We start from the raw sequence: 56601 nt of genomic DNA, 5'->3' as shown, positions 1-56601 counted from the left end.
ACTTCGAGTGGTCCGAGGGCGCCCCGGTGACGCACCTGCTGCGCTACCTGATCCTCGGCCGCGGCGACACCCCGCCGGTGGTACGCGAGATCCTGCGCCAGGCCGAACCCGACCCGATCCGCCGCCCCGGCATCCACGTCGGCGGCTGACGCACCGGTAGCCGAAAGGGACCGCACCCGGCCACGGGGCGGTCCCTTTCGCGGGTACGCCTAACGCAGGGCGACCACGTGCCCGGTCCGAGCCGGGGCTCGGCCGCCCAGCACGTCCAGCCACGCCGCGCGCAGCGCGTCCGGGCCGGTGCCCACCGTCACGTCGACCCAGTCGCGCGCCACGGCGCTGAATCGGTGCCACGCGTCGGCGAAGCGGGCGTCGAGCCCGTCCCGGCCCCAGTCCTGGGTCCGCTTGCGCATCTGGACCGGGGCGAAGAACACCGCCGACGCGCTCTGCGCGTTGGGTGTCCGCGAGGTGAGCCCGACGGCCAGGTCCTGCACCAGGCGCGGGCCCAGGTGCGCGCGCAGCGCGTCGCGCACCTGCGGGCGGCCGGACAGGTCGAGGTACGTCGTCGCCCGGGTCGGGTCCAGCTCGTCCACGCGGTCATAGGTGAGCACGTCGTCGTAGCAGCCCAGGGCCTCGGTGAAGGCGACGTTGCCGGGCGAGGTCAGGCCGACCAGGCGCGGGCCCTTGCCGTGCAGCTCGTACGCGGCGGCGTAGGCCGTCTTGCTCGACGCCGAGGACACCACGAGCACGTCGGCGCCGTAGTGGCCGTTGTCCTCCAGGTGGTCGGCGAGCATGAACGAGGTGAAGAACAGCGGCCGGAACAGGATCAGCAGGTCCTCCTGCGCGGCGTCGTACGCCTGGTCGCCGGTGGTCAGCCGGTAGACGTTGTACGGCGACGGCAGCTCCGCCCGGTGCGCGCTGGCGTCGCGGAAGCCCTGCGCGTCCACCCGGTCCGGCCGCACGAGCAGGTGCGTGGCCGAAGGCAGGTAGCCGTAGAGCCGCCGGCCGGGCTCCACGCCGGGCACCGTCGAAGCCTGCACCTCGGCGAACCCCCACACCGGCGGCAGCCCCCACCGCGCGTCCAGCCCGCGCTCGGCGGGCGGGAAGAACTCCCAGTAGCGGAACGACTCGCCGAGCACGGCATAGGTGATGTTGTTGGCGGTGACGCCGACCCGGTCCACCCGCAGCAGGGCCTCGCCGTCGGCCAGGTCCGGCAGCGGATGCGCCGACACCGTGACGCGCGAGAGATCCTCGCGGTCGACGGCCATCGTCCAGGGTGCGGTCGGGTCGAGGGTCTGGGTCATCGCAGCTCCGTTCGCAGGTGAGGCGGTCAGGGGTACGTGGGGCAGACGGAGGCGCTCCCCGCGCGGGCACGCGGGGAGCGCCAGAGTCGCGGTCAGGCCGCGATGAAGGAGCGGATCTGCGTCAGCACGCTGGTGTCGGTGAGGAACCCGATGTGCGTCTGGCAGGCCACGTTGTGGTTCGAGGCGCCGGACAGCGGCGTGCTGGTGTAGGGGATGATGATGCCGTCGCAGGCGGAGTACCAGGTGGCGTACTGCGCGCTGCCGGGCGTCTCGTCGCCGTCGGCGAGGTTGAGGATGAACAGCGAGCCCGGGTACATCTCGACGCAGGAGACGTTGATCAGACACGCCCCGGCGTAGGTGGTGCCGTGGTTGGCCCCGGCGATCGAGGCGACGTGGCTGACGTACGCCGAGCCGCCCAGCTCCTCCAGGTACCAGCGGGTGACCAGGCCGCCCATCGAGTGGTTGACGATGGCGACCTTGGACGCGCCGGTCTGGGCCCGCACCGTGTTCACGTAGTCACGCAGCCCGGCCGCGCTGACCTGGTTGGACCCGGCCCAGTTGTAGTTGTACGTGTAGAGCTTGGTGAACCCGCCCGCCCGGAACACCGAGAGTGCGGTGGTCCAGTTGGAGGCGTTGCCGGTGTAGCCGTGCACGAAGATCACGGGCGTGCTCGTCGCGGCGTTGGCCGCGGTCGCCGGTGCCAGGAACGTGGCGGTGGCGGCGACCAGGGTGACGGCGAGTGCGGCGAGACGGTGACGCATACGCATTTGACCCCTCCGGGGACTGTCGGGTTGGGACGTGTTGGGAAGCCTCGCAACCGGATGGATCCCCAGGCATCGGTAGGATCGCCGGTCGCGTACCAGTGCGCGGATTCTCAGAGGTCGGCGACGGTGACGGCGATGCGGTCGGTGTCCGACGGCCAGTTCGGCACGGTGAACCGCTGGGTCCCGCCGCCCGCCCGGGACCGGACCGCCAGCGTGATCGCGCCGGAGGCGTCGGCGTCGGCCGGGATGTAGACGTCGATGCCGGTGAGGAACGTCTCGTCGAAGTCGGCCAGATCGGCGCTGGTGTCGGTGCGCTGGTCGAGGTTCTGGTCATGGGCGAAGACACCGATGACGCGCCGCTCGCGCGGGGCGGTGACGGCGTTGAGCAGCTCCACGCCGTCGACGGTGAGGCTGTCGCCGCTGGTGCCCTGGTCGCCCCACCATTCCTTGTACCGGGTGATGGTCAGCGCGCTGTGCCGGGGGCTGACCGGCACCCGGCCGCCGATGCCCTCGCCGGGGCGGTTGGTGAGCAGCCGGATGAGCCGGTCGGTCCGCTGGAACGGCTGGAAGTACTGGTGCTGGACCTGGCCGGTGCTGTGGTTGACCGCGAACTCGTACCGCGCCCCGGGAGCAGCCGAGAACGGCCCGAACGCCCCGTCGGCGCCGATGGCGTACTGGGCCAGCGGCTGGGCGGTCCGGCGGCGTCCCGTGCCGGGGTCGACCTCGTACACGTCGACGCGGGTGCCGGTGGCCGGGTCGTTGGCGGGGAACAGCACCGCCCTGCCGGACAGCGAGATCGGCCCCGGCTCGGCCACGACGTCGGTGGTGGCCGGGGCGCCGCCGGTGAAGAACCGGTACATCTGCTGGAAAGATTGGACCGAGGTGACGGTCTGCGTGTGCGACTGGTCGCTCTGGTAGACGTTGGTCGCGCCCCAGATCCGGCGCAGCGTGGCGCCCTCGCCCCAGATGGCCAGGGTCGACACGCCACCGGGCGGGCTGAGCGCGGTGGCGCCGTCGAGGTTGACGTAGTGGGCGACCTTCGCCGCCCGGGTCCAGGAGCGCAGGAAGTCCTGGCTCAGGAAGGTGCCCAGCGAGTGCGCGACCAGGTCGACCTGGGTGGCGCCGGTCTGGCGGCGCAGCTGGTCGATCCGCTGCTCCAGCCGGTTCAGCACGGCGCTGCTGGTCTCGGCGGTGAAGGTGTAGTCGTAGTCGATCGCGTCGACGAGGTCGACGGGATAGCCGTTGCCGGCGAAGCGTTTGGCCTGGGTCTCGAACTGGGCCGCGGACCCGGCGGCGCCGTGCACGAACACGACGGGCCGCCGGGCGGGTGCGGCGGTTGCGGGCGCGGCCGCCAGGCCCACGGTCGTGCTCGCACCGAGCATGACCAGGGCGGCTGCGGCCAGGATTGTCCTGCGCATCGAATCCTCGCATTCTCCGATGTGGATGCGTTGAGGTGCGATGCTAGGACTGTCCGGTCTCGCGCCGAGTCGGCAGAATCGCCGGTTTCATTGCGGTTGGCCGGGTGCGGTTGACTCCGGCGGTCGCGCCGATGCGCGACGACGCCGCTCCGGGCTACGGCAGCGCCGGTTCGGTCGCGCCGATCCGGGTCGCACCGCCGCGTCCGGGCTACGGCAGCGCGGGTTCCGGTCGCACCGGTTCCGGTCGCACCGGTTCGGGTCGCGCCGCCGTGACCAGGGTCGCCACGACCGTGGCCTGTAGCGCCAGCTCGCCGAGGTTGCCGAGCCAGAAGTGGCGGAACCCGGCCCCGGCCGCGACGAGCATCGCCACCGTGCCGAGCAGCAGCCAGGCCGTCCCGGCCCGGCGCCACAGCAGCACCCCGACCACGATCAGCGCCAGCATCGTCGCGATCGCGGGGACCAGCGGTCCGGCCGTGGCGGTGTTGGTGTAGCGAAGAGTGTCGGCGTAGTCGGCCGGTGCCAGGGTCAGCCGCACGATGTCGGTCGCGGCGCCCAGGGCGATCAGCGCCAGCGCCAGGATCCAGGCGCCGATGAGCACGCCGCGCCGGGCCAGCAGCGCCACTCCGAGCCGCGCCCCGATCAGCGTCGCCGCGACCAGCAGCAGCGGCGTGAGCAGCGCGTGGATCCAGAATCGTCCGGCGTTGACGGTCTCCAGGGTGGGACCGTAGCCGAGCACGCGGCCGAGGGCGACCGCGATGTTGTCGTAGGCCAGCCCGGCGCAGAGGACCGCGACAAGCGCGGCCGCCGGCCCCGCGGCGGCGCGCAATCGCAGCGCGTACACCCCCAGCCCCAGCATGCAGAGTGCGAGGGCAGCCAACAGCGCAGAGATCATCATCCCGCCTTTCGGGGTGGCCGCGTCGCGCCCAGGGTGCAGTTTCGGGGAAAGTGCGGGAATCATGACCTGGATTCGTGCACTTTCCCCGAAACTGCGGGAATGCCACCGGGGTGCGGGCGGCGTGGGGGTCAGTGGTCGCGCAGGAGGGAGCCCGCGCCGTACACCTTGTCGGTGATGCCGTTGTCGCGCAGCGCCATCCACCAGGTGGCGGCGTTGATGGCGATGACCGGTTTGCCCAGCCACCGCTCGGCCTCGTCGGCCAGCCGCACCATGGACAGGTTGGTGCCGCACTGCACGATCGCGTCGACCTCGGGCCCGTCGACGGCGAGGATCGCCTCGCGCAGCCGGTCCTCGCTGACGTGCGCGATGGCGACCGCCGTCGGGCACTTCAGGCCCTCGATCGCGGTGACCTCGAAGCCGATCTCGGAGAAGAACTTCACCACGTTCTCGTCGCCGACCGGCTGGTACGGCGTGACCACGCCGATGCGGCGCGCGCCGTACAGCTGCAGCGCCCGCTCGCACGCCTCCGCGCCGGTGGCCACCTCCAGCCCGGTGATCGTCTTGATCTGTCGGACGAACTCCCGGTTGCCCTCGACCCCGCCCCAGAACGTCTCGGCCGACATGCCCATGACCATGTAGTCCGGTTCGCAGGTCAGCACCCGCTCGCAGGCGGCGCCGATCTCGTCGCGGATCTGGACCAGCAGGTGCTCGAAGTTCGCGTCGTCGGACAGGTCCTGGTTGCGGATGTGGATGCGGGAGAAGTGCGCGGTCACGCCGGGCACCGTCATGGCGTAGAAGTCGGGCTCGACGATGGTGTTGGTCGACGGGGCGATGACGCCGAACTTGCGGCGCCAGCCCAGCGCGTCGGTCATGCGGGCACCTCCACCAGGGTCGCGGCGCGGGTGGCCGCGCGTACGGTCAACCAAACGGCGATGAGGAAGACGGCCTGCGAGACGGTGTTGACGCCCTGCTCCAGCCACTGGAACGCCAGTGTGTGGTGCGACGGGTGCGAGCGCAGCGGCACCATCGCCGTCACCCCGACCAGTCCGATCACGAACAGCGCCACCGCGCCGAAGACGCGTCGGCGCCAGGCGAGCGCGGCGCCGAGGATGCTGATCGTGGTGACACCGACGGTCGCGGCGATGAACGGGGGCTGGAGGCTGTGGGTGGCGACCGCGCCGCCCGCGACGGCGACCGCGATCAGCGCGTACGGCCACCACGGCGCCGTCCGGCCGCACAGGCTGGTGTGCAGCGACCACAGCACCAGCAGTGCCCCGGTCGCCATCAGTGGGAACAGCGACTGCTGCAGCCAGGGGAGGTCCTGGTCGGCGGCGGACAGGATCAGCTTCCAGGTCGACTTGGCGACCCCGCCGAGTCCGATCAGGACGGCGCCGATCCGCCCGGCCGTGGCCACGCGGCTGTCGATCTCGCGGGCGGCCCCGCCGAGCAGCCAGAACCCGAGCATGGCGAGCAGTGTGGGGACGTAATCCTCCAGTGCCATCACCACCGGGTAGCCGTGTTCGTTCATGCTTCTTCTCCGAAGACGTCGCGCTTGCGGAACGCGGTCAGGAACCTGAAGAACGCCTTGCGCTGGGTCAGCCAGGCGACCCGCGCGCCGTTGGGCGCTCCGGCCAGCACCTTCTCGGCCAGCCACGGGGTGACGGTCTCGACCCGGTCGGCCAGGATGTTGAAGATCTTCTTCGCCTGGGCCAGTTCCTCGGGGGCGTAGTCGTGGGTGAGCAGGTCGGTGACGACCATGCCCGGCGACAGGTGGTGCACGGTCACGCCGGTGCCCTCGACCTCTTTGGCGAGGCTGTCGGTGGTGTAGGTGACCGCGCGCTTGGTCGCGCCGTACACGGTGAGGCCCGGTCGGCGCATGCCGTTGGAGCCGAACCCCTCCATGTTCCACACCGCGCCCGAACCCTGGGCGGTCATGGCGCCGAGCACGGCGGCGTTGGCGTGCAGCAGGCCGCGCAGGTTCAGGTCCACGGTGGCGTCGAGCTGGGCTCCGGGCAGTTCCCACAGCCGCTTGCGGGCCGGGGACATGCCCGCGTTGTTGATCCAGATGTCGACCCGGCCGTGCCGCTCGACGGCGGCGTCCCAGAGCCGCCGCACGGCCTCGCGGTCGGTGACGTCGGCGATCACGCCGTACGCCTGCGGCACCTGCTCCTGGGCCCGCTTGACCGAGTCGACCGACCGGCCGCAGAAGATCACCTGGGCGCCCCGGGCGGACAGCTCGCGGACCAGGCCGAGGCCGATGCCCCGGGTGCCGCCGGTGACGACGACGACCTTGCTCACGAGGCCTCCCAGGGCAGGACCCCGTGCAGGACGGCGTCGAGGACGTTGCCCTGGAACACCTCGTACACGACGGCCAGGCGTCCGTCGGCGGACATGCCCGGCTCGGCGTCGATGGCGAACTCGCGGAACTTCACCTTGGTGACGTCGGTGAAGTGCAGCGACCCGAACAGTGCCCGGCCGAAGCCGATGGCGTTGCCCCAGGCCTGCGGGCCCTCGAAGAAGTGCCGGTTGCCGTCGCGGCGGGCGCTGAACGTCGCCGTGCGCGACAGCGCCCCGGACCAGGCGACGGTGCGGGTGGTGTGCAGCAGGTCGACCGGGTCCAGCGCGATCCGCACGTCCACGGTGCCGCGCGGCTTCTGGTCGGCGCCGAACAGCTCGCAGCTGCCGACGTACGCCCCGGACTGCTTGGTGGGGGTGATGTAGGGGACCGGGCCGCGACGGCTCTCGGCGGACAGGAACTCCTCGACCCGCCGTGCCGACTCGGGCGAGTCGTCGAGGGTGCGGGTGTAGACGCCGTTGAAGCAGCCCACCACCGACCAGCCCTGGTACAGCACCGACGAGTAGACCTGGGTCTCGCCGTCGGGCAGCACCTGGTTCCAGGTGTTCAGGTCGACCTGCCAGCCGGGGCCGTAGTAGTGCGAGTCCACGAACCCGCCGTAGGGCTGGCCGGTGCCGTAGAAGTCCGGCCCGGTGTAGACGCGGTTGTCGTCGGCGTCGACCACCCCGAACGCGAAGGGCGCCCCGAGCCGGAACCGCCCGGCCAGCGGCCCGCCCCCGATCAGCCCGCCGTCCATGTAGTACGTGGTCACGCCGTTCTCGAACACCGACGAGCGGCGGATCTCCTCGAACCCGCACCAGGTGCCCTCGGCGTCGAACAGCGACGGCCGCCCGTGCCACTGCCCGGCGATGCGCTGCTGCCAGACGCTGGGCTGCTCAGCCATTGGCCACCAGCTCGGCCCGGATCGCGTCGGTGGTCTCGTCGCCGAGCAGCCGCGACACCTGCGCCCAGACCGGGTCGACGTCACGGCTGAAGATGTTGCCGCGCACCGCCGCGTCGCGGGCCGCCAGGTCCACTCCGGCCAGGTTCAACGCGGCCGCGGCGGGCAGGCCGTGCTCGACCAGGTCCGACCAGTGGTCGGCGTAGGCGTTCACATAGCCGCCGATGCTGGCGAACGCCTCCTCGGTGGCCCGGTTGACCAGCATCCACGGCGACATGATGGCCCGCTGGCGCGGCCCGATCGCGGCCGGGGACAGGCCCTCGGTGGCCGAGGCGGCGTCGAAGGTCTCGGTCAGCGGCCGGAACGCCGCGTCCAGGTAGGGCAGGTGCGCGGCCAGGTCGGCGCGGGGGATCAGATCGAGGTGGAAGGCGTGGTACGAGCCGCCGTACACCGAGTCGAGGGTGAAGTGCGGGACGGCCGAGTCCTCGGGCGTGAACGCGAAGATCATGTGGCTGTCCAGGTGGATCATCGGCACGACCAGGCCGACGTAGACCAGCTTGGCCACCGCCGTACCCCCGAAGATGCGCACGCTGCCCACGGGCGCGGGCGACATGGGGCTCCTCAGCTCGGCCAGCGCCGTCTCGACCGGCTTCAGGTCGGGGTGGCGGGCCAGGATGCGCTGCAGGGTGGCCTCGCATAGGTCGGCGGGCAGGCTCACGACGGCTCCTCGGGGGTTTGGGCGTCCGCCTCGGCGGCGTCCCAGGCGGCCTGGACGGTGGGGTGCTCGCCGCGGGCCTTGTGCACCCAGGCACGGGCCAGCTCGGGGTTCTCGCGGCGGGCGGGGGAGGCGATGACCGTGGCGGTACGCCGGGGCACGTCACCGGTGATGGTGTCCTCGTCGGACAGCAGCCAGCCCTTCTCGGCCAGCTCCTGGCGGCGGCGCCGGTACTGCACGGCGATCAGGTCGCTCTTGATGTGCAGCTCCGCGCCCAGGTCGAAGGGCAGCAGCTCAGGCCGCACCTTGTTCACGACCTCGGCGTCCTGGTAGAAGATCTTCAGGGTGCGCTGGACGGCGTTCTTGTCGGCCCACTTGCCGGTGAAGAAGGTGCGCAGCGCCACCCACTTGACCAGGGTGGTCGTCTCGTCGATCGGGATGTTCGTGTCGTAGATGATCAGGTCGCCGATCGGCAGCCGCACATGCAGCTTGATCATGTTAGGCAGCATCCAGCCCGCCGAGGTGCGCACCGGCGGCCGGTTGCTCAGGTCGCCCTTGTTCCGGTTGAGCATCGACCAGATGCCCTTCGGACGCGGCGGGTACAGGTCCACGGTGGCGAACGCCGACCACTCGTCGGGCACCTCCAGCTCGTACTCCTGCACCTCCGGACGCTCCGGGTTGCCGAACGAGCCCGCGTGCACGAACGGGGCGTGCGCGATGTCGCAGCCGTTCTCCAGGATCCGCTCGTAGTTGGAGTGCCACAGGAACTCGCCGGTCACCGCGCGGTACTTGCCGCCGTTCTCCTTGAGCTCGTCGAACTCCGGCCACACCGGCAGCGGCGGGCGCTCGGACTCGGGCAGGTCGCCGAGGAACACCCAGACGAAGCCGTACTTCTCCTGCACCGGGTACGAGTCGACCCGGGCCTTCTTCGGGATGCCCCGCCCCGGCAGGTTCGCCGGGATCTTGGTGCACTGCCCGTCGGCGTCGTACTCCCAGCCGTGGTACGGGCAGACGATGCAGCCGTCCTTGGTCCAGCCGCCCGACAGCGCCGCCCCGCGGTGCACGCACAGGTCGCTCAGCGCCACCGGGCGGCCCTTCGGGGTGCGGTACAGCGCCAGGTGCTGGCCCAGCACCGTCACCCGGATCGGCTTGGTGGTGACCCGGTCGCCGAACTCGACCGCGTACCAGAAGTTCTTCAGCATCTCTACCTCCGCTGGATCGATGCGACGCCGTGGTGGGCGGCGAGCTTTTCCCACTCGGTGAACGACGCCGGGTCACCGGTCAGGTGCATCCGGCAGAAGGTGCCCAGCAGGTCGGCCAGCAGCGTGCGGTGCTCGACCGGGTCGCCGTCGGCGGCCTGGTCCAGGAACGCGCGCGCGGCCGTGTGGTCGACCGGGTCCACGATCGCGAAGTGGTTCGCTCCGGCCAGGCGGATCAGCGCGTTCGCACCGTCGCGGTCGGGCAGCGCCTCGTCGAACGTGCGCGTGATCGGGTCGCGCCGGGCGGCGGCGTCCTCGCCGTACCGGTCGGCGGAGCCGTTGATGACGCCGTCGTTGGTGCCGCCGACCAGCAGTACCGGGCAGTCGGCCTGCGCGGGCAGCACTGTTCCGGCGGGCCAGCCGAGCATCGTGGCGACCATGTTGTGCGCGCCGTACGTCGCGACCGCCTTCACCTCCGGCACGAACGACGCCGACTGCAGCGCCACCGTGCCGCCCGCCGAGTGCCCGATCAGGGCCACCCGGTCCAGGTCCAGCAGCCCGGCCACGGGGCCGGTCATCGAAGCCAGCGCGTCGAGCACCGGCCGCAGCAACGGGCAGGTCGGCCGCTTGCCGTAGCCGCCGGGCCGGGCCGCGTCCAGGTCCACGCCGGGCGTGATCCCGTGCAGGCCCCCGAACAGCGTGCCGACCCAGTCGTAGGTGACCGCGACGATGCCGCGTTCGGCCAGGCTGCTCGCCAGCCAGCGGTACGCCTCCTGCCCGACGTTCACGCCGGACACGATCACCGCCACCGGGAACGGCGCCCCGGTCGGCTCGGCGGCCATCACCCCGGACAGCCGCTCGCGGTCGCTGCCGTCGGGCGCGGCCGGGTAGTAGACGCGCAGGTGAGCCGTGTCGAACGGCGGCTCGTGGCCGGGGATCGTGGCGGCCCACCACACCGAGCGGATCATCTCGGCCGCTCCAGTTCCCGGTCGCCGCCCCACAGGCCGCGCACGAGGCGGTCGGTCGTCTCCTGGCCGAAGAAGCGGACACCCATCACGTTGGCCGGGTCGCGGTCGGCGATGTTGCGGCGCATCCGCAGGTCGGTCTCGGCGAGTGCGGCCCGCTCCGACTCCGGCACCGGCGGCGCGCTGTCGACCCAGCCCAGCCAACGGTCCACGTGGTCGTGGCTGAGCTTGCGGACGATGTCGATGTTGCGCTCGCTGCGCCCGAACGAGTAGCAGTACGCGGTGGGGCTCAGGCTGGCGCGGATGAAGCCCGACCGCGAGACGAAGTACTCGAACTCGGGGTCGGCGCGGTGGGCCAGCCAGTCCGCGTCCAGCGGGGCGTAGTAGCGGTCGTAGTAGTCGCCGTCCTCGATCAGGTTCACGCGCGGGACGGAGTCGAGGTAGAACCAGCCCTCGGGCCATACCAGCAGGGCGATGCCCAGGTGGGGCACCTTGACCTGCGGACCGAGCCATACGGTCAGGTGCAGGTTGGCGAAGCTCGCGCCGGGATTGCCCAGCCACGAGTGCACCATCCAGTCGACCTCGGGCCCGCTGTAGGCGGCAAGCGAACCGCCGGGCCCGTCCGGGTAGGTCCCGTACGACTCCAGGGCCAGCGTGGACGGGTCCCGCTTCAGCTCGAACCGGGCGTCGATCTTCGCCTTGAGCTCGGCGAGCAGCTGCTGCCACTGGTGGAACGTCTCGTGGACGTCGACGACGGGGGAGCTGTCGACCATGTCCTCGACGTGGCGGAGGGTCTCGGCCACCGGCCTACCTTTCTGTTAGGGCTTGGAGCAGCCGCCACGGGCGGCCGTCGACGAGATCGGTGTTGCGCGAGACGAGCCGGTTGGCGGCCTGCGCGGGAGCCACCTCGGCCCGGCCGGACGGCTGCCCGGCGGGGACGACGGTGACCACGGGGTGGCTGATCCGGCCGGTGAACGGCCCCTGCCAGCTGGTCCACAGGGTGAAGTCGGGCGACATCGCGAAGACCGCGCTGTCCTGCTCCAGTGGTGCGGCGGCGACGAGGTTGAGCCGGTTCTCGGCCGCCCGCTCGGGCAGGCCGAGGCTGAGTTCCCAGCTCTCGGCGGCGGTGAACGGCACCGCCACCACGTCGGCGTCGGCCAGTGCGGCCAGCCGGAACACCTCGGGGTAGATGGAGTCGGCGCCCGCGACCAGCGCGAGGAGCCCCCAGGGCAGGTCCACCACGAGCGGCCCGGCACCGTCGGCGTCCTTGCCGTGCAGCGGCTGCTGGACCGCGACCGTGCCGGTGGCGCTGACCAGGACGGTCGACCCGTCGGCCGCGCGGGCCACCGCGTGTGCGGAGGTGCCGTCCAGGGCGGCGGCCAGCAGCTGCGGGTCGGCGTCGGCGACCACGACCAGCTGCGCTCCGGCGGCTGCCGCCAGCGCGGTCTCGCGGGACACGGTCGCGGCGTCGCCGCGCACCACCGCAACCGGCAGCGTGGCCGCGCCCGCCGGGCGGCGGCGGCCCCGCGGGGGCTGGGCGATGGGGGCGTACAGCTCGGGGCGGCGGGTGGCCAGGATGTCCGTCCCGTCCGGACGGCGCTTGTCGTCGGCCAGGTCCGGGTCGATGTCGGCGACCACGACCGCCTCGCCGGTACGCGGCCCGCGCGCCACCACCGTGCCGTCCGGGGCGACGATCTGACTCTCCCCGGCGCCGTGCAGCCACTGTGGGGGCACGCCCAGCGCGGCGCTCAGCCGCGGCAGGTGCTCCTCGGGCAGCAGCGGGCCGACCTTGTTCGCGGCGACCACCCACACCTTGTTCTCGGCGGCGCGCACCGGGATGTGCAGGCTCGCCTCGTCGGTGGCGAACGAGTTGAGGCTGTTGAGCAGCACCTGCGCGCCACGCAGGGCCAGCCCGCGGGCGACCTCGTTGAGCACGCCCTCCATGCAGGCGTACATGCCGAGCCGGCCCAGCGGGGTGTCGATGACCGGGCCGACCTCGGTGGCCGGGTCCAGGTGGTCGTTCTCGGCGCCCATCAGGGTCTGCTTGTCGCACTGGCCGAGCACGGCACCGTCCGGGCCGAACAGGAAGTTGGTGCCGCCGGTGCGGCCGTCGGCGTGGGCGTGCGTGACGTTGATCTTCACGTGTACGCCGTGCCGCCGGGCGCGGTCGGCGACCGCGTTCAGGAACGGGTCGCCGGGCCGGGTGGCCAGGCTGTGCGCCTGGGCGCGGTCGGAATAGTAGGACAGGTGGTTGCAGAACTCGGGCAGGACGATCAGCCGGGCACCCTGTGCGGCCGCGTCGTCGATCAGGCGCAGGCAGGCGGCCAGATTGGCCTCGACGTCCTGCCCCGCCGCGAGTTGCACCGCGGCGACCCGTACTGGAGCCATATGTGGTGTCTCCGGTTCCCCTAGCGAAACGCTGTTTCCCGAAACTACACTCGCGGAGGCGTTTGCAACAGAGGTTGACCGGAGGTCGTGATGCTGACCCACGTGGTGCTGATGACGTTCACCGACGCAGCCGATGCTGCCAAGGCCAAGGATCTTTTGGAAGGCCTGGTCGATGCCGTTCCGGAGATTTCCGCACTGACGGTGCACCTCGACGAGCTGCACACCCCGGTCTCGGCGCACCTGTGTCTCGTCACGACGCACACCGACGCCGCCGGGCTGGCCGGATACCAGGCGCACCCGGCGCACCTCGAACTGGCGCAGTGGCTGCGGCCGCGGCTGGCCGCCCGCACGGTGGTCGACTACACGTCCTGACGCACGCCGCAGCCCGGCCGGGTGGGCCGGGCTGCGGGCTCAGTCAGGCGTCCGGGTCACGGGCGCGGCGGGCGCGGGTGCCCCCAGTGCGACGGTGCCGGCCGACCATACGGTGACTTGGACGGCCTCGCCGTGGGTGTGGCCGTGGTCGTCGACGTGGGTGCGACACAGTTCAGCATCGCGGTGAACGGGGCGTAGTGGACCTCGCCGCCGTCGGCGTCGAGGCCGCCCATGACGATGCTCTCGGTGATGACCTGGCCCTCGATGTCGTTCGGGGACAGGTCGACCAGGTCGGCTCGGGGGGCGTACAGCGTGCCCTCCAGCGTTGCCGCGGCCGCGGGCAGCGTGATCGAGGAGGCCGTCGGGAAGTTCCACAGCAGGAACGGCGCCTGGGCGATGCCGATGCTGGACATGTCGGGCACGGTCCAGTCATAGGTGTTGTCCGCGGAGGTGTCGACGTTGATCAGCAGCGGTTGGGTGCTCGACGGCGGGGTCTCGAAGGTCAGCGACGTGATGTTGTTGAGCTCGGCGCCCGTCAGGTTCAGCACGTTGGTGGTGTTGGGGGTCAGCGTGACGTGCACCTCGGTGGGGACCAGGATGGGGCGAGTGAGCGGCCTGCCGTTGACGTCTGCCAACGTGACGTTGTTCGTGCAGGTCGCCAGGGCGGACGAGCTGCTGCGGAAGTCGTTGAAGGCGGTCGTGAAGTCGATCACGGACTGCACCACCGTGGTGGCCGGCTGGGTCACGGTCAGTTCCACCCGTGGCGTGTCCCCGTACATGCCACCGGTTGCCACGATGTGCGTGGGACCAGGGACGTTGATGACCTGTGCCCCCATGCCGTTGCCCAGCTTGGCGTAGGCGTTGTTCTGCACGGACAGGATCGCCCCGGCCGTGCTGGCCGGGAAGTCGATCTGGCCGCCGACGACCAGCGCACTGGGGAAGGTGCCGTCACCGGGGGCGACGAACGTGCCCGGGCTGCTGGTGGCGACCTGGAACGTGCCACCGAGGGTCAGGTCGCCGCCCACCGCCACGGGCCCCGCGGACAGGGTACTGGTGAGGTTGGCGTTGTGCTCGACGAACACGTTGAAGTTCAGCGCCGAGGCGGTTGGGCTGGTGGGGCTCGCCATGGCGAGCCCGCCGGGGCCCAGCATCACGACCGCCGCGACGGCGCTGGCCCCGACCGAGACTGATGCGGCGATCATGCCGCGGAATGCTGGTTTGCGCATTGCCTGACCGTATAGCCATTTTGGTGACCATTAGGGCGATTTCGAAATCATCCGTTTGGTCACATATCGGCAGTTCAGGGCACGTATTCTGCTCGGATACCCCGAATCACGTGGTCGGGTACGCCGTCGCGCTGGCACCCCGCCCGCCGGGCCGGAACGCCGCGGGCGCGTGCACGGAACACAGCTGGGCATACTCTGCGATGCCCGCGTCGCCGTACTCGCGACCGTGGCCGGAGCGCTTCACCCCGCCGAACGGCGCCCGCAGCGCCATGCCGGTGCGGTTGTGCGTGTTGACGAAGACGAACCCCGCCTCCAGCCGTTTCGCCACGCGGAACGCCCGCTGCTCGTCGGCCGACCACACCGAGGCGCCCAGCCCCAGCTCGTCGGCGTTCGCGCGGGCCACCAACTCGTCCTCACCGTCGTGGACCAGCAGCGGCACCGTGGGTCCGAACTGCTCGGACACCACCACCGGATCGTCGTCGCCGACCCCGACCAGCAGCGTCGGCGCCACGAAGTGACCGTCCGCCAGGTCGGTGCCCGGATGGGTCCGGCCCAGCGGCAGTGCCGTGCCACCGCGCGCCACCACGCCGTCCACCAGCGCGGTCACCCGGGCGGCGGCCTCAGCCGTGATGACCGGACCCATGCTCACCCCGTCGGCCAGCGGATCGCCCAGGCACAGCACCTCGTCGGCCGCGCTCAGATACGCCGCGACGAACTCGTCGTGGCGCGAGCGCGGCACGTACAGCCGCTTGGCGGCCATGCACACCTGCCCACTGGTGGCGAACGACGCCATCACCAGCCGCCGCATCGGTTCGGGCGACAGGTCCGCGTCGTCGAGCAGCAGCAGCGGATCGTTGCCGCCCAGTTCCAGCACGGTGGGGGTGAGGCCCGCCGCCGCCGCGACCGCCCGCGCGGTCTGCTCGCCGCCGGTGAACGCGACCTTGCGGACCAGCGGGTGCCCGACCAGGGCCGCGCCCGCCGCCGCGTCGCCGTGCACGATGCGCAGCACGTCGGCGGGCAGCGCGCCCGCGAGCAGTCGTACCACCCGGTCGATGGCCAGTGGCGCCAGCGGCGACGGTTTCACCACGACGGTGTTGCCCGCCGCCAGCGCGGGCGCGATCTTCAGCAGCGACAGGATGATCGGGGCGTTCCACGGGGTGATCGCGGCGACCACGCCGTACGGGCGGCGGGTCAGCAGCAGGCGCCCCGCGGCGTCGTCGGTCTCGGTGTCGGCGAGCACCGCCGGGGCCCGACCGGCCACCCAGCGTAGGAACGTCAACGCGAACCCGAGCTCGCCGCGGCAATCGGGCCGGACTTTCCCGGACTCGCGCGCCAGCAGCTCGGCGAGGGTGTCGAGCTGGGGTTCGACCGCGTCGGCAGCCGCGCGCAGCAGTGCGGCCCGCTCGAGCCGATCGACGGCGGCCCAACCGCGCTGGGCGGACTCGGCGGTCCGTACCACCGCGTCGACCTGCTCCGGCGCGCTCACCGGGACCGTGCCGACCAGCTCGCGGACCCGAGCCGGGTTGTACCGGCTTATGCGTTCGCTCATCGTGTCACCGCCCGCTCCGGCCGCCGTGGGCCGCCCAGATCATCCAAGTTGCCGGGCAATCGGGGGTATGGATGGTCAAGATACGCCCGATTGCCTGGCAACTTGAGCGGATCTTGGACACGGTCCGGGGTCACGGGGTCACCGGGCGCAGGGACTCGATCATGCAGGCGCGCAGCAGGTACGACCGGGTTCGGGTCGGGTCGGCGGCGGTGGCGCGCAGCTGGTCCAGGTGGGCGGCGCGGGCGGCCGGGTCGGTGGCGCTCAGGCGTTCGTAGTTGCGATGCGACACCGCCTGGGTGAACTCCAGCGCGATGCGTCGACGGTCGTCCGCCGCCCGGGTTGTGGCCGGGTCAGGGTCCGGGGCGGCCAGGGCGGTCGCGTAGGCGACCGCGTCGTGGATGCCGGAGTTCATGCCCAGCCCGCCGAGCGGATTGTTGACGTGCGCGGCGTCCCCGGCCAGCAGCACCCGCCCGACCCGGAACTCGGCGGCGACCCGCTGGTGCACCCGGTAGATGCTGGCGTGGGCCACCCGCCAGGGGCGGCCCGGGTCGTGGATCTGCCGCAGCCTGGCGTCGAGCCGGGCGAGTTCGGTCTCGTCGGATGAACCGTCCGGTGTGGGCAGCAATACCCGCCAGTGGTCGGGCGTACGCAGCAGCACCGACCAGTCGACCGGATCGAACACGTAGTTGACCGCGGCCAGCCCGTCCAGCCACCCGGTCAGCTCCTCCGAAGTGGACGCCACCAGGAACCGCTCCGGGTAGGTGATCCCGTCGAACGCCACCCCGAGCGCGCGCCGCACCGCCGAGTGCGCCCCGTCCGCGGCGACCAGCCAGTCACCGCGCACGGTGGAACCGTCGGCGACCAGCACATCCACGCCGGTCTCGTCCGTGCGCGCGCCGGTCACCGGGCTGTCGAACCGGATCTCCACTCCGCACCGGGCCAGGTGGTCGCGCAGGATCGGGGTCAGCTTCGACTGCTCCAGCTGCACCCGGTACGGGTACGGCGTGTCCCGCGCCAGCACCGACAGGTCCAGGGTCGCCACGTGTCCGGCGGTGCGGTCGCGGTAGGCGAACGTCGGCGCGACCAGGCCGCGCGCCAGCACCTCGTCGACCACCCCCAGCTCGGCCAGCATCTCCAGCGTGGGCGGGTGGAACGTGGAGGCGCGCGACTCGGCGGCCAGGTCCGGCCCGGCCTCCAGCACCGTCACGGCCAGCCCGTGTCGGGACAGCGCCAGCGCGGCGCTCAACCCGACCGGCCCGGCCCCGGCGACGATCACCCGGCTCATCCGGCGTACCTCGCATCCAGTTCGAGAGCTTCGTCCTGCCCGACGAGCGCGGTGAAGTCGGCCCAGGCCATCCGGGGCACGCCGTCGGCGGTGCCGTGCGCGCCGATCGCGGCGTACGCGCGGGACGCGGCGTCCAGCGCCGCCAGCAGGGGCGCGACCGGGTGCAGGACCAGCCGCACGCCGACGGCGGCGAGTTCGTGGTCGCCGGGCCAGGCCGTCGTGGATCCGGCCTCGGAGCGGTTGACCACCAGCGGCACCCCGGGCAGCGCCGCGTGCGCGCGGGCCAGGTCGTCCAGGGCGGTGACGCCTTCGAGGAACACCGCGTCGGCTCCGGCGGCGGCGTAGCGGGCCGCGCGGTCGATCGCGTCGTCCAGGCCGGTCACCGTGTACGCGTCGGTGCGCGCCACCACCACGATGCCGTGCCCCTCGGCCGCGACCGCGCGTACCTTGCGGGCGGCGGTGGCGGCGGGGACCAGTTCCTTGCCCGCGAGGTGGCCGCAGCGCTTGGGCTGCACCTGGTCCTCCAGGTGCAGGCCGGAGACCCCGGCGGCGGTGTAGGCGCGGGCGGTCCACACCGCCTGCAGCGCGTCGCCGTAGCCGGTGTCGGCGTCGGCCAGCAGCGGTGCCCCGCGCAGCGCCGGGACCAGGCGGGCGGCCCGTGCCGCGAGGTGGGTGCCGTGGACGTAGCCGAGGTCGGGCAGGCCCAGGTCCAGGGCCGCGCAGGCGGCCCCGGACAGGTGCGCGGCCCGGTGTCCGGCCCGGACCGCCAGCGCGGCGGTCGGGGCGTCGTACACGCCGGGCAGGTGGGTGAGCTGCTCGGATGCCAGCAGGGCGCGCAATGCGGGGGCGGTCACGGGCGGCCGTGCAGTGCGAAGCCGCCCTCGACGCCGACGACGCGCGGGTTGGTGAAGAACCGCAGCGTCTCGGCGGTGCCCTCCTCGGCGTAGCCGGACAGGCCCCAGGCGGGGCGCGGGGTGAACAGGTGCAGGCTCATGATGCTGGAGCCGTTGACCTTCACCTCGCCCGCGCGCAGTCGCCGGGCCACGGCCAGCGCCGCGTCCTCGTCCGTGCCGCTGACGTACGCCTCCAGCCCGTACGGTGTGCCGTTGGCCAGGGCGACCGCCTCGTCCAGGGTGCGGTAGGTGTGCACCGCCGCGACCGGGCCGAAGATCTCGTGTGTGGTGTGCCCCGGGTCGACCCCGGTGACCAGGGTCGGGCTGAGGAAGTTGCCCTCGTCCGGGACGGGCAGCGCGGTGTGCGCACGGCCGCCGTGGGCGACCAGGGTGTCGCGGGCGGCGGTGACCCGGGCCAGGTGTCCGGAGTGGACCAGCGGGCCGTAGTCGGTGGCCGGGTCGAGCGGGTCGCCGACGCGCAGGTCGCCCAGGCGGGCCAGCGTCGCCGCGACGATCTCGTCGGCGCGGTCGGCGGGCACGACCAGGCGGCCCAGGGCCCGGCACCACTGGCCGTTGAGGGTGGTCAGCAGGTCGGCGGCGGCGCGGGCGGCCGACTCGGTGTCGGCGTCGGGCAGCACCACGAGGGGGTTGTTGCCGCCGAGTTCGAGCTGGACGGGCTTGATGTCGTACGCGCAGGCCGCCGCGACGGCCCGGCCGCCGGACAGCCCGCCGGTGAACGACACCGCCCGGATGCGCGGATCGCCGACCAGCCGTGCTCCCGCGGCCGCGTCGCCGTGCACGAGCTGGAACACCCCGCCGGGCGCATCGGCGGCGGCCAGGGCCCGCTCCACCGCCGCGACCAGCAGCTGCGTGCCGTACGGGGCGTACTCGCTGGGCTTGACGACGACCGGGCAGCCCGCCGCGAGCGCGTTGGCGACCTTGTGCGCGGCCATCGGCGCGGGGGCGTTCCACGGCACCAGGCACGCGGCCGGGCCCCAGGGCAGCCGCTCCACGTGCGCGGTGCGGCCGTCCTCACGCGGCACGGCGCCGGTCAGCCACCCCTCGCGCAACTGCGCGGCGGCCAGCCGGAACGCCCCGGACAGGATCACCGCGAGCATCGCGGTCTGCCGGACCGGCACGCCGGTCGCGTACGACTCCACCGCGCTGATCGCCTCGGCGTCGTGGCTTACCTGGTCGGCGGCCGAGTCCAGCAGCCGGGCCCGGGACTCGGCCGACAGCCCCGACCACGCCCCGGACTCGTGCACCGCGGTCGCCGCCGCGATCGCCGCGTCGACCCGGTCGGCCGGGGTGCCGGTCGCGGTGCCCAGCACCCGCCCGGTCGCCGGTTCCTCCAGCGCGAAGCCGAGCGCGTCGTCGCACGCCCGCCACTGCCCGTCGACCAGATCGGACACCGGCTGCGGGATCACCGCGCTCACTTGGCCACGCTCGCGAACAGCTCGTTGGACCGGTCGGCGGTGACCATCGAGGCCGCCTCCAGCCGCCCCCGCTCCGGCGGGAACGTCATGACCAGGCCCATGGCCAGATCGCGCAGGGCCCGGCCCATGGTGCCGTGCAGGGTCGCCCCGGAGGTGCCCGACGCCTTGAACGCGCCGACCGCCACCGCGAACGCCGCCTCGCAGATCGACCCCTTCGCCAGGCGCCACTGCCGGTAGACGTGCGCCTTGTCGGCCAGCGGCGGTTCGGAGGTCTCCAGCAGCAGCTGGCGGCGCAGCCACAGGTACGCCGTCTCCAGGTTCTCGGTCATGTCACCGATGATCACCTGGTGCATCGGCGACTCGGCGATCGGGCGGCCGGTGTCGGCGAACGTCTTGGCGGTCAGCCGGGACAGGGTCTCGTCGTAGACGCCCTGGGCGCAGCCGACGTACACGGCGGTGATGGCGAGCTGGTTGCCGACGAAGCTGCCCCGGCTGCACTGCAGCATCTTCACGAACGCGCCCGGCACGGTCAGCGCCTCGGTCGCGGGCACCCACACGTCGGTGAGCACGATGCCGTGGTTGGCCGAGCCGCGCATGCCCAGCCCGTCCCAGGCCGGGCGGGACGCGACACCCTCGGCGGTGCGCGGCACCAGGAACAGGGCCAGCCCGGCGGCGGTGTCGGTGCCGTCCAGCCGAGCGGTGACCAGGTAGGTGTCGGCGACGCCGGTGGCGCAGCCGAACGACTTCTCGCCGCTGACCAGCCAGCCGTCGACGCCGTCGCGCTGGGCGGGCCGGGCGGTGGTGGCGATGGCGATGTTGGCGCTCGCGCTCTTGACCGACTCGCTGGCGAAGTTGGCCAGCCAGGTGCCCCCGGCCATCCGGCGCAGCACCAGCTCGGCGAAGGCGCGCACGGTCGGCACGTCGGCCTCGTCGAACAGGCCCGCCTCGATCGCTTCGAGGGGCAGCAGGCCGCGCGAGGCGCTGGTGTTGTGGAAGAAGAACGCCAGCGCGGTCGACGGGCAGGCGGTGCCCATGGCGAAGGTGGCCGCGGCCAGGTCGCGCAGGCCGCCGCCGAGGCCGCCGTACTCCTCGGGCACGACCAGGCCGAGCAGCCCGGCCTCGCGCAGCAGGTCCACGTGCCCGGCGGGGAACTCCCCGGTCGCGTCGGCATGCGCGGCGGCGGCGCGCAGCGCGGGCAGCACCGCCTCCACCCGCTGGGCGCGGTCGCGCTCGGCCTCGGTCATGTCGTCGACGAGGCGTTGCCCGTACGGGTCAGCCATGCTCTTTCTCCCTTGTGGATTCAGGCGGGTTCGGCGCAGGCGACGCCGAGTTGGCGGGCCAGCAGCAGCAGGTCGTCGGCGGGCAGGCCGCCGGAGGCCGGATCGCGTACGGCGTCGAAGCGGCGTACGCCGCTCTTCATCGCCACCAGCGCGTTGACCAGTCCCAGCCCGTGATGGGCGCGCAGTCGTACGTGCAGGGCGGCCGGGCGCACCCGCACCACCGCGTCCTGCAGCACCCGGCGCACCTGCAGGGGTGAGGCGGCCGCGTCCTCGGCGCAGCCGAGCGCCACCTCGGGCAGCCCGGCCAGCGCGTCGAGCGTCGCCAGCACCACGGCCTCGCGGTCGGGGGCGAACGCGTCGGCGACGTAGGCGCGCACCGGCACGGTGGCGGCCAGTTCGCGCACCGAGGCCAGGTCGCCCGGGTCGCGTACGCTCACCTCGGCGCCGATGCCCTCGGCGCCGTCCAGGACGGTGATGGTGATCTCGTCGGGCAGCGGGTCGGCCAGCTGGCCCCAGCTGCGCGAGTGGAACAGCAGTGGGGCGGTGACCCGGTCGACGGCGGCCTCGCGCACCCGGCCCACGAAGATGGTGTGGTCGCCGCCGGGGTAGGCATGCTCGACGGTGCAGTCGAGCCGTCCGGTGGCGTGGGCGAGCATCGGGCAGCCGGTCGGGCCGGTGACCCAGTCGGCCCCGGCGAAGCGGTCGGTCAGCCCGGGGACCTGGCCGGCGAAGCGGCGGCCGATCTCGGCCTGGTCCTTGCCCAGGAAGCTGAGCGCGAACACGCCCGAAGCGGCGATCATGGTCCGGGTGGGCAGGTGGTTGCCCAGGCAGACGGAGACCAGTGGCGGATCGAGGCTGACCGAGGAGAATGAGCTGGCGGTCATGCCGTGCGGCCGCGGTGAGCCGTCGAGGTCGGCGGTCACCGTGGTCACGATGGCGACCCCGCTTGGCCACTGGCTGAGCACGGAACGCAGCTGCGCACTGTCCACCACTGCACCCGCCCTTGTTTCGCATCAGGAAACGCCGTTGCCGTGAAGGTAACGACTTGGCGAGTGTCGTGTCAACGGCCGAGCCGGTGTCTGTGTGACGACGGTGATCGGCTCTAGACTGGCGCAGTCCACGCCGAACAGGAGGGCCCGTGCCGACCAGTGCCGCAGCGAAGGCGAACCCCGCCACCGACGACGACAGCCAGTCACGCTCCATCGCCGCCGTCGAGCGGGCCATGGACGTGCTGCTGTACTTCGGCCGCAGCGGCCAGCCCGACCTGGGCGTCACCGAGATCGCGACCGCGCTCAACCTGACCAAGGCGGCGGTGCACCGCATCCTTACCGCGCTGCGCAGCCGGGACCTGATCACCGTCGACCCGGTGACGCGTCGCTACGCCCTCGGCCACGCCGCCGTCGCGCTGGGCCGTGCCTACCTGGCCCGCACCGACCTGCGCGCCATGGCCGCCCCCGAGCTGCGGCAGCTCGCCGAGCAGACCGGCGAGACGGCCACGCTGTCACTGCGCCGCGGCGACACCCGCCTCTACGTCGACCAGGTCGTGCCCGATCAGGAGCTGCGGATGGAGGTCACCCTCGGCATCCCGTACCCGCTGCACGCGGGGGGTTCGTCCAAGGCGTTCCTGGCCTTCCTGCCCGAGGCCGAGATCGACTCGTACCTGGACCGCCACCCGCTGCAGCCGCTGACCGACAAGACCCTCACCGACGCGGCCAAGCTGCGCAAGGAGCTGACCGCCATCCGCAAGCGCGGCTACGCCACCTCGCTGGGCGAGCGCCAGGCGGGGGCGGCCTCGATCGCCGCGCCGATCTTCGACCACGACGGCCACGTGGTGGCGGTGCTGAGCGTCGCCGGACCGTCGGCCCGGTTCAAGCCCGAGCAGGGCGAGACGGCGCAGTCACTGCTGGACGCCGCCGGGCGGATCTCGGCGCAGCTCGGCTACGTCGGCTGAGTCTCAGCGGGTGCGGTGGCGGGCGGTGGTCCGCTCCGGGATGCCCCAGGAGGGCTGGTCGCCCTGATGGGCGGCCGGGAAGTCGCCGCCGCCGCGCCGCACCGCCCGGAAGGTCAGCAGACCGGCCACGAAGAAGATCAGTTGGGCCATGGTGTTCACGCCCTGCTGCACCCACTGGAACGCCAGGGCGTCGCTGGCCGGGTGGTTGCGCAGCGGCACCAGCGCCAGCACGGCCAGCACGCTGATCGGGAACAGGGCGGCGGCCAGCGCCGCGCCGTTGCGCCAGGCCCACACCGCGCCGACGATGCTGATCCAGATGACGAACGCGGTCGCCGCGATGAACGCGGGCTGCACCGAGTGCTGCTTCACCGCCAGCCCGGCGGCGGCCAGGCCCGCGACGGCCAGCGGCCACCACGACCAGCGCAGGGCCCGGTGCAGCGCGATCGCCAGCAGCACCCCGCCCGCGGCGAGCAGCGGGAACAGCAGGTCCGCCAGCACCGGCAGGTCGATCCCGTAGCCGGCGTGCAGCAGTTTCCAGGTGGACTTGGCCAGCCCGCCCGCGCCCATCAGCACCGCGCCGATCCGCCCCAGCGCCGACGGGGCGACGAGGAAGTAGCCGAGGAAGGCCAGCAGTGCGGGGACGAAGTCCTCGACGGCCAGGGCCATGCTCAGATCGGGTGTATCTGCGGCGAGGCGCGTCAGGCCATCCACGAACATGAGCGGGAGCCTAGCCCGATCCATCGACGACGCTCCAGTCAAAGGAAACGGACAACTAGCTGCCGATCATCCACATTGGCCGAACCGGATGGGGGAGTGTCGATGCGATGCGCATGTGGGTGTTCCCGGCCCGATAGCGCCGGGCCGGGAACCGGGGTGGCGCGTCAGTGCACGGACTCGGCCGTGGCGTTGGCGTCGAAGAAGTCGCCCACGCTGTAGACCCAGGCCTGGCCGACGGGGTCGCCGAGCTGGGCCCGCAGCCACAGCGCACTCCAGCGCGCCGCGGTCTCGACGCTGGTCGCCTGGTCCAGGGTCTGCGCCGAGGTGTCGGGGCGGGCTCCGGCCGGGTTCTGCGCGTCGGTGATGCCGTAGTGGTTGGCGCCGAGCAGGCTCACGTACAGCTTCGGCGGGGTGGTGACGACCTGGTACGTGGCGTACCCGTTGGCGGGGCTGCCGATGCCGTCGAGACTGCCCTGCACCAGGGCGATCGGCACCGTGTTGGCGACCGGCGGGGTCTGCCCGGTCTGCGGCACGGTGTTGTTGGTGCCGTAGAACGCCGCCGCTTTGAGCTGCGGCGGCGCCGGGCTCGGCACGGTGCAGAACGGCGGCGTGCACAGCCCGGTCGTCAGGTTGAGCCCGGCCGCGCCCCCGAACGAGTGCCCGAGCAGCACCAGCGTCTGGGCGTCGATCGCGCCGAGCAGCGGTGAGGCCGCGTTGGCGTTCTCGGCCGCCGCCCAGCTGACAGTCCAGCCCGCCTGCGCGCCGGTGGCGTACAGGCCGGGCTGGCCGAACAGCACCTGGTAGTGGTTCGGGACCACGACCACGAAGCCGTAAGACGCGACTTTGGTCGCGAAGCCGCGATAAACACCCTTGTCCACGTTGGCGCCCTGCAGTAGCAGTGCCACCGGCCACGGGCTGTGCGAGGAGCTGGTGACCGGGTGGTACACGTCGGCGGCGTCGCCGTTGACGCTGGTCGGGTAGCTGCTCACGGTCGAGTACGCCGCCTGGGCGGGGGCGGGGACCGCCATGACCGCCAGGGCCGCGGCGGCCACGACCGCCGCGGACCGCAGCAGGCCGCGACGGCGGAGACGAGGTGTCACAGGAACCTCCGTTTCTCAATGCGAAACAGCGTTTCGCATTGAGAGACATACTGAAGTCCATCGACCGCTCCGTCAACGCCGGTCACAACTGCGCGAACGGCTTGAGCACCCCCAGGGCCGCCGCCAGCAGCACACTCGCCCAGATCCCCCACACGTACGGCAGGCAGCCGTCGATGCTGCGCTTGAGCGCCTTCTCCACCTCGGGCGTCGAACCTGCCGTCATCAGCGCCCCGAACGCGGGCCCGAAGGAGCGCAGGGTCAGCCGGATGCCCAGCCCGCACGCGATCGCGGTGGTGTAGAGCAGCAGCTTGGCGCCCAGCCAGCGCGGGTTGGTGTCCACGCCGAACGGCTTGTCGGCCACCAGCGTGTAGAGCGCGATCGCGGCGAGGACCGTGATCAGCGTCAGTCGGATGGTCCAGTCGGCCCGGCGCACCCACGGGCGTCGGCCGGGATGGTGGTGGTCGCTGATCGTCGCGGCCAGCCATGCCGCCGCCAGCAGCCATACCGCGACCACGGCGGGCCACGGGAACGGGTTCACCCCGAACGCCCGCGCGCCGTGCGGTTCCAGCGCCATCAGCGTCACGCCGCTGGGCAGGAACAGGACGAGGCAGATCTTCGGCCCGAGGTCCAGCCCGCCCATGATCTTCAGGGCGGTGGCGCGGGCGGCCGGAGGCAGGTCGGGGCGGAGCACGAACCGGCTCGACCAGAAGACCCCCAGGTCGCCACCGAGCCAGAAGACGAAAAGGACTATGTGGAGCAGAATCCACCAGCCATGCGTATGCGGTCCCATCGCGATATGGAAACACTGGTTCACTGTGAGAAACAAGCTCTTGACGGGCTGCTCGGCGCCTGGCTAGCGTCGCCCCATGGTTGGCTCGGTCGGGAGCGAGGTGCGGCGATGACCGTCGCGGTCGTCGGCGCCGCCGAGTGCGACCTCGGGCACACCGGCCGGTCGGCCCAGCACCTGCTGGCGCAGGCGGTGCGGCGCGGCCTGGACGACGCCGGGCTGCGGGTGTCGGACGTCGACGGCCTGGCCGTGGCCGGGCACGGACGCTTCCCCGCCACGCAGCTGGCCGACCAGCTCGGGCTGTGGCTGTCCTGGACCGCCTCGACCGCCCCCGAGGGCGCGCTGTTCGAAACCTACGTCGCACGTGCGGTGCAGGCCATCGAGGCCGGGCAGTGCGCCGTGGTGGTGGTCGCGTACGCCTCCGACCGGCGCAGCGCCGGACACCGCTCCGGCGGCGGCTACCATCCCGGCACGCCCGAGGCGCAGTTCGAGCAGCCGTACCTGCCGCTGTGGCCGCTGTCGTACTACGCCATGACCGCCCAGCACTACCTGCACACCTACCGGCTCGGGCGCGCCGACCTGGCCCGGGTGGCCGTCGCCGCGCGCGAGCGCGCCCTGCGCACCCCGGCCGCGTTCCACTACGGCGCCGGGCCGCTGACCGTCGCGGAGGTGCTGGCGGCGCCGCTGGTGTCCAGCCCGCTGGGCACCCTCGACTGCTGCCTGGTCACCGACGGGGGCGGGGCGATCGTGCTCACCTCGCTCGACCGGGCCCGCCACCTGCGCCGTCCGCCCGTGGCCGTGCTCGGGTACGGCGAAGCTGTCACCCACGCCGCCATGGCCACCCCCGACGACCTGCTCAGCACCGGCGCCGCCGCGGCCGGGGCGCGTGCCTTCGCCCACGCGCGCCGCCGCCCCGCCGACATCGACGTCATTCAGCTGTACGACTGCTTCACCATCAGCGTCCCGCTCGGCCTGGAGCAGCTCGGCTTCTGCCCGCCCGGCACCGGCACCCACTGGGACGGCGTCCCGGTCAACACCACCGGCGGCGGGCTGTCCTACGGCCACCCGGGGCAGCTCGGCGCGCTCCTGCTCGTCGAGGCGGTGCGGCAGCTGCGCGGCGAGTGCGGTTCGCGGCAGGTGTCCGGAGCGCGCACCGCGCTGGTGCACGGCACCGGCGGCATCGGTTCCAGCCACGCCACCGTCATCCTGGAGGCGGCGTGAGCGTCCCGTCGCAGATCCCCGAGGACGAGGTCACCCGGCCGTGGTGGGACGAGACCCGGCGGCGGCGCCTGGCCGTGCAGCGCTGCGCCACCTGCGGCCTGGTGCAGCTGCCGCCGCGACTGCTGTGCACCGGCTGCGGCGGCGACGAGCTGACGCTGGCCCCGGCGGGTCGGCGCGGGGTCGTCGACTCGTACACGGTGGTCCACCGTGCCCCCGTGCCCGACGTCGCCGTTCCCTACACGGTGGCCCGGGTGCGGCTGGTCGACGGCCCGATCCTGCTCACCCGGCTGGTCGGCGAGTTCGAACCGCACTGCGACCAGCCGGTCGTGCTGACCTGGCTGCCACTGCCCGACGGGCGCGCCCTGCCCGTCTTCACCAGGGAGCTGTGACCCTTGCGGTCCTATCTGTACGTGCCGGGCGACAACCCGGCCAAGCTCGCCAAGGCGCTCACCACCGGCGCGGACGCGCTGATCGTGGACCTGGAGGACGCCGTACCCCCGGCGGGCAAGGACGCCGCCCGCGCCGGCGTCGCCGACTTCCTCGGCGCCCGCACCGGCATCGGCGAACCGCGCGTCTGGGTGCGGGTGAACCCCGGCGAGCTCGGCCAAGTCGACGCGGCCGCCGTGGTCGGGCCGCAATTGGCCGGGCTGTGCGTGGCCAAGGCGGACTCCGTCGACGAGCTGACCGCCCTCGACCGGCTGCTGACCGGCCTGGAGGCCGAACGCGGCCTGGCCTCGGGCACGGTCCGGGTCGTACCGCTGCTGGAGTCGGCCGCGGCGGTGCTGGCCGCACCGGCGATCGCCCGCGCTCCGCGCGTGGTCCGGCTCCAGCTCGGCGAGGCCGACCTCGCCGCCGACCTCGGGGTGACCCCCGGCCCGGACGGGTGCGAGCTGCTGTGGGTCCGCTCGCACGCGGTGCTGGCCTGCGCCGCCGCCGGGATCGCCGCGCCGGTCGCCCCGGTCAGCACCGACTTCCGCGACCTCGACGCGCTGCGTGAGTCCACCCTCGCGCTCAAGCGGCTCGGGTTCCGGGGCCGGGCCTGCATCCACCCGGCGCAGCTGCCCGTGGTGCACGAGGTGTTCACCCCGACCGAGGCCGAACTGGCCGCCGCCCGTGACGTCGTCACGCGCCATGACCAGGCGATGCGCGACGGCACCGGGGTCTGCCTGGACGCGCGCGGCCGCCTGGTCGACGAGGCCGTGGTGCGGTCGGCGCGACGACTGCTCGACCCCGAGGGCTGACCGCCGTCGAGTATCGAAAACTGTCGACTCGGGCCAACCAGGTCTGGCTCTGGCGCTGACCGCCGACACGGGACGGGCCCGGCCGCCGGGCCCGTCCCGTGATCATCCAAGTTGCCGGGCAGTCGTGCGTATCTTGGACGGTCATCCGCCCGATTGCCCGGCAACTCGAGTGATCACGACCGAATCGGGCCCAGCTCAGAGGGTGGGGAAGACCAGTTCGAAGAAGGCCGTCAGCGCCATCGCCCAGATCAGCGAGCCGACCAGCGCCGTCACCCACGGGCGGTTGCTCTTGACCAGCAGGAACGGCGCGTGGATCAGGAACGCGAACATCTGCCCCAGAAAGCCGCTGCCCTTGATGACCTCGAGCAGCTGGTCGGAGACGGTGTCCAGGTGGGTGTCCTGCAGCTTCGCCTCCATCCGCTGCGCGACCAGGCCGTAGTAGCCGAACACCGCCGGGAACAGCCAGAACGGCGAGATGCGCACCAGGTCGGTCTCGGACAGGTCGTCGAACAGCACCGTGTAGATCACCACGGCGGAGCCGAGGCCCAGCGTGATCAGTACGGCGTAGAAGGCCCGCTGCGCCTTGTTGATCCGCGCCGGAGGGGCGGCGACCCGGGCGGCCGCGGGGGCGGTCGGCACCGGCTCGTTCGGGTGGCCGCACTGCGGGCAGGCGACGGCCGCGACCGAGATCTGCCGCCGACACGCCGCACAGTTGGTGAACGGCGACGCCGGGGGCGGCGCCGCGGCGCGCACGGTGTCGGCGGACGCCGCGCGGACCAGGTCGGTGTCCCGCCTGCGACCGCCGGTGACCAGGACCACGATGCCGCCCAGCACGCCGGCCGTGGCCGCTGCCAGCAGCAGGTTCCGGCTGTGCTCGGCGTCCTCCTGCCGCCACAGGGTGCTCTCCGCGTACGAGATGAAGCGCTCGGCCTCGGCCGGGTCGGGCGACTCGGCCGCCTGCTGTAGCTGCCACGCGCGCACGTCAGCCTCGCGCGCGGCTTCCTTCCAGGCGGTGATGCCGAGCATCAGCAGCGGAAAGCTCAGGACGAAAAGAACGATGCCGGAAGCGCGGCGCGACATGGATCTCCCCAGATTGGACAACCCTCGAAGAATTCCATCGCGCACCGCTGCCCGGTATTGGCCGAATGGACCGCGCGAGACCGACCTCGCTACGCGCCCGGACGGTTCGGGGACATCGGTGCTCTCACCGATAGCGGTCGAGGTAGTCGTGGGCCCGCTGCCAGGGCAGATGGGAGAACTGCTCGGGCAGGCGGTGGTAGTTCTCCGCGCAGAAGGTCGTCAGGTCGGTGCGGATGACCAGATCTTCGGACTGGTACCACTGTCGCAGCTCGCTCCACAGCGTCCAACCGCAGTGGTCGAACGCCCAGAGCCCATCCGTCACGTACACGTGGTGCGGGTGGGGCTCACCTTGCTTGCGTAGCGCGTGGATCTGGAAGCCGCCGTCGGGATAGGCCTCCAGGAACGCCCACGCCAGGATGTGGCACGCTCCTGCGGCGAAGAACGCCTGGTCGCTGCGCTGCCACGCCAGCTGCTGGTCGGTGCGCTCTGCGTCGGTGCGGCGGAACAGCCCAGCCGGCTGGTATCGCGACTGCCAGGGATCGCGGTGGGTGTGGTGCCGCCAGCGCGGGCACGCCACCGAGCAGCCCCGACACGCGCCCGCGGCGGCGAGTTCGCGGCGAAGCTCGGCCGGAGTGTTCGGGTGGTGCACGATCAGGCCGCGTTCGTGAAACCACCGGTCGCCTGCTTGCTGCTGCTCCACTTGCGCCAATCGGACCAGGGTCGCGGCGGGGGTGCGGGCGTGCAGGAGGGTGTTCCAGCGGATGGTGCCGTCGGAGTCCTGAGCCAGGACGTCGAGAGCGTCGGGCGGGGTGTTGTGGTTGCGCGCGGTCCAGACCCGCACCGGGCGGATCTCGTCGCGGGCCAGCTCGCGCAGCCGGGCCGCGGAGGTCGTCGTCGACCTCGTCTCGAGCACCCGTCGGTAGCCTGCCATCCGCTCGGCGTGTCCGCGGACGATACGCTGCTGCTCCATCGACGCATTGTCCCGGTTGCCGTGGCATCGTGGGGGGCGGTGCGGGCAGAGGCGTCAGCTTCGCTGCTTTCGATCGTCGATCGGTCCATAGTGTGGCGCGCTGCCACAGGCGGCCGGGAGCGGTGGCATACTTCGCCGCGTGACGATGGCACCCAAGGAAAATTCCGCGGCGGAGATGTTCCTGGTGGCGGTGGTGGAGATGGCTCCGGGCCACTTCGACGCCGGTCGGGAGTACGAGGACGCGGTGCTGCGCCTGCTGAGCCGCCACGACGGCAGGGTCGAGCAGCGCCTCTACAGCACCGACGGGGCCACCGAGGTGCAGACGATTCGGTTCGCCTCCCGCGCCGGATACGAGGCGGCTCTCGTGGACCCGGACCGCCTGGCCTTGCGGGCCGAGCTCGGCGACGCCGCGCCCACGACCCGCGTCATCGAGGTGCGCGAGTTGTGAAGTGTTGGGAGGGGGTCCTTCTACATCGTAGAGCGATGAGAAGGTGCCCTTCCTTACGCTCTCAGTGGGCGAGCAGCAGGCCGCCGACGCTCGCGACCAGGGTGAGCACCGCCGCGACCGTGCTGGCCAGGATGAATGGTCGCCACTGGATGCGCAGCCCGGCGGCGCGGCAGCGTTCGGCCCAGATCATCGTGGCCAGCGACGCCCACGGCACGATCAGCGGTCCGACGTTGGTGCCGATGAGCAGGCCGATGAGCTGGTCGTGGTTGGCGACCGGGATGACCGACTCGCCCGCGACGTAGCTGGGCAGGTTGTTGAGCAGGTTCGCCGAACCCGCCCCGACCCCGGCGGCCCGGATCACGCCTTCGGTGTCGGGGTTCGTGCCGATCAGGGCGGACATCACCGTGGACAGCCCGTGCCTGCTGATCGTGTCGACGACCAGGAACAGCCCGGTGACGAAGACGAGCAGGCGCCACGGCAGCAGGCTCCAGGACAGGTCCGCGCGCCGCCAGAGCAGGAACGCGGCCAGCAGCACCACGGCGCCCGCGATGGAGGCGATCTCGATGGTGACGCCGGTCAGGATGCAGATGATGAACCCGGCGACGCAGACCGCCGCGATCCGGAACAGGCGCGGGTCGGCGGGCCGGTGCGGGGCGGGGACGTCGTAGCGGGGCGGGTTGGTGCGCCAGTAGAACAGCCACAGGCACAGCCCGATCGACAGTAGTGCGCCGAGCTGGGGCAGGGCCATCTTGGCGGCGAAGTCCAGCGGCTCGAGGTCGATGCGGTCGGCGGCGAGCAGGTTGGTGAGGTTCGACACCGGCAACAGCAGGCTGGCCGTGTTGGCCAGCCACACGGTGGTCATGGCCAGGGGCAGCGCCGCCGTGTTGGCCCGCCGCGCGGTCGCCAGCAGCACCGGGGTCAGCAGGACCGCGGTGGTGTCCAGGTTGAGGAAGATGGTGTTGAGCGCGGCGAAGGCGAAGCAGAGCAGGAACAGCGCGACGTTGCGGCCTCGGCCCAGCGCGGTGACCTTGACCGCGATCACGTCGAACAGTTCGGCGCGGGCGGCCAGCTCGGCCAGGATGATCACCGAGCCGAGGAAGATCAGCAGCGGCAGGATGCGGGACACGGTGGCTTTGGCGTCGGCGTACGGCAGCAGACCGGTGGCCACGGCGATCCCGCCGCCGACCAGCAGGCCGATCGCGATCCAGTCCATCACCTCGAGCCGCCACCGCGAGGGTGCGGGGGCGAGTTCCGGCTGGTCCTGTCGCTGCCGTGTGGTCGTCACCGGGCCGACTCCTGTCGCGTCCGTGATCTTCACTTTCATCTGCACCCGGTCGTCGTGGCTCGGTGGTAATCGTGGCCTACTGTACGTGAGGTCATCCACCTATGCTGATGTCGCCACGGTGATGGGGGATTGAACGTGACGCAGGCAACGGGTCTGATGCTCAGTGGCCAGATCGACCATATGGCTTTCGTACGCGTTGATCAAGATCTGATCCTGGCCGCCGGGCGCAGTCAGGGCGTCGATCTGATCGAGGCAAAGTCGCGGCAGCTCATCCGCATCGTGGCGGCGGGGGTGCCGGTGACGGCGCTGGCGGCGCTGCCCAGCGGCGTCCACGGCGACCGGCTGCTGGTCGGCGGGCCGAACGGCGAGATCCGGGAGATCAACCCGGGTAACGGCCACGAGGTGCGGCGCCTGGCCCACGGCCGGGGCGAGATCCGGGACTTCGCGGTGGGCAAGGGCGCCGGTGGCGTCGACGTCGTCGTGATCGCGCGGGAGACCGGTGTGTCCCTGTGGGACCCGCACGCGGCGAAGGACCCGTTCACCGAGCTGGTCGCCGACGTGTCCGCGCTGAGCGCCCGCCCGTTCAAGGTGTGCCTGTACCGGCACGGCGGCCACCCGTACGCGGCGTGCGCGCTGACCGACGGCATGATTCTGACCTGGGACCTGGACAGACCCGGCGCCGAACCGGTGGTGACCAGTGGCCACAGCGGCCCGATCTGGACCGTCATCTCGCTGCCGCCCGGACCCGACGGAAACCAGCTGATCGCCTCCGGCAGCTCGGACCAGGTGCTCAAGGTCTGGCAGCCGACCGGCGAGGGACACCTGCGGCAACTGCGCGAATATCACACCGGCGGCACCATCCGGCGGCTCGGACACGTCGTCGACGCCGGGGTGTCGATGCTGGTCACGGCGTCGGCGCGCGGGCCGGTGTCGCTGTGGCGCTATGACGGCCCGACCGAGCGCCCGGCGGCCGAGGTGGCGCTGCACAGCGGCGAGGTGTACGCGGTGGCCTGCGAGACCCTGCCCGACGGCATCCTCGTCGCCTCCGGCGACTTCAACGGCGACATCAAGATCAATCGCCTGACTTCGAGTGTCCTGCTGGACCAGCAGAAGCGGGACGTCACCCGGATCCCGAACACGATCTGGGCGGTCACCGGGGGCACCGCCGAGTCGGGCGACTTCTACGCCTGCGCGGGGGTCAACCGGATCATCTACGTCGTCGACCCGGCCACCCAGCAGCACCGCCACAAGCTGGAAGGGCACGACAGCACCGTCCGCGCCCTGGCCTTCGGCGGCACGCCCGACAACCCGCACCTGCTCAGCGGCGGCGCCGACCACCGCGTCTACGACTGGCACCCGGAGACCGGCTGGCGCGAAGAGCTGCGCATGGGCCACGAGGCCGAGGTGTGGGCGCTGGCCACCGCCGAACATCGGGGCCGGTGGTACGCGATCAGCGGCGGCCCCGACGGCACCGTCCGCACCTGCCCACTGGACGACCCCAACGACATGCGGATCCTCACCGAGGAGGTCGGCGAGGTGTCCTCGCTGGCCGTCAGCTACGCCGGTGACGAGGTACGCGTGATCATCGGGTCCACCCAGGGCTTGTTCCGCATCCCGCTGTTCGGCGGCGAGCAGCGCACCATCGAGACCGACTCGATCGCCGACGTGGCCACCCTGCGCGGCGCGGCGCGCCTCGCCGGGCGCCCGGACACCACGCACCTCGTGGTCGTGGCGCGCACCGACGGCAACGTCGAGCTGTACGACACCAAGATCGGTGTCCTGGTCAAGCGGTTCGCGATGCCGGTGACGCCGGAGACCCGGTCCAACCGCCAGGTGCGCGCGGTGGCCATACACCGCACCGCCCAGGACGACGTGCTCGTCTTCGGTGGCTGCGACAACGGCGAGATCCTCAAGTGGGACCTGGACGGCCAGCTGATCGGGCAGGCGTCCAAGCCCGCGGGCAGCGACACCTCGATCCGCGACCTGCACGTCATGCACGCCACCGCGACCGAGGACGTGACCTCGGGCCTGCTCAGCGGCGGCCACGACGGCGTGCTGCGCTACTGGCCGGTCTCCAAGGACAAACCGCTGTCCTCCGGCGGTGTGCTGGAGTCCCCGGTCGAGGCCAACTCGATCCTGCTGCAGGACCAGCCCGCCGACTCGGACCTGCTGGCCCGTGCGGCCCTCACCAAGACGTTGGTGAGCGCCCTGCGTTCGGCCGAGCCCATCGCGCCGGTGGTGGTGGGCGTGCACGCGCCGTGGGGGCAGGGCAAGTCCAGCATCCTGCGCCAGATCCGCACCGCCGTCGACCAGCCCGGCAGCAAGGAGAAGCCGTCCCAGCAGGAACTGCAGACCCATCGGCTGATCATGACGGAGACCGGCAAGCCGGTCACCACGAACGTGACCCCGACCTGGGCCTGGAAGCGCCTGCAGGAGCGCGCTGCCGAGAACGAGCTGCCATACCGGATGCGTCCCGCCGACGGGAAGCCCACCCCGATCACGGCCTGGTTCAACCCGTGGATGTACGAGGAGCGCAACCAGATCTGGGCCGGTCTGACCAACGAGATACTCACCGCGATCACGCGGCGGCTGCCCCAGGCCGAACGGCGACGCCTGTTCATCGACCTCAACCTCAAGCGCACCAACTCCGCCGAGGTGCGCAAACAGATCCTCGACAGCTACCGGCCGCACACCCTGCGTGGCATCGTCAGCCTGGGCGCCGCGGCGCTGGCACTGGTCGCCGCGGTCGTCGCCACGATGGTGGCGATCGTCAACACCGGCGAACTGGACAAGATCCTCGGCAGCGCCGTGGTGATCTTCCTGGCCGCGCTCGGGATCGTCATCCGGCTGGTCGCCACCAGCGTCAAGGGCTTCAACGTGTGGTATGACCCGTTGGCCGACAGCGGTCCGCGCATGGGCGGGGTCAGCGCGGGCGGCAGCTCCGCCGATCCGCTGGAGACCCCCGACCGGGGCTACCTCTACCTGCTGCGCCACGACGTACGCGAAGTCATCGACCTGATCGCCGACTCGCCGCTGTACATCTTCATCGACGACATGGACCGGTGCAGCCCCGGCATCGTGGCCGACACCATCGAGGCGATCAACCTGTTCCTCACCAAGGCGTTCGGCCCGTGCATCTTCGTGATGGGCCTGGACCCGGCGACGGTCGCCGCGCACCTGGAGTCGCACCTGCCCGCGATCGACAAGCGGGCCAAGGAGGACCCGGTCACTTACCGGCACCTGCGCCACACCGGCTGGCGCTTCATGGAGAAGATCGTCGACCTGCCGGTGCGGCTGCCCCGGGTCACCGACATCGCCATGCGCAGCTACCTCGACCAGCTCCTGCTGTCCAACCGGGCGCAGACCCGGGTCGTGGTCCCGCAGGAGCAGGCTCCGCCCACCGACCGCAGGCGCGGATTCCGCAAGCCGAAACCTCCGGTCGCGCCGGCCGAGCCCACGCCCCCGGTGGCCCTGGCGGCGACGATTCCCGCCCAACGGGCGGCCGCGGCCGCCACGGCGCCCACAGCGCAGAACGCCGAAAGCGTGCTGGACCGGCTGGAGGACATCCCGGTCGTCCGCGACGCGCTGCACGAGGCGGTGCAGAACCTGCCCGGCCGCAACCCGCGCCAGATCAAGGCCTTCGTCAACCTGTGGCGCTTCTACATGGCGCTGGAGCACGAGCTCGGCGCCACCACCAGCAGCCTGAGCGGCACCCAGGTGCACAGCGCCGAGATGGCCCGCCTGGTCGAGATCATGGTGCGCTGGCCGTGGCTGCTCGACCCGCTCGGCTTCCGCCGCGTCGTCAAGGGCAAGACGGTCATCCTGTTGGAGGTGCTGCTCAAGGCCGCGCCGGACCGGTCCGAATGGGAGCGGGTGGTCAAGGAGGAAGGCATGGACGTCGACGACGAAGACCTGCGCGGCCTGCGCGAACTGCTGGTCCGGCGCGGTGCCGACGGCCAGGAACTGGTCTCCATCGCCCGCCGCTACCTGTGAGCGGCGACGGTCGCCCGCTCGATCCAGTCCCGCACCGCCGCATGATCGTCGCGGTAGGCGTCGCAGCGCCCGATGCTCGGTGCCGCACGGGTCGCCGCTGCCCGACGGCAGGGCGAGCGATCCCGCCGCGCCACAACGTCCGACCGGAGAACCGCGGACGCGCAGAAGTGCCGCCGGTCTACGAACGGGCGCTCCGCGCCCCCACGGTTGCCGGGTCCGCCCGGCCGGTCTGGGCGACGATCGCGGCAGGTTCGGCCGCGAGTGGCACGATGAGCGCGGCGACCAGGGGAAACGTGGCGACCACGGCGAAGCTCGGCGCGAAGCCGGCGGCTCCGATCGCCAGGGCCAGGACCGGCGGGGTGGCCGCCGACAGCGCGTTCTGGCCGGTGGTCTGGATGCCGAGAGCACGGCCCGCCCACGCGGAGCCCGCGTATTCGGCGACGGCGGTGAAGGACAGGCCGTTGCTGCTCGCCGCCACCACCGCCAGGAACAGCAGGACGGGCACGGCCAGGCTCGATCCGGCCGCGGCGGCCACGGCCAGCGCCAGCATCCCCAGCCCGGTCACGATCGCGACGATCCGCATGGGCTTCAGCCGGCTGCCGGTGCGGTCGGACCAGTAGCCCGCCCCGAGGCGGCTGAGCGCGGCGCAGGCCTGCGCGCCCGCCAGCAGATGCCCGGCGTCCAGGGCCGTCCAGCCACGGCCGTAGGTGAGAAACACCAGGGCGAACGTGGTGATCGTGAACTGGGGGACGACCAGCAGCGCGCTGGCGGCGTGGATGCGCCACAGGCTGGAATTGCGGTAGGGCGACGCCAGGGCCGACTTCGGAGCGGGTGCCTGCTGGGCGGCGGCCGACGGTAGCGGAGCCGGATCCCGTACGAACACGAGCGCCGCCGCCGCCGCGGCCAGCATCAACGCCGCGAGGAACAGCAGCGGCGCGCCGGTGCCGTCGACGGCGAGGGCGGGCAGCGTGGCGGCGGCCAGCGCCAGGCCGATCGGCTGCGCGCTCGACCTGATGCCCATCGCCAGGGCGCGCTCGTGCCGCGCGAACCAGCCGAGGATGAGCCGACCGCTCGCCAGCACCGAGGCGCCGGTCGCGCCGGCCAGCGCCAGGCACACGGCGAGGCTCACCGTGCCGTGCGCCGACCGGGCGGCCAGGAGGGCGAGGCCGGACATCCCCAGGCCCGTGGACAGCACGACGCGCTCACCCCACCGGTCGGCCGCGGCACCCCAGGCGATGAGCGTGAGCACCACACCAACGGTGGGGCAGGCGACCAGGACGCCGGTCTGTTCCAGGGACAGGCCCTCGTCCCGGAACGCCGGGATCAGGTAGGCGAGCCCGTACTGGGACATGCTGCCGGCGGTCATCGTCAGCATGCCGACGCCCAGCATCAGCCAGCGCATGCGCTCGTTCCTCGGCTGACCGGCCGGTCGCGCGAGTGTGATCACGGTAGACGATGATCCCCGATCGGCTGTCCACGCGCAGACCCGAACCACGCCGAAGATCGTGGCCAGGCCACGAGTCTGCACCCCATCCTCCTAGGAAGCCTTGGTGGATGTGACCCGGCCTTGGTGGATGTGACCCGACTACGCTCGCTTCAGACAAGCCCGACGAGGCCAGGGGAGAGCGTTGATGGGTGGCCGTTCGTTCATGCTCGCGACCCGCGTTCCGATGTCGCGGGCCGGTTTCGAGGCATGGCTGGACGCGTCGCCGCCCGGCCTCGACGTCATCGAGAACCCCGATGCGATGTGGACCGGCTGGGCCGGTGACGGCGGCGCCGCCGACTGGGAGCTGACCGCGTTCGCCGACTCCCCGCACGTCGTGGCGGCGCTGCGAGCCGACCGGCGCAAGAGTCCTCGGCAGCTGCTGGCAGACCGGGTGAAGGCGGGTGGCTGCGTGGTCCGCCACCGGGACGGGGCGCTGGAACTCTACCTGTACGACTACCACGCCGACCCGTACCGGACCCGCGCTGAGCTGCTGATGCTTGCCGGTGCCGGACGCTTCGCCGACCCCGGCGAGCATCCCGTGCTGCACTGGGGCGGCAACGTCTACCCCGACCTGCCGCTCGCCGGTGACCCGCCACTGGCGGTGCTGCTCGTGACACCGACCGGTGCCCGCTTCGTCGGCCGCTATCCGATCGAGGCGCTGAGCGCGACGCTGCGGCCGGTGGAGGCGGCTTTCCTCGCCCGGTACGAGGGCGACGGAACGGCCGAGCCGGACCTGTCCGACGCCGTCGATCCGGCGCTGCGGCCCTGACTCAGCCCGCGCCGCCGACCGTGCAGGTGGCCAGCAGCCGTGCCGCCGCCGACTGCCGGTAGGCGCGGTCGGTCAGTAGCGCCGCCTGCACCGGTGCCAGCACCCCGGTCGTGTTCACCTGGAACTTCAGCGCCAGCTCCGCCTCGGTCAGCGGGTGCTCGGCGCTGCCGCGGGAGGAGTCGACCCGGTGCTCCAGCAGCTGACCCGAGCTGGTGCGGACCCGCAGCACCGCCGCGAACGCCGCCGGGAACAGCTCGGTCGCCCGCTCGTCGGCCACGCAGGTCACCTTCGCAGCCAGCGCCAGGCAGTCCGCGCGCAGCTCGGTGAAGTCGCCCAGACTCAACCCCAGCCCGCCCCCGCCGAGCAGCGCCGCCGCCACCGTGTACGGCCCGGAGAACTTCCCGTGGTACGCCGTCTGCGGCCGCGTCTTCTCGGCCGCCGGTTCGGCGATGGTCCGCAGCACCGGCGCGGCGACGCCAAGTTCGACGGAGGTGACCTCGGCCGGGTCCAGCCCTTTCGCCCGCAGGGCCAGCGCGCAGTCGATGCCCGGGTGGGTGAAATGGTTGGTGGGGTAGGGCTTGTAGACCGTCCGGGACAGTTCCCACCGGGTGCCGAGCTCTGCCAGCAGCGCGTCGGCGTCGAACTTCCTGTCGGTGTACGCGGCGAAGAACCCGAACCGCCCCTCCAGTACCGTCGGCGGCCCGGTCAGCCCGTCGGCGGCGAACACCGCCGCGCTGACCCCGGCGTGCGCGGCCCAGCCGCAGTGCGTCTTCTTGACCGTGCCGCCGGTGCGGTTGGCCTCGATCAGCCCGGCGCCCATGCTGGCGGCGATCCCCATCGCGTGCGCGACCCCGGCCGCGTCCAGGCCGTACAGCAGCGTGGCGGCGGCCGCTGCGCCGATGGTGCCGCAGATCGAGGTGGCGTGCAGGCCGCGTTCGAAGAAGACCGAATTGCGCAGCGTACGGTCGTAGGCGGCCATGCCGAGCCGGTTGCAGATCTCGATGCCCGCGGCCACCGCCCGCACCAGCGCCGGGCCGTCGGCGCCGGTCGCCTCGGCGGCGGCGAGCGCGGCGGGCACGATGCTCGCGCTGGGGTGCAGCACCGACGGCAGGTGCGTGTCGTCGAAGTCGAGCGCGTGCGCCATCACCCCGTTGACCAGTGCGGCGGCGGGGGCGGGCAGGCGGTCGCCGGTGCCGATGACGGTGGCCTCGGCGGTGCCGCCCCAGCGGCGCACCGAGGCGAGCACGGCCCGCACGGCCGGGTCGTTCTGGGCGGCCAGGGCCAGGCCGAGGATGTCGAGGATGCGGCCGGGCACGCCGTCGGGCACGGCACCGTCGCGGCAGGACACGGCGAAGTCGGCCAGGGTGTGCACGGCGCGATCGGGGTGCACGGCAGCGGTGTTCATGGGTGCGGTGTTCATGGGTGCGGTGTTCACGCCAGCACCGCCAGGGGCCGGACCGGCGCGCCGGTGGCACCGACGATGGGCAGCGGGTTGAGCACCAGCAGGATCTCGCGAGCGCCGGTGCGCAGCAGCGCGTCGAGGTTCATCGTCTCGACGATGTGGACGCCGTGCTCGACCAGCAGCACCCGGTGCGCGGGCAGCACGGCGTGGCCGCGCCCGGCCGGGATGTGCTCGAACGCGATGGTCTCGGCCCCGACTGCGACGGGCCGGTGCGCGGCCAGCCAGCGCGCGGCGGCCTCGCCGGGTCCGGGGGTGCCGTCGCGGCCGCCGACGAACGCGTCGTGCTCGTGCCAGCGGCGCGACCAGCCGGTGCCGATCAGGATGGTCTCGCCCGGGTTCAGCTCCAGCCCGTCGGCGGCCGCGGTCAGGTCGTCGGGGGTGACCTCGTAGCCGGCGGGCAGCACGTCGACGCCGTGCACCCGGGCCACGTCCAGCACCACGGCCCGGCCGAGGTACGGCGGGAAGGTGTCGATGCCGAGGTCGCTGAAGCCCTGGTGCGACTGGAGTCCGGTCGCGTCGACGTCGCCGTGCAGGCGCCCGTCCTGCGATACGTGGGCCAGGGCGTCGACGTGGGTGCCGACGTGGCCGCCGGTGACGATGAGTTCGTTGGCGGCCGAGCCGCCGTCGGGGCGGAGCATGTCGCCGTGGCGGCGCTCCAGGGCCATCCGGAACGGGGGATGGTTGGGCGACTGGGGCATGCCGCGGCGCATCGGCTGGGCCAGGTCGAGGACCTGGCGTCCGCGTACCGCCGCCCACGGCGTGGTGGCCGCGCGGCCGCTGGGCGCCGGTTGCAGGTCGTGTCGGTCCAGGTCGAGGCCCTGCATCAGATCACTCCGCTCTCGCGCAGGGCGGCCAGTTCGGCGGGGTCCAGGCCGAGCCGGTCGCGGTAGACGGCGTCGTTGTCGGCCCCGCGCGGGCGGCCGGTCCAGCCGATGTGGCCGGGGGTGTGCGACATGCGGTAGAGCACGTTGGGCATGCGTACCGGCCCGAGCACGGGGTCCTCGACGGTGGTGATCGTGTCGAGGGCGGTGTACTGCGGGTCGGCGAAGATGTCGGCGATGTCGTAGATCGGGGCGACCGCGGCCTGGGCGCGGTCGAAGGCCTCGGTGACCTCGGCCAGGTCGCGTTGCGCGACCCAGGCGGCGACGTGGGAGTCGAGCAGGTCGGCGTGGGCGGCGCGGCCGACGCCGCTGGCGAACCAGGGTTCGTCGATGACCTCGGGGTGCCCGACCAGCCGCATGACGCGTTCGGCGATGGCCTGGGCGCTGGTGGAGACGGCCACCCAGCGGTCGTCGCGGGTGCGGTAGGTGTTGCGCGGGGCGTTGTTGACCGACCGGTTGCCGGTGCGGGGCTGGATCAGCCCGAGCTGGTCGTAGACCATGGCCTGCATGCCGAGCACGGTCACCAGCGGCTCGATGATGGCCAGGTCGACGACCTGGCCGGTGCCGCCGGCGCGGTCGCGATGGTAGAGCGCGGTGAGCACGGCCTGGGCGCAGACCAGCGCGGACACCCCGTCGGCGAGCCCGAACGGGGGCAGGGTGGGTGGACCGTCGGGTTGGCCGGTGATCGCGGCGAAGCCGCTCATCGCCTCGGCGAGGGTGCCGAAGCCGGGGCGGTGCGCGTACGGTCCGGATTGGCCGAACGCGGTCACCCGGGCGATGACCAGGCGGGGGTTGAGCTGGTGCAGCACCTCGGGGCCCAGGCCCCAGCGTTCCAGGGTGCCCGGCCGGAAGTTCTCGATCAGCACGTCGGCTTCGGACAGCAGCTGTCTCGCCAGCCTCGCGCCTTCGGCGCGGCCTAGGTCGAGGGTGATCGCGTGCTTGTTGCGGCCCAGCATGGTCCACCACAGCGGCACGCCGTCGTGGGACGGCCCGTGGCCGCGCGACGGGTCGCCCTTGGCCGGGTGTTCGATCTTGATGACGTCCGCGCCGTAGTCGCCGAGGATCGTCGCGGCGAGCGGACCGGCGAACAGGGTCGCGGCGTCGATGACGGTGACCCCGGACAGGGCTGCGGTCGGCATGGCGCAACGGTAGCGGCTCTACCCGGAAAATGGAAACCTCGTTACAGTGTGCGAAACGCAGCTCTGGGAGGTAATCACCGTGGTCCGCTACGACCTGCTGGTCAAGAACGGGACGCTGGTCCTGCCGTACGTCGGCACCGTATGCGCTGATCTGGGTGTGCGCGACGGGCGGATCGCCGCGATCGCCGACGACATCCCCGCCGCGCAGGCCGACCAGGTGCTCGACGCCCGCGACCGGCTCGTCTTCCCGGCCGCCGTCGACGCCCACTACCACCTCGGCATCTACCGCGACCTGGCGCTGGACGCCGCCGAGGAGACCCGTTCGTCGCTGGTCGGGGGAGTGGGCACGGTGCTGTCGTACTTCCGTACCGGCCAGCACTACCTCAACCGCACCGGGCCGTACGCGGAGATCTTCCCGCAGGTTCTCGACGCCGTCGCCGGGCACGCCTGGACCGACTACGGCTTCCACCTCGCGCCCATGGACACCGCGCAGGTCGGCGAGGTCCCGTCGCTGGTCGACGCGCACGGGGTCAGCTCGTTCAAGTACTACATGTTCTACAAGGGCTTCAACCTGTCGGCCGACTCCCGCGACGCCAAGTCGTTCACCATGAGCGACGAGTACGACCTCGGCCACCTGTACCAGCTCATGGAGGCCGTCGCCGCCACCCGGCGCGAAGGCCGCCGGGTCTCCCTGTCGCTGCACTGCGAGCAGGCCGAACTCATGCGCCTGTTCATCGACCGGGTACGCGCCGCGGGTGACCCGCAGACCCTGAAGGCCTACTCCGACGCCCGCCCGCCGCTGACCGAGCAGGTCGCCATCGGCGAGGCCACCACCCTGGCCCGCGCCACCGGCTGCCCGGTCAACCTGCTGCACCTGTCCAGCGCCGCCGCGATCGCCGCGGCCGCCGCCGCCAAGGCCGACCGGTCCCTGGATCTGCGCTGCGAGGTCACTCTGCACCACCTGTGCCTGGACCACGAGAGCCTGGACCGCAAGGGCGGCCTGGGCGCCAAGGTGAACCCGCCGATCCGGGCGGTGTCCGACACCGAGGCGCTGTGGGCGGCGGTGCTGGACGGCACCGTCGACTGGGTCGCCTCCGACCACGCCTGCTGCATGGAGGAGCACAAGGGCGACGCGCTGTGGCCCGCGCTGCCCGGCTTCGGCGGCACCGCGCTGCTGTACCCGATCCTGCTCAGCGAGGGCATGCACAAGCGCGGCCTGTCGGCGCAGCGGGTCGCGGAGCTGGCCTCGGGCAACCCCGCGCGGGCGTACGGGCTGGGCGGGCGCAAGGGCAGCCTGATGGTCGGCGCGGACGCGGACCTCACCATCGTCGACCCGGAACTGGAGCAGGAGGTCACCACCGACCTGCTGCTGTCGGGCCAGGACCACTGCCCGTTCGAGGGCCACCAGGTCAAGGGCTGGCCGGTGACGACCGTGGTCGGCGGCCGCGTCGCCTACACCGACGGCGCGGTCGTCGGCAGCCCCGGCGGGCGGTACGTCGTCCGCTGACATCGCGGCGGGCACTCGTCGACAGCGGCTTTGGGCCGAACACCGATCCGGGGCATCATGGGAGATGTCGACGGACGAGGGCACGCCAGGACCGGACCCACTGCTCTATCCGGAGGTCGTCCGAGCCGGGGGGCTGGTGAACGCGCTGCACGCCGAGTTCGACCTGATCGGCCTCACTCTTCGGGCCCAGCTGGACGAAGACCCCGCGTGCGGCGGTCGGGTGGCCTCGGTGCAGGACACCGACCGTCGCACCAAGGTGACGCTGTCGGCCCGTGAGCGACGGTTCCGGATGAGCGTCAGGAGCGGGAAGGTCACCATGGCGTCCGGGTTCGCGCCGGACCTGGCGGCTGTGGCCGATGTCGCGCGCCGATGGCACGGCGGGGCGCGCCTGCCCGAGCTGGCGGCCGCCTGGCCGTTCCTGGGGTCGGTCGCGCTCGCCGAGTGCCGTGAGCGTGACGACGCGCTGGAGGCGGCGTGGCTGTCGCTGTACGAGAACCACACTCAGGACGCGGTGCGGGGCCGCCTGCACTCCTTCGTCGCGTTGGCGTTCCACGAGCCGAGCCTGCGCCGCCTTCGGCCCTTCACCAGCCACTGGACCCTCGGCTTCAGCACCGCCGCACGCTACCCCTGGTCCGGTGCCCATCCATCGGTTCATCCGCTGGAGCCGGGCACCTACCTCGTCCGGGCGGCGGACGGCCGTGAACTGGGCGTCGCCGACGCCGCCGGAAGCCTCGCGCTCGTCCTGGCCGCGCTGGAGGACTCGCCATCCGGGCAGCCCGGCGCGTAGCCAGGCACGCCGCCGACCCCGGCGCGCGGCACGTCGCCCGCTGGGCCATCTCCCGTCCGGACGCGGCTTGCCAGGAGGGGCTACCCTCCCGGACCGTGAGTGATCATCGGGTTCGTCCGTCGCGGGTAGTCATCTCCGTCGTGGCCGTGGTGGCCGCCGTCGCCGCCGCGGTGTGGCTCAGCGACCAGGCGGCGTACTCAGTGGAGTGGCTGGACAGGGCGCAGCGCGGGCTGCGCGACGACGGCTTCGGCATCGTCTCCTGCTACGCCGCCGGGATCGTGCTGGGCACCACGTTGCACAGCATCCCGGCGCTGCGGCACGGCCGGGTGCTGGCCGCGGCCTGGGGCGCGGCCGGGCTGCTGACGGCGTACGGGGCGGTGGTCACCGGCGTGGCGTGGCTGCTGGCCGAGGTCGCCCCGGCCCTGTCGGCCGGCGGCCGCCGCCACGACCCCGGCGCGCTGTACACCACCTGGCTGGTCTGCGTGCTGCTGCCGGTGGCGGGGGCCGTCTGCGCCGGCGGCCTGTTCCCGCGCCGCCGTACGCCGCAGCCCGCCGACCGGCCCGCACCGAACGGCCCGGTCGCCGTCCTGAAATCCGGCGCCGTCCTCGTCAGCGGCTCGATCGGCTGGGCGATCGGCGGGATCGTGCTGATCCTGCTGCTGATCGCCATCGTGATCAAGCTGCTCGCCTGAGCGCGGGCTCGGCCGGGTGTCAGCGGCCCCGGAACTCGTCGGCGGGCAGGCTGTCCCACATGGTGTTCGCGATCGCCCGGACCACCGCGAACACCGGCCGGGTCAGCACCACGTCCCCGACCCGCTGCACCCGGATCAGCAGCCCCAGCTCCTCCAGCCCCAAGTCGCCCTCCGGGCATGGCGCGGACCGGTTCGAGGCGCGGATCGAGTCTGCGAGCCGGACGGTCACCCGGTCCACGCCCGTACGCCCAGGTCGAATGACCTGGGCGTACTTCTCCTCCGGGCCGTGATCTCCCCTGGCGTCAAGCCGTCGAGACCGCGCACAGGTCCATCATCGACAGGAACCGGCTGCGGAAGGCGGGTCAGCGGAGAGGAGACCAGTCGGCGAGGTAGGTCGCCACGGTGTACGCCTCCGCCTGCGAATCGGTCAGCTGCGGCCGGTCGGTGCCGTCTCCGCCGGGCGGCAACGCCCCCGGCCCGTAGTTGCGGTACTCGGCGAAGCGGGCGTCTCGCCAGGAGAACCCCGACATGTCGGTCCACGGCGTGCCCTTGACCGCCGCCGGCAGGCTGCTCTCCCGGATCACGACCTGGGCCTGCGCGTTCGGGTCGTTGCTGGGGTGCCAGGGGCGGCCGAGGTAGTAGGTCTGCTCGGGGGCGTCGCTGGTCAGCCTCGAGTGGATGATCAGGTAGCCGTGCGGGTTGACCAGCTGCGTGCTGGCCGCGGTGAAGTAGCCGGCCGGGTTCAGCCCGCGGTCGAGGCCATGGATGTGGACTCGATCGAAGACGGCGGTGGCGCGGCCGAAGATGAAGTCGACGTCGCCTTCGACGTAGGAGTCACGGATGTACACCCGGGACGTGTAGGCCGCGCCGGGAGTGTCCACGTACAGCGTGTCCTGGTTGCCGAGGAACCGCACGTTCGAGAAGGCGATCCGGTCGCCGGTGGTCTTGACCGCGACGGCCTGCTTGCTTGAGATCGCCGGGTGAGCGGCCTCGTCGAAGTCGTTGGCGAAGGTCACGTCGCGGGCGGTGAAGTCGTCGCCCTTCAAGGTGACCGTGGCGCTGCCGGTGGTGCCGTAGGTCGTCCCGTCCGGCTTGAGGCAGCCGTTGCAGTGGTTCTCCACGATCACCACGTCCTCGGGCCGGCCGCTCGTGCCGACGATCGCCAGGTTCGGCTTCTCCGCCGGTACTGTCACGGTCTCCCGGTACAGTCCCGGGCGTACCCGGATGACGACGCGGGCCTGGCTGCCCGCGGGCGCGGCGTCGACCGCGGCCTGGACCGTGGTGACGTCGCCCAGACCCGTGGGGTCGACGGTGATCTGCTCCTCGCGGTCCGCGCGCCCGGCGCCCGCGAGATCGCCCAGCACGCGTGCCAGCTGGGTGGGGGCATGCACCGCGGTGCGCAAGGTCGGGGTCCAGCCGGCGTCCGCGCCGAGCTGCTCCACATTCACCGCGTTGTACGCCGAGAGCAGGTCCACCACCTGGCCGTTGACGACATTGTCGGACGCGGTGATCGCCGTACCCTTCCAGTACTTGATGACCTGCGCGGGGTTCACGCCCTCGGGCAGCTCGAAGGCGTTGTGCTGGGCCACGATGGCGGAGCTGACGCCGACGCCCCAGCTGTAGGAGTAGGCGCTCGCGTCGGTGACCTGGTACAGGTTGTTGAAGACGTCAGCCTGGCCGAACCGCACGCGAGGCACCCGCTGTCCGACGTTGTGGTAGACGTTGTGGTGGATGGTGACGTGCAGTTTGCCCTCGTCGCCGTTGGTGGTCTTGTCGGTGTTGCCGATCAGGTGGGTCTTGTCGTGGTCGGCGAAGACGTTCCACGACATGGTGACCAGATCGCTGCCGCGGATCAGGTCGACCAGGCCGTCGTGCCACTGGTACGGCCGCCCGAAGTAGAGCGGCTGGGAAGTGTCCGGGTAGCGGCCGTCGCCGAATGTGTTGTGGTCGATCCAGACGTGCGTCGAGCCGTAGGTCAGCGTGATCGCGTCGTATTCCGAGTTCCAGTTGCCGGTCGCGCCGTCGGTCGGATCCCAGCTCGGGAAGCAGTCGACCGGTGCCTCGATCGTGAGGTTGCGGATGATGACGTTGTCGACGCCGCTGAGGACCAGGTTCATCCCGGACAGCCGGGCGCCGCCGCCCATCCCGAAGATCGTGGTGTTGCCGTACACCCGGATTTTGGTCTCGGCGCCCTGGTTGGCCTGCGAAGCCGCCCGCGCGGTCTCCAGCGGGCCGCTGGGCTTGGCCGTCCGGCCCCACCCGGCCGGGTCGTATGCCGCGAGGTAGGCGTCGAGGCTGTAGGCCGGATCGGCGTACCGGGCGCAGCCGTCGGGCGCGTCGTCGCCGTCGACCTTCCCGGTGACGAAGACCAGCCGGGGCGCCGGATCGGTGCCGTCGCCCAACGCGGCGACCAGTTCCTCGCGGTCGTGGACCCGGAACGTGTGTGCCGCGTCGGCCTGGGCACCGCCCGTCGTTCCCGTGGTCGCCGAGCCCCAGCCATCGTTCGGCGGCAACGCCTGGCGGCCGACGGCGAGGGGACCGTTGTTCGGGACGTGGCCGGAGGCGGGGGCGCCGGCGGCGGTCAGGCTGACGGCGACGAGGCTGAGGGCGAGCAGGAGGCGTGATTTACGCATTCGCGCACGTTACGAAACGTCGCACCGGCTGCAAATATTTCTGCACATGGAAATACATAAATGTTGTTGCGCGCGCGGAACGCCCCTTGTGGGAAGCTATTTGATGACTATGTCAACACGAGTTGCAATCGTTTGCAGTTGCAGTCTGAGGCGAGTTCATGCGCACCGCGACAGGTCACGCTCCCCACCCGTACCAGGCGCGGCTGGCCGCCGAGGGGCTGCCCGAACTGCTCACCGCCCCGACGGGTGCGGGTAAGAGCGTCGCGGGCGTGCTGCCCTGGCTCTACCGGCGGCTGATCGCCGCGCCGGAGAGCACGCCGCGCAGGCTGGTGTACGTGCTGCCGCAGCACAGCCTGCCCGATCAGCTGCACGAGCGGATCGGAACCCAGATGGCGGACGGCCATCCAGCACCTCGCGGCGCTGGACGTCGCCTGCGGTACTAAAGGGTCATGTTGTCGACCCTTTTGCGTAAACGACTTCGACGATCGTGGGGCGCCCGATGTATGACGTGCATCGGCCTTGGTCGTAATCCCGATACCTCGCTTTCGTAACAACCTGGATGCTGTGCGTGACTGCTCGGCTCGACGGCTCGGTCGGCTGCGGTGGAGTCAGGTCAATCCGGGGAGAGGTGGGATGGTGCGGACTGCTCGCCACTGTCCGTGATTCGGCAGGTGCAGGAAGCGTTGGTCGGCGCTCCCGTCTGGGATGGATCGCCGGTGTGCTCTTGTGCGCGAGCGCGCATGGCCGGCCGACCTACCTGACCCGTCACCTTGGCGGGATCTGCTCGCGAATCTTCCAATCCTGCTCGGGGCCCAGGTGTCCGCCATTGGCTGAGGGGAAGGCATTTCATGCATCTGAGTCGGAAATGGGTAGCAGCCGGTGTCCTCGCGAGCCTGGGGGTCCTGGCCAGCGTGCTGTGGATCAACAGGGCGGAGGCCCACCCCATCCCTGGGGGAGGGCTGAATGGCAAGGGCGTGGAGACGCTCTGTCACGATGCAACGGGGTTCTCGTGCACCAAAGAGAGCGGCTACGACGGCACCGGCGACCAGGTGGTGGGCCTCGGGTGGCTGCGCCACCACTACTGGGACCACGGCACTCCTGGACCGAACGGCACGCGACACAACTGCACGACCTATGCGGCATACCGGCTCAAGCAGAACGGTTACGCCTTCCCGGGCTGGACTGGTGACGCGACCACCTGGGCAAAGAAGGCGGCTACGGCAAAGGTGCATGTCACCGTCGACCAAACACCTGCCGTGGGCTCGATCGCGCAGTGGGTCAGCGGCAAGGCTGGCCATGTCGCCTATGTCGAGTCCGTAAGCTCGACCTATATCGAGACTACAAGCGACAGTTACCAGTTTGGCGCGCCGAAGGGAACCGACCACCTGCGGATCCAGCGCGGCTCCGAATACATGCCAGACAACTTCATCCATTTCAAAGACATCCCGCAGTCCGTGCCGGCTCAGCCGACCAGCCCGAGGGTCACCGCCACGACGGCCGACAGCGCGGTCCTGAACTGGAGCGACGCTTCAAACAACGAGGACAGCTTCGTCTCTCAGTACCGGATCGGCAGCGGTAGCTGGACCGGCGGCCCGACGGCCGGCGCCAACACGACGTCGATCACCGTCGCCGGCCTGCGGCCCGGCACCGACTACACGTTCCAGGTGGGCGCGAAGAACATCAAAGGGACGAAGTGGTCGGCCTACTTCTCGGGCAGGACGCCGTACCTGCCAGCCGAGCCGACCGATCCTAAGATCAAATCGATGACGGACACCGCCGCGCAGCTGATCTGGAAGGATGCCTCGAACAACGAGGACAGCTTCGTCTCGCAGTACCGGGTTGGTGAAGGCCCCTGGATCGCGGGACCGGCAGCAGCCGTCAACGCGACCTCCGTGACCGTCGGCGGCCTACAGGCCGCCACAAGTTACACGTTCCAGATCGGCGCCAAGAACGCAGCGGGCACCAAATGGTCCGCCTACGTCGTCGGCACGACTGCCCAGACGCTTGCGGTCGAGCCGGCAAACCCCTCGATCTCGGCGACGACCGACACCACTGCGACACTTACCTGGACTGATGCCTCCACCAACGAGGACAGTTTTGTATCCCAATACAGGATCGGTAGCGGATCGTGGAAGGCCGGTCCCGTGGTGGGCGCCAACGCCACGTCGATGACGGTGAGCGGTCTGCAAGCGGCCACCAGCTACGTGTTCCAGATCGGCGCCAAGAACGCAGCAGGTACGAAGTGGTCCGCCTACGTCACTGGCACGACCGCACAACCAGCGCCGACACTGCCCGCCGAACCGACCAACCCGAGGGTGACCTCCACCACCACCACGAGCACTGTGCTCGCCTGGACCGACGTGGCCAACAATGAGCAAATCTACGTCTCGCAGTACCGGATCGGCAGTGGCTCCTGGATCGCCGGCCCGACGGTGGGTGCCAACGCAACCTCGATGACGGTCAACGGCCTGCAGCCTGCCACCAGTTACACGTTCCAGATCGGCGCGAAGAACGCGGTCGGCACGAAGTGGTCGGCGTACGTGTACGGCTCGACTGCCCAGTCCCAGACGGCGTATCACGCTGGATTCTCAGCGACCGTCGACAAGTATGCGAGCACTGGCTTGTCGGGTCACAAGGGGCCCGGAGATCAGTATGCGGCTGGTCCGACGCATCCGATAGGTGCGGCGATCCACATCTACTGCTACGTCGACGGCCAGTCGATCACGAATTCGCACTACAACTACACCACCACCATCTGGGACCTGTCCGACGATGGGTACTTCTACACCGACGCCTGGCTGTACACGGGTACAAACGGCGCTGTCGTTCCGAAATGCGGATCGTTCAACGCGACTGTCGACAGGTACGCGAGCACTGGCTTGTCGGGTCACAAGGGGCCCGGAGACCAGTACTCGGCTGGTCCGACGCACCCGATAGGTGCGGCGATCCACATCTACTGCTACGTCGACGGCCAGTCGATCACGAATTCGCACTACAACTACACCACCACCATCTGGAACCTCTCAGATGACGGCTACTGGTACACCGACGCCTGGCTATACACGGGAACAAACGGCGCCGTCGTTCCACGATGCCGGTAAAGCCTGGTTGTGGTCGCGGGATGCGGCGCGGTCGAAGATCGGTGGCCTGCCATCGCTTCGCCTGCGCCGCATCCTGATGAGCGCGCGGGCACCGCACTGGTGGTCCCGGGGGGCGAGGGGAAGTCCGTCCATGTCGTATCTCACTTGCTGGGCGTACCGGGATGGCGCTCGCCGCGGCGGAGTCCGCAGCGGGAAGCGCGGCGGCGCTGGCACCATGAAGGTATGAGCGTGACTCCACCGAGCCCTGCCGACGGGTGGGACGCGAGCTACCAGGCAACGCCACCGTGGGACATCGGCCGGCCCCAACCGGCCCTCATGGCCTTCGCAACCTCGGGTGGCCTGCGTGGGCGGGTGCTCGACGTCGGCTGCGGTACCGGCGAGCATGTGCTGCTGGCCGTGTCCCTCGGCCTGGACGCCACCGGTGTCGACATCGCGCCGACGGCGATCCGGCTGGCGCAGGAGAAGGCCGCGGCGCGCGGGGTCACCGTGCCCCGCTTCGTCGTGGGAGACATCCTCTCGCCGGCGACCCGGGTGGAGCTGGGCGGCCCGTACGACACGATCACCGACTCCGGGGTGTTCCACACTTTCGCCGACGTCGACCGGCCGGCCTTCGTCTCCGCTGTGCGGTCATTGCTGTCGGCGGGCGGACGCTACGTGATGCTGGTCTTCAGCGACGCCGAGCCCGGCACGTGGGGGCCGCGGCGGATCAGCCGCACCGAGATCAACACCGCGCTCGGCGACGGCTGGCAGATCGAGTCGATCGAGCCGGTGACGATGGAGGTCGTCGGTCTCCCGCAGCACGAGGTGCGCTGCTGGCTGACGGTCGCCAGGACGGTGGACTGACCAGGCGGCGACAGCGTGGGGGCATCGTCTCCGGGTGCGTGACACACGCAGCGGTGACCGGGTCGCCGGTCCGCCCGTTGATCTAGACGGCTGCTGATCCCTGTCCCCGCTACGGGAGTCGGACGCCGCAAGGCACCTATCGAAACACCTGGATACGGCCGGATACCCGAACAGATCACCGGGCACCCGTTGATTCGGTGCGCTTGGGTACGGGCGCGACATGCCAGCTCGGGTCGATCTGCGGATCTGTGTTGCCGATCTGGAGGCGCTGAACGGCACCCCGATCCTCGACGTCAAGCCGGTGCTCTCCGGCGGTCGGTGATGGTCCCGCGACGTCCGCCGCGAGACCATCACCGTCTGCGCTAGCTGCAGAGACCGCCGCAGGTGCCGCCACCGCTGGTCGGCGCGGCCTCGCTGGGACTGGGCAGGTCGGGACGTCCCTCGGGTTGCGCCGTGGTGACCCGGGGCGGCGAGAGCAGGTTGTTTCCGGTGGCGAGGTCCGAGTCGATCAGCGACACGACGCCCGGGTCGTTCGGGTTCGCCGGGTCGTTCTCGAAACCGGGCGCGGTCCAGCCGTCGACCACGGTGATGGCGGCGCCCCGCATACGCAGCGTCTTGTCGACCATCTCGAACGTGACGATGTCAGTGTTGGCGTCCGGGTCGACGTATTCTTCGTCGTCCGGATCGTCGCTGTCCTCGTAGTGAGCGTCGTCCGTGGTGCAGTTGCTGCCGCTGGCGTCGCAGCTCTGGACGACCTGCGAGGTCGAACCCCAGGACCCGTCCTTCGAGATGTAGGTGGCCGTGGTGACCACGACCGTACCGATGACCTTGCCGTCATCGTCGCGGACGAAAGTCGTGCTGACCTCGACGGCGCTCGACCCGCCGTCCGGATGCTCGTGAATGTCGACGTAGGTCACGTTGGTCGTGTCACCGTTCGGCAGGAACGTGGACCGCTTCTCGCGCGAGCCGGTGGAGGTGTCCTGGTGCTGGACGACCGTAGTCGGGCCCTCCGAGCCATCGGAGTTGGTCGTCGTGACGACGGCTCCGCCCTCACCGTCGCTCCTCGACGTACGCGTGGTGCCGTCGTTGAACTCATACTGGGTGCCTGTGCCGTCGTCGATCAGCTTGCTGCTCCTGACCCCGCCGTGCTCCTGACCGAAGGTGTACCGCCGCTGGTCCTTCTCGACGGTGAGCAAGCTGCCGACTTCCGAGGAGCTGAAGCTGGCGCCTTCCTGCGAGAGCAGGGCAACGTCGATGCCGCCCACCTTGATGCCCGGCATGGAGCCCTTGCCACCCTTGCCGTTGAGCCCGAGGGTGAAACCGTGCGTCGGGTCCAGGTCGACGCCCTTGGTGTTGATCTCGCCGAAGGTCATGCCGAGGTGCTCGATCGTCGAGCGCCGGGAGCCCATGTCGAAGGCGCCGAGAACGTCGATGCCGGCCTCGGCGCGTGCGTCGAGGATCTGCTGCGGTACGGCCAGGAACGCGCCGAGGCCGGCCTCGAACGATGGCAGCTTACGGTCCACAGCCAGCTGCACGACTACGGTCAGCAGCGGGTGGCTCTTGGCGTCGTGGGGGTTCGTGCCCGCCATCAGTTCGTCGGCGTCACAGAAGCCATCCCCATCGGAGTCGACCACCTTCCAGGCGAAATAGCAGCCGGTCGGGTCGCACAGGTGCAGCGTGGCATAGCTGGGCTTGGGGTCGGCGGCATGGGCTGGAACCGCCGCGCCCAGCGAGGCTCCCAATGCCAGGAACCCCGCGAAGAGCACGGCCTGTAGCCGTCGCGATAGCGAATTCATTCTCAGAGAATGGCAGCTGCCACGAGATCGGCAGCCGGACGTAAGACAGATTCATGTCCGAAAGCTGGCACGGAATCCTGCCACCGGACCCGTCACCGGATCAGCCGTGCCGACGTATGAGCCATGCCGGCGCAACCGGCCGTGGTCGGCTCAGTGCCAGGCGAGGGTGGCGCGAAGACGCGCTCCTGATTCAGCCTTTGGTCACGGCACCACGACGAGCCTGCTGCCCCGCAGATCGGTGCGTTGCCAGGCGGTCTCGATATCGCTCAGTGGGACCTTCACCACGTCGAAGGTCAGCTCACCGGACTGCGCCCACGTCACGACCTGGCGATACACCTCCTGCATGGTCTGTGGGCCGAGCCCTTTGGCGGCGCCGTAGACCTCGACCCCGGAGGTGCGCAGGCTCTCCGCGGCGAGAGCGATCCCGGCGCCGGCGGACTCGCCGATCTGGATCAGCCGGGTCGGCTTCGGGAACGCGAATGACTGTGGGATCAGCGATCGCAGCAGAATCTCGGTGGGGCGGCCCCAGAGGTAGTCCAGCACGACGTCGTAGCCGTCCCCCTTGGCATCGAGGTACGCCTGCGCCAGCGCTTCGTCCGGTACGGCGGTGTTGATCACCGTATCGGCGCCAAGGGTTTGTACCTCACGCAGTTGGTCGTCGTCGCGGCCGGTCGCGATGATCCGTCCGGCGCCGAGCAACCGCGCCACCTTCACCGCGAGTCGCCCCGCGACCCCGGTGGCGCCCTGCACGAGCACGGTCTCGCCGGGCACGAAGCCGGCGGCGGTCTTGATGGACATGCCGGTGATCGCCGTGCCCAGCACGGTCGCGATCGCCGGATCGATACCCTCCGGGATCGGCACGTATGCGCCCTTGGGCACCACGGTCTTCTCGGCGAGCGCGCCGTAGGGTCGGCGCGGGTTGCCGAACCCGACCAGGGTGCCGTCCGGCAGTGCGCCGATGCCGTCGAAGGCGGGGATCGCCGGCAACTGTGCGGTGTACTGCCGGCTCGCGTAGTGCGTGCCGGCCGCGATGCGCTTGTCGACGTTCTCGACCGCGACCGCCTTGACGTCAATGATCACCTCGTCGTCACCGGCCACGGGATCCGGGAAGTCCTCGTAGCGAGGGATGCCACCGATCTCGTGCAACACCGCCGCCTTCATCACAGCTCCCGGCCGAAGAACGCCGCAACCCGGCGCTGCCAGGCCGACATGAACCGGGGAGGGCGGGCGGGTGAGTGGTTCCACCTGTGGTTCAGCGAAGGGTGAGGGGCACCGCGGCGCCGCCCGCGGCCGTGGACCGCCGTGCCCTGGTGTCCGGTCGGCCGCTCGGCGTGCGCGGGCACTCCGGGAATGCGATGTGTCGCCCAGTGCAGCAGGCCGCGGGGCGAGTGCTCGTTCGTCATCTTGATCTCCGTCTCTCTATCAGTGATAGAGACTCTAGCACTGATAGAGTCCCGGCGGGAGGTACCGAATTGGCGCTAGACCGACAGCGGATCGTCGCCGAGGCCGTCGCCCTGCTGGACGCCGAGGGTTTCGATGGGGTGACGACGCGCAAACTCGCCGCGCGGCTAGGGGTGCAATCGCCGACCCTCTACTGGCATCTGCCCAACAAGGCGGCCCTGGTCACCGCGATTGCCGACGCGATCCTCGACCAGCAGTTCGGCGACATGTCACCGCCCGACCCGGATCAACACTGGCAGGACTGGTTAAGCGGCCTGGCTGAGCGGCTGCGCCGAGCGCTGCTCGCCCATCCGGACGGCGCCCGGGTCATTTCAGCCTCCCAGCTCTCCCTCAAGATGGCAGCGATCTCCGAACTGGCCATGAGTACCCTGGTGGCGCGCGGCATCCCGTTGCGACAGGCCCGCGTTATCGTCCTGACCGTCGAGCGCTTCACGGTCGGCCATGTCCTCGAAGAGCAGGCCCCCCGCCCGGACGCGGACGCGCTGAAGAACTTCGACATGGCCGCATTCACCGAGCAGCACCCGACCGCGGTCGCCGCGATCGCCGAATACTTCCAACCCGGCCGCACCGTGGACGACCTGTTCCGCGACTGTCTAGAGGTGGTCATCGCGGGCGCCGCGGTCAAAGCCGGGGCCACCGTCTGACCGACCATCCGCTCTGCGGTAATGGAGCCGGCGCGATGGGCTCATCGAGCTGCTGGTCCGCGGCTTGCGGACACTCTGCCGAACCCCGGACAACAGGGGGCTGCTCGATCGACATGCGGCCATGGCACGTGCACCGTGTCCCGGAGCCGATGGTGTCATGCGAGCCGGCCCCGGGCGCGTCATCATGGCACTTCGCCCGTGACCTCATCGCCCGACACCGCGTCTACCAGGTACACCTGCTCGCCGGCACGCGGATCCCGGGCGTGCAGCACGTGGAACAGGGGCGAGGCCGGGCCACCGAGATCGACCACGGTTGCCCCGGCGCCCAGCACCGCGCGTTCCCACTGCTGCGGCGCGGTGAAGTCGATGCGGGTGACCACGCCCGGCGTCACCCATACCGGTATGCCCCGCAGCAGGCCGGACAGCTGTAGGTGGAAGTGGCCGCACAGGATCGCCCGCACGTCGGTGCCCTGCACCGCGTCCGCGAGGTCACCGGCATTACGCAGGTTCACCATGTCCATGATCGGCGAGGTGGGCACTGTGATCGGCGGGTGGTGCAGCACCAGCACCGTGCCCGCCACGGTGGGCTCGGCCAGCACGTTACGCAGCCAGGCCAGCTGGGCAGCGTCCACGTGGCCGTGGACCTGGCCTGGCACGAGGCTGTCCAGTGTGATCACACGCAGTCCGGCAACCGTGCTGACGGCGGCGCGCTGGCCGGACGCGCCGAACATGGTCGCGCCGATGTCGGTGCCGTCGGCGGCCAGGTGCCCGGAGCCGAGGACCGTGGCGAACGCCTCCCTGGTGTCGTGGTTGCCCGTGCAGTAGATGTGGGGGATGCCACGCTCGGCGCAGAACCGGCCCACCTGCGCGCGTACGCCCGCACAGCCCTCGGTGGAGCCGTCGTCGGCGATGTCGCCGCTCACAACGACCAGATTCAGCTCCGGCACGAAGCGCACGTCATGCAGGATCCGCGCAAGCGCGGCGGCGGCATCGACATCAGGGCTGTTCAGGTGAGTGTCGGACAGGTGCAGGATCCGGTGGCGGACGGTCACGGGCGCGTCTCCTCGTCTTGTCGACAAGGGGCACCCAGGCGGTCGACGCCCCGACTTTCACTCCCCGGTGGTCGCCCACCCGCGCCAGTCGTGTGTGCACAACCTAACCGTTGCAATTGAGTGTTCTCTAACGAGTACTCGTGTTGCAGTCGGCCGTTGCCGGCCGACGGTCCCCGTCTGACCCACCGAAGTGGTGCGGGGTGATCGCTTCGCAGCCACCTGCCACCACGGGGGTGGTCTTACGGTCGGCTCCACGGCCGTTTAGCGTCTGCCGGCCACTCCGGGCGACGTACTGCTGCAGGTTGAGTGCGGCGTTGAGATCGCGGTCAAGGCTCAGACCGCAGTGCTGGCAGGTGTAGGTCCGTACCCGCAGCGGCAGCTTGGGTCTCACCGCGCCGCAGGACGAACAGGTCTTCGAGGACGCGAACCAGCGGTCGGCGACGACCACCCGCCCACCGTGCCAGGCGGTCTTGTACTCCAATTGCCGCCGCAGGGTGGCCCAGCCCGCGTCGGCGATGTGCCGGGCCAGGCGCCGGTTGGCCATCATGGCCTTGATGTTGAGGTCCTCGACGACCACGGTGCCGTAGGTTGCGGCGAGGGTGGTGGTGAGTTTGTGCAGGCCGTCGGCGCGCA

53 protein-coding genes and 1 riboswitch (1 of these 54 only partly in view) are annotated in these 56601 nt (G+C 71.3%); of the genes, 16 read left to right on the top strand and 37 right to left on the bottom strand.

Annotated elements, in window-relative coordinates; translation table 11 throughout:
- A protein-coding gene (locus tag KUA19_RS21110; RefSeq protein ID WP_217398109.1) for an APC family permease crosses the window boundary here: on the top strand, positions 1-149 show its 3' portion. It extends 1837 nt beyond the left edge of the window; the window shows 149 of its 1986 coding nt (coding positions 1838-1986); its start codon lies beyond the left edge, outside the window; it ends in the stop codon at positions 147-149.
- 60 nt (positions 150-209) lie between these two features.
- Here the strand turns inward: KUA19_RS21110 and KUA19_RS21105 are convergent, their stop codons facing one another.
- The 13 genes from KUA19_RS21105 to KUA19_RS21045 all read right to left on the bottom strand — a co-directional run bounded on the left by KUA19_RS21105 (position 210) and on the right by KUA19_RS21045 (position 12881).
- A complete protein-coding gene (locus tag KUA19_RS21105; protein ID WP_217398107.1) occupies positions 210-1301 on the bottom strand; it encodes a DUF2855 family protein in 1092 nt (363 codons plus the stop codon).
- 92 nt (positions 1302-1393) lie between these two features.
- Positions 1394-2068, bottom strand: a complete 675-nt coding sequence (locus KUA19_RS21100; protein ID WP_254549854.1) for an esterase/lipase family protein — start codon at positions 2066-2068, stop codon at positions 1394-1396.
- 107 nt (positions 2069-2175) lie between these two features.
- Positions 2176-3483, bottom strand: a complete 1308-nt coding sequence (locus KUA19_RS21095) for an alpha/beta fold hydrolase (protein WP_217398105.1) — start codon at positions 3481-3483, stop codon at positions 2176-2178.
- 208 nt (positions 3484-3691) lie between these two features.
- A complete protein-coding gene (locus KUA19_RS21090) occupies positions 3692-4375 on the bottom strand; it encodes a hypothetical protein (RefSeq protein ID WP_217398103.1) in 684 nt (227 codons plus the stop codon).
- 131 nt (positions 4376-4506) lie between these two features.
- A complete protein-coding gene (locus tag KUA19_RS21085; protein ID WP_217398101.1) occupies positions 4507-5250 on the bottom strand; it encodes a maleate cis-trans isomerase family protein in 744 nt (247 codons plus the stop codon).
- Positions 5247-5906 carry a hypothetical protein gene (locus KUA19_RS21080; protein WP_217398099.1) on the bottom strand — a complete coding sequence of 220 codons (660 nt, stop codon included), beginning with the start codon at positions 5904-5906 and terminating at the stop codon, positions 5247-5249. The genes KUA19_RS21085 and KUA19_RS21080 overlap by 4 nt, the downstream gene beginning before the upstream one ends.
- On the bottom strand, positions 5903-6676 hold the full coding sequence (locus KUA19_RS21075) for an SDR family oxidoreductase (RefSeq protein WP_217398097.1): 774 nt from the start codon (positions 6674-6676) through the stop codon (positions 5903-5905). Before KUA19_RS21075 ends, KUA19_RS21080 begins: the two co-directional genes overlap by 4 nt.
- Positions 6673-7617, bottom strand: a complete 945-nt coding sequence (locus KUA19_RS21070; protein WP_217398095.1) for a hypothetical protein — start codon at positions 7615-7617, stop codon at positions 6673-6675. The genes KUA19_RS21075 and KUA19_RS21070 overlap by 4 nt, the downstream gene beginning before the upstream one ends.
- A complete protein-coding gene (locus KUA19_RS21065) occupies positions 7610-8332 on the bottom strand; it encodes a hypothetical protein (protein ID WP_217398093.1) in 723 nt (240 codons plus the stop codon). Before KUA19_RS21065 ends, KUA19_RS21070 begins: the two co-directional genes overlap by 8 nt.
- Positions 8329-9531, bottom strand: a complete 1203-nt coding sequence (locus KUA19_RS21060) for an aromatic ring-hydroxylating dioxygenase subunit alpha (RefSeq protein WP_217398091.1) — start codon at positions 9529-9531, stop codon at positions 8329-8331. The genes KUA19_RS21065 and KUA19_RS21060 overlap by 4 nt, the downstream gene beginning before the upstream one ends.
- A gap of 2 nt (positions 9532-9533) precedes the next feature.
- A complete protein-coding gene (locus tag KUA19_RS21055; RefSeq protein ID WP_217398089.1) occupies positions 9534-10496 on the bottom strand; it encodes an alpha/beta hydrolase family protein in 963 nt (320 codons plus the stop codon).
- Positions 10493-11296, bottom strand: coding sequence for an oxidoreductase (locus KUA19_RS21050; protein WP_217398087.1), 804 nt, complete (start codon positions 11294-11296; stop codon positions 10493-10495). Before KUA19_RS21050 ends, KUA19_RS21055 begins: the two co-directional genes overlap by 4 nt.
- 4 nt (positions 11297-11300) lie before the next feature.
- Entirely contained in the window at positions 11301-12881 is a 1581-nt protein-coding gene (locus KUA19_RS21045) for a carbon-nitrogen hydrolase family protein (protein WP_217398085.1), read from the bottom strand.
- A 90-nt stretch (positions 12882-12971) separates the two neighbouring features.
- Here KUA19_RS21045 and KUA19_RS21040 point away from each other — a divergent pair, with 90 nt between their 5' ends.
- Complete coding sequence (locus tag KUA19_RS21040; RefSeq protein WP_217398083.1) at positions 12972-13253, top strand: Dabb family protein; 282 nt, start codon at positions 12972-12974, stop codon at positions 13251-13253.
- Between the two features lie 56 nt (positions 13254-13309).
- Here KUA19_RS21040 and KUA19_RS21035 read toward each other — a convergent pair whose 3' ends face one another.
- The 7 genes from KUA19_RS21035 to KUA19_RS21005 form a co-directional block, all read right to left on the bottom strand.
- Positions 13310-14455 (bottom strand): choice-of-anchor A family protein, encoded by a 1146-nt coding sequence (locus KUA19_RS21035; RefSeq protein ID WP_217398081.1) that lies wholly within the window; start codon positions 14453-14455, stop codon positions 13310-13312.
- A gap of 130 nt (positions 14456-14585) precedes the next feature.
- Positions 14586-16028, bottom strand: coding sequence for an aldehyde dehydrogenase family protein (locus KUA19_RS21030; RefSeq protein ID WP_217398079.1), 1443 nt, complete (start codon positions 16026-16028; stop codon positions 14586-14588).
- A gap of 130 nt (positions 16029-16158) precedes the next feature.
- Positions 16159-17313, bottom strand: a complete 1155-nt coding sequence (locus tag KUA19_RS21025; protein WP_217398077.1) for an FAD-dependent oxidoreductase — start codon at positions 17311-17313, stop codon at positions 16159-16161.
- Positions 17310-18167 carry an isocitrate lyase/PEP mutase family protein gene (locus KUA19_RS21020; protein ID WP_217398075.1) on the bottom strand — a complete coding sequence of 286 codons (858 nt, stop codon included), beginning with the start codon at positions 18165-18167 and terminating at the stop codon, positions 17310-17312. Before KUA19_RS21020 ends, KUA19_RS21025 begins: the two co-directional genes overlap by 4 nt.
- A complete protein-coding gene (locus KUA19_RS21015) occupies positions 18164-19642 on the bottom strand; it encodes an aldehyde dehydrogenase family protein (protein ID WP_308167553.1) in 1479 nt (492 codons plus the stop codon). Before KUA19_RS21015 ends, KUA19_RS21020 begins: the two co-directional genes overlap by 4 nt.
- Complete coding sequence (locus KUA19_RS21010; RefSeq protein WP_217398073.1) at positions 19639-20922, bottom strand: acyl-CoA dehydrogenase family protein; 1284 nt, start codon at positions 20920-20922, stop codon at positions 19639-19641. Before KUA19_RS21010 ends, KUA19_RS21015 begins: the two co-directional genes overlap by 4 nt.
- A gap of 20 nt (positions 20923-20942) precedes the next feature.
- Positions 20943-21911, bottom strand: coding sequence for a flavin reductase (locus KUA19_RS21005; RefSeq protein WP_217398071.1), 969 nt, complete (start codon positions 21909-21911; stop codon positions 20943-20945).
- Positions 21912-22060: 149 nt separating this feature from the next.
- On the opposite strand from KUA19_RS21005, the gene KUA19_RS44595 reads away from it, so the two are divergent.
- Positions 22061-22873 (top strand): IclR family transcriptional regulator, encoded by an 813-nt coding sequence (locus KUA19_RS44595; protein ID WP_308167552.1) that lies wholly within the window; start codon positions 22061-22063, stop codon positions 22871-22873.
- 3 nt (positions 22874-22876) lie between these two features.
- Here KUA19_RS44595 and KUA19_RS20995 read toward each other — a convergent pair whose 3' ends face one another.
- The 3 genes from KUA19_RS20995 to KUA19_RS20985 all read right to left on the bottom strand — a co-directional run bounded on the left by KUA19_RS20995 (position 22877) and on the right by KUA19_RS20985 (position 25480).
- The gene (locus tag KUA19_RS20995) at positions 22877-23590 is read right to left on the bottom strand and encodes a hypothetical protein (protein WP_217398069.1); all 714 of its coding nucleotides are present in this window, start codon (positions 23588-23590) and stop codon (positions 22877-22879) included.
- A gap of 164 nt (positions 23591-23754) precedes the next feature.
- Positions 23755-24690, bottom strand: a complete 936-nt coding sequence (locus tag KUA19_RS20990; protein WP_217398067.1) for a poly(ethylene terephthalate) hydrolase family protein — start codon at positions 24688-24690, stop codon at positions 23755-23757.
- An 82-nt stretch (positions 24691-24772) separates the two neighbouring features.
- Positions 24773-25480 carry a hypothetical protein gene (locus tag KUA19_RS20985; protein ID WP_217398065.1) on the bottom strand — a complete coding sequence of 236 codons (708 nt, stop codon included), beginning with the start codon at positions 25478-25480 and terminating at the stop codon, positions 24773-24775.
- Positions 25481-25588: 108 nt separating this feature from the next.
- Here KUA19_RS20985 and KUA19_RS20980 point away from each other — a divergent pair, with 108 nt between their 5' ends.
- From KUA19_RS20980 to KUA19_RS20970, 3 genes are read left to right on the top strand one after another with little or no spacing between them, the layout of a single operon-like run.
- The gene (locus KUA19_RS20980) at positions 25589-26698 is read left to right on the top strand and encodes a thiolase C-terminal domain-containing protein (protein ID WP_217398063.1); all 1110 of its coding nucleotides are present in this window, start codon (positions 25589-25591) and stop codon (positions 26696-26698) included.
- Positions 26695-27087, top strand: a complete 393-nt coding sequence (locus KUA19_RS20975; RefSeq protein WP_217398061.1) for a Zn-ribbon domain-containing OB-fold protein — start codon at positions 26695-26697, stop codon at positions 27085-27087. Before KUA19_RS20980 ends, KUA19_RS20975 begins: the two co-directional genes overlap by 4 nt.
- A gap of 3 nt (positions 27088-27090) precedes the next feature.
- Positions 27091-27939: an HpcH/HpaI aldolase/citrate lyase family protein gene (locus KUA19_RS20970; RefSeq protein WP_217398059.1), complete on the top strand. Its 849-nt coding sequence runs from the start codon at positions 27091-27093 to the stop codon at positions 27937-27939.
- A 195-nt stretch (positions 27940-28134) separates the two neighbouring features.
- On the opposite strand, the gene KUA19_RS20965 is transcribed toward KUA19_RS20970, so the two are convergent.
- Entirely contained in the window at positions 28135-29019 is an 885-nt protein-coding gene (locus tag KUA19_RS20965; protein WP_217398057.1) for a hypothetical protein, read from the bottom strand.
- Between the two features lie 124 nt (positions 29020-29143).
- Positions 29144-29989, bottom strand: coding sequence for a hypothetical protein (locus tag KUA19_RS42925; RefSeq protein WP_254549853.1), 846 nt, complete (start codon positions 29987-29989; stop codon positions 29144-29146).
- Between the two features lie 145 nt (positions 29990-30134).
- Between KUA19_RS42925 and KUA19_RS20955 the strand changes: the two genes are divergently transcribed.
- A complete protein-coding gene (locus tag KUA19_RS20955) occupies positions 30135-30437 on the top strand; it encodes a hypothetical protein (protein ID WP_254549881.1) in 303 nt (100 codons plus the stop codon).
- 61 nt (positions 30438-30498) lie between these two features.
- On the opposite strand, the gene KUA19_RS20950 is transcribed toward KUA19_RS20955, so the two are convergent.
- Positions 30499-31722, bottom strand: a complete 1224-nt coding sequence (locus KUA19_RS20950; protein ID WP_308167551.1) for an SLC13 family permease — start codon at positions 31720-31722, stop codon at positions 30499-30501.
- Positions 31723-31857: 135 nt separating this feature from the next.
- Between KUA19_RS20950 and KUA19_RS20945 the strand changes: the two genes are divergently transcribed.
- Positions 31858-35715 carry a P-loop NTPase fold protein gene (locus KUA19_RS20945; protein WP_217398055.1) on the top strand — a complete coding sequence of 1286 codons (3858 nt, stop codon included), beginning with the start codon at positions 31858-31860 and terminating at the stop codon, positions 35713-35715.
- Between the two features lie 178 nt (positions 35716-35893).
- Here KUA19_RS20945 and KUA19_RS20940 read toward each other — a convergent pair whose 3' ends face one another.
- Positions 35894-37162 carry an MFS transporter gene (locus KUA19_RS20940; protein WP_217398053.1) on the bottom strand — a complete coding sequence of 423 codons (1269 nt, stop codon included), beginning with the start codon at positions 37160-37162 and terminating at the stop codon, positions 35894-35896.
- 184 nt (positions 37163-37346) lie between these two features.
- Between KUA19_RS20940 and KUA19_RS20935 the strand changes: the two genes are divergently transcribed.
- Positions 37347-37970: a hypothetical protein gene (locus tag KUA19_RS20935; RefSeq protein ID WP_217398051.1), complete on the top strand. Its 624-nt coding sequence runs from the start codon at positions 37347-37349 to the stop codon at positions 37968-37970.
- A gap of 1 nt (position 37971) precedes the next feature.
- Here KUA19_RS20935 and KUA19_RS20930 read toward each other — a convergent pair whose 3' ends face one another.
- Genes KUA19_RS20930 through KUA19_RS20920 form a run of 3 tightly spaced genes read right to left on the bottom strand, consistent with a single transcriptional unit; the run spans position 37972 to position 41452 of the window.
- Positions 37972-39405, bottom strand: coding sequence for an MmgE/PrpD family protein (locus KUA19_RS20930; RefSeq protein WP_308167550.1), 1434 nt, complete (start codon positions 39403-39405; stop codon positions 37972-37974).
- A complete protein-coding gene (locus KUA19_RS20925; RefSeq protein WP_217398049.1) occupies positions 39402-40256 on the bottom strand; it encodes a cyclase family protein in 855 nt (284 codons plus the stop codon). Before KUA19_RS20925 ends, KUA19_RS20930 begins: the two co-directional genes overlap by 4 nt.
- On the bottom strand, positions 40256-41452 hold the full coding sequence (locus tag KUA19_RS20920) for a CaiB/BaiF CoA transferase family protein (RefSeq protein WP_217398047.1): 1197 nt from the start codon (positions 41450-41452) through the stop codon (positions 40256-40258). Before KUA19_RS20920 ends, KUA19_RS20925 begins: the two co-directional genes overlap by 1 nt.
- Positions 41453-41498: 46 nt before the next feature.
- Here KUA19_RS20920 and KUA19_RS20915 point away from each other — a divergent pair, with 46 nt between their 5' ends.
- From KUA19_RS20915 to KUA19_RS20905, 3 genes are all read left to right on the top strand, one after another.
- Positions 41499-42959, top strand: coding sequence for a dihydroorotase (locus KUA19_RS20915; protein ID WP_308167549.1), 1461 nt, complete (start codon positions 41499-41501; stop codon positions 42957-42959).
- A gap of 64 nt (positions 42960-43023) precedes the next feature.
- A complete protein-coding gene (locus KUA19_RS20910) occupies positions 43024-43746 on the top strand; it encodes a DUF6193 family natural product biosynthesis protein (RefSeq protein WP_217398046.1) in 723 nt (240 codons plus the stop codon).
- A 95-nt stretch (positions 43747-43841) separates the two neighbouring features.
- Positions 43842-44438: a hypothetical protein gene (locus KUA19_RS20905; RefSeq protein ID WP_217398044.1), complete on the top strand. Its 597-nt coding sequence runs from the start codon at positions 43842-43844 to the stop codon at positions 44436-44438.
- A gap of 19 nt (positions 44439-44457) precedes the next feature.
- Here the strand turns inward: KUA19_RS20905 and KUA19_RS20900 are convergent, their stop codons facing one another.
- The gene (locus tag KUA19_RS20900; RefSeq protein ID WP_217398042.1) at positions 44458-44667 is read right to left on the bottom strand and encodes a hypothetical protein; all 210 of its coding nucleotides are present in this window, start codon (positions 44665-44667) and stop codon (positions 44458-44460) included.
- Positions 44668-44800: 133 nt separating this feature from the next.
- Entirely contained in the window at positions 44801-47071 is a 2271-nt protein-coding gene (locus tag KUA19_RS20895) for a pectinesterase family protein (RefSeq protein ID WP_217398040.1), read from the bottom strand.
- A 158-nt stretch (positions 47072-47229) separates the two neighbouring features.
- Between KUA19_RS20895 and KUA19_RS20890 the strand changes: the two genes are divergently transcribed.
- From KUA19_RS20890 to KUA19_RS20880, 3 genes are all read left to right on the top strand, one after another.
- Positions 47230-47514 carry a DEAD/DEAH box helicase family protein gene (locus KUA19_RS20890; RefSeq protein WP_217398038.1) on the top strand — a complete coding sequence of 95 codons (285 nt, stop codon included), beginning with the start codon at positions 47230-47232 and terminating at the stop codon, positions 47512-47514.
- 405 nt (positions 47515-47919) lie between these two features.
- Positions 47920-50172, top strand: a complete 2253-nt coding sequence (locus KUA19_RS20885) for a fibronectin type III domain-containing protein (RefSeq protein WP_217398036.1) — start codon at positions 47920-47922, stop codon at positions 50170-50172.
- Positions 50173-50394: 222 nt separating this feature from the next.
- Entirely contained in the window at positions 50395-51015 is a 621-nt protein-coding gene (locus KUA19_RS20880) for an SAM-dependent methyltransferase (protein WP_217398034.1), read from the top strand.
- A 362-nt stretch (positions 51016-51377) separates the two neighbouring features.
- Here the strand turns inward: KUA19_RS20880 and KUA19_RS20875 are convergent, their stop codons facing one another.
- From KUA19_RS20875 to KUA19_RS20865, 3 genes are all read right to left on the bottom strand, one after another.
- Positions 51378-52811, bottom strand: a complete 1434-nt coding sequence (locus KUA19_RS20875; protein WP_217398032.1) for a thrombospondin type 3 repeat-containing protein — start codon at positions 52809-52811, stop codon at positions 51378-51380.
- A 201-nt stretch (positions 52812-53012) separates the two neighbouring features.
- The gene (locus KUA19_RS20870) at positions 53013-53972 is read right to left on the bottom strand and encodes a quinone oxidoreductase family protein (RefSeq protein WP_217398030.1); all 960 of its coding nucleotides are present in this window, start codon (positions 53970-53972) and stop codon (positions 53013-53015) included.
- On the bottom strand, positions 53972-54214 hold the full coding sequence (locus KUA19_RS20865; protein WP_217398028.1) for a hypothetical protein: 243 nt from the start codon (positions 54212-54214) through the stop codon (positions 53972-53974). The genes KUA19_RS20870 and KUA19_RS20865 overlap by 1 nt, the downstream gene beginning before the upstream one ends.
- 69 nt (positions 54215-54283) lie before the next feature.
- Between KUA19_RS20865 and KUA19_RS20860 the strand changes: the two genes are divergently transcribed.
- Positions 54284-54916: a TetR/AcrR family transcriptional regulator C-terminal domain-containing protein gene (locus tag KUA19_RS20860; RefSeq protein WP_217398026.1), complete on the top strand. Its 633-nt coding sequence runs from the start codon at positions 54284-54286 to the stop codon at positions 54914-54916.
- 182 nt (positions 54917-55098) lie between these two features.
- Here KUA19_RS20860 and KUA19_RS20855 read toward each other — a convergent pair whose 3' ends face one another.
- Both KUA19_RS20855 and KUA19_RS20850 read right to left on the bottom strand, forming a co-directional pair.
- A complete protein-coding gene (locus KUA19_RS20855; RefSeq protein WP_217398024.1) occupies positions 55099-55968 on the bottom strand; it encodes a metallophosphoesterase in 870 nt (289 codons plus the stop codon).
- Between the two features lie 25 nt (positions 55969-55993).
- A riboswitch (ZMP/ZTP riboswitch) is annotated at positions 55994-56070 on the bottom strand.
- Positions 56071-56095: 25 nt separating this feature from the next.
- Positions 56096-56601, bottom strand: a 506-nt coding sequence (locus KUA19_RS20850) for an RNA-guided endonuclease InsQ/TnpB family protein (RefSeq protein WP_217398022.1), incomplete at its 5' end; no start/stop codon positions are given.

Origin of the sequence: Catellatospora tritici (assembly GCF_019083965.1) — a bacterium.
In the GTDB taxonomy this organism is placed as follows: Bacteria; Actinomycetota; Actinomycetes; order Mycobacteriales; family Micromonosporaceae; genus Catellatospora; species Catellatospora tritici.
This window is presented reverse-complemented; position numbering and strand designations above follow the sequence as displayed.

Bases quoted from the DNA above. Each gene is read 5' to 3' on its own strand.
- KUA19_RS21105 (WP_217398107.1), bottom strand. From the start codon at position 1,301: ATGACCCAGACCCTCGACCCGACCGCACCCTGGACGATGGCCGTCGAC.
- KUA19_RS21100 (WP_254549854.1), bottom strand. From the start codon at position 2,068: ATGCGTATGCGTCACCGTCTCGCCGCACTCGCCGTCACCCTGGTCGCC.
- KUA19_RS21095 (WP_217398105.1), bottom strand. From the start codon at position 3,483: ATGCGCAGGACAATCCTGGCCGCAGCCGCCCTGGTCATGCTCGGTGCG.
- KUA19_RS21090 (WP_217398103.1), bottom strand. From the start codon at position 4,375: ATGATCTCTGCGCTGTTGGCTGCCCTCGCACTCTGCATGCTGGGGCTG.
- KUA19_RS21085 (WP_217398101.1), bottom strand. From the start codon at position 5,250: ATGACCGACGCGCTGGGCTGGCGCCGCAAGTTCGGCGTCATCGCCCCG.
- KUA19_RS21080 (WP_217398099.1), bottom strand. From the start codon at position 5,906: ATGAACGAACACGGCTACCCGGTGGTGATGGCACTGGAGGATTACGTC.
- KUA19_RS21070 (WP_217398095.1), bottom strand. From the start codon at position 7,617: ATGGCTGAGCAGCCCAGCGTCTGGCAGCAGCGCATCGCCGGGCAGTGG.
- KUA19_RS21060 (WP_217398091.1), bottom strand. From the start codon at position 9,531: ATGCTGAAGAACTTCTGGTACGCGGTCGAGTTCGGCGACCGGGTCACC.
- KUA19_RS21055 (WP_217398089.1), bottom strand. From the start codon at position 10,496: ATGATCCGCTCGGTGTGGTGGGCCGCCACGATCCCCGGCCACGAGCCG.
- KUA19_RS21045 (WP_217398085.1), bottom strand. From the start codon at position 12,881: ATGGCTCCAGTACGGGTCGCCGCGGTGCAACTCGCGGCGGGGCAGGAC.
- KUA19_RS21040 (WP_217398083.1), top strand. From the start codon at position 12,972: ATGCTGACCCACGTGGTGCTGATGACGTTCACCGACGCAGCCGATGCT.
- KUA19_RS21035 (WP_217398081.1), bottom strand. From the start codon at position 14,455: ATGATCGCCGCATCAGTCTCGGTCGGGGCCAGCGCCGTCGCGGCGGTC.
- KUA19_RS21030 (WP_217398079.1), bottom strand. From the start codon at position 16,028: ATGAGCGAACGCATAAGCCGGTACAACCCGGCTCGGGTCCGCGAGCTG.
- KUA19_RS21025 (WP_217398077.1), bottom strand. From the start codon at position 17,313: ATGAGCCGGGTGATCGTCGCCGGGGCCGGGCCGGTCGGGTTGAGCGCC.
- KUA19_RS21010 (WP_217398073.1), bottom strand. From the start codon at position 20,922: ATGGCTGACCCGTACGGGCAACGCCTCGTCGACGACATGACCGAGGCC.
- KUA19_RS20995 (WP_217398069.1), bottom strand. From the start codon at position 23,590: ATGTTCGTGGATGGCCTGACGCGCCTCGCCGCAGATACACCCGATCTG.
- KUA19_RS20985 (WP_217398065.1), bottom strand. From the start codon at position 25,480: ATGGGACCGCATACGCATGGCTGGTGGATTCTGCTCCACATAGTCCTT.
- KUA19_RS20980 (WP_217398063.1), top strand. From the start codon at position 25,589: ATGACCGTCGCGGTCGTCGGCGCCGCCGAGTGCGACCTCGGGCACACC.
- KUA19_RS20965 (WP_217398057.1), bottom strand. From the start codon at position 29,019: ATGTCGCGCCGCGCTTCCGGCATCGTTCTTTTCGTCCTGAGCTTTCCG.
- KUA19_RS42925 (WP_254549853.1), bottom strand. From the start codon at position 29,989: ATGGAGCAGCAGCGTATCGTCCGCGGACACGCCGAGCGGATGGCAGGC.
- KUA19_RS20955 (WP_254549881.1), top strand. From the start codon at position 30,135: ATGGCACCCAAGGAAAATTCCGCGGCGGAGATGTTCCTGGTGGCGGTG.
- KUA19_RS20935 (WP_217398051.1), top strand. From the start codon at position 37,347: ATGGGTGGCCGTTCGTTCATGCTCGCGACCCGCGTTCCGATGTCGCGG.
- KUA19_RS20925 (WP_217398049.1), bottom strand. From the start codon at position 40,256: ATGCAGGGCCTCGACCTGGACCGACACGACCTGCAACCGGCGCCCAGC.
- KUA19_RS20920 (WP_217398047.1), bottom strand. From the start codon at position 41,452: ATGCCGACCGCAGCCCTGTCCGGGGTCACCGTCATCGACGCCGCGACC.
- KUA19_RS20910 (WP_217398046.1), top strand. From the start codon at position 43,024: ATGTCGACGGACGAGGGCACGCCAGGACCGGACCCACTGCTCTATCCG.
- KUA19_RS20895 (WP_217398040.1), bottom strand. From the start codon at position 47,071: ATGCGTAAATCACGCCTCCTGCTCGCCCTCAGCCTCGTCGCCGTCAGC.
- KUA19_RS20890 (WP_217398038.1), top strand. From the start codon at position 47,230: ATGCGCACCGCGACAGGTCACGCTCCCCACCCGTACCAGGCGCGGCTG.
- KUA19_RS20885 (WP_217398036.1), top strand. From the start codon at position 47,920: ATGCATCTGAGTCGGAAATGGGTAGCAGCCGGTGTCCTCGCGAGCCTG.
- KUA19_RS20880 (WP_217398034.1), top strand. From the start codon at position 50,395: ATGAGCGTGACTCCACCGAGCCCTGCCGACGGGTGGGACGCGAGCTAC.
- KUA19_RS20875 (WP_217398032.1), bottom strand. From the start codon at position 52,811: ATGAATTCGCTATCGCGACGGCTACAGGCCGTGCTCTTCGCGGGGTTC.
- KUA19_RS20870 (WP_217398030.1), bottom strand. From the start codon at position 53,972: ATGAAGGCGGCGGTGTTGCACGAGATCGGTGGCATCCCTCGCTACGAG.
- KUA19_RS20865 (WP_217398028.1), bottom strand. From the start codon at position 54,214: ATGACGAACGAGCACTCGCCCCGCGGCCTGCTGCACTGGGCGACACAT.